The organism is Mucilaginibacter sp., from assembly GCF_039935595.1.
Taxonomy (GTDB): domain Bacteria; phylum Bacteroidota; class Bacteroidia; order Sphingobacteriales; family Sphingobacteriaceae; genus Mucilaginibacter.
Genome location: NZ_JBDTJZ010000194.1, coordinates 1 through 41437, shown reverse-complemented (window position 1 = coordinate 41437; position 41437 = coordinate 1). Strand labels below are relative to the sequence as shown.

Sequence of the window (41437 nt, the reverse complement as noted above, 5' to 3'; positions counted from 1 at the left end):
AATCGTTTCAGAAATACCTTACCAGGTTAACAAAGGCCTGATGATTGAACGTACCGCCGATTTGGTGAACGATAAGAAAATTGACGGTATATCCGCCATCCGCGACGAATCAAACCGCGAAGGTATACGCATAGTTTATGAAATAAAACGCGAAGCAAATGCAGCTATCGTATTAAATAACTTATTTAAATACACCTCATTACAAACTTCATTTAGTGTAAACAACATTGCGCTGGTGCATGGCCGCCCAATGATGCTGAACCTGAGGGACCTTATTCATCATTTTGTTGAACACAGGCATGAGGTTGTTGTTCGTCGTACAAAATTTGAACTGGCCGAGGCCCAAAAACGTGCGCATGTATTAGAGGGTTTATTAATTGCCTTAGATCATTTGGATGAAGTAATTAAGCTGATACGTGCTTCGCAAACACCTGATGAGGCCCGCGAGGGTTTAATGAGCCAGTTTGGTTTAAGCGATATACAGGCCCGTGCTATTTTGGATATGACCTTAAGACGTTTAACCGGACTTGAGCGTGATAAGATAAAAGATGAGTACGAAGGATTAATGAAGTTGATTGAATATCTAAACTCGATATTAGCTGATGAAGGTTTGCGTATGCAGATCATTAAAGATGAGTTGATAGAGATCAAAGAAAAATATGGCGATGAGCGTAAAACCGAAATGGTACACTCATCAGCCGAAATGAATACCGAAGACTTTATTGAGGATGAGGATGTGGTGATTACCATATCGCGCGAGGGTTATATCAAACGTACGCCGTTAACAGAATATCGCAGACAGGGCAGGGGCGGTAAAGGCTCAATAGGCAGCAACAGTCGTGATGCCGATTTTATTGAGCATTTACTAATAGCCTCTAACCACAATTACATGCTGTTCTTTACCGAGTCGGGTAAATGTTTCTGGTTGCGGGTATTCGAAATTCCGGAAGGCACACGTACCTCTAAGGGGCGTGCTATCCAGAATATAATTAATATCCCTAAAGAGGAGAACATTAAGGCATACATTAAACTGCTTAGCCTAAAAGACCAGGAATACCTGGCCAATAACTTTATAATTATGTGTACCCGCAAAGGTACCATCAAGAAAACATCGTTAGAGGCTTATTCACGTCCACGTGCTAATGGTATCAATGCGATAAACATTAATGAGGGCGATTCATTGCTGGAAGCCAACTTAACCAGTGGCACAAGCGAAATTGTAATGGCGTTGCAATCGGGTAGGGCTATCCGCTTTAACGAATCAACCGTGCGCCCAATGGGCCGTACAGCTACAGGTGTTCGTGGTATATCTTTAGATAGCGACAACGATGAGGTGGTAGGTATGATAAGTATTGATAACCCAGAAACTACTGTATTGGTAGTATCAGAAAAAGGTTACGGCAAACGTACTGATATTGATGATTACCGCGTTACTAACCGTGGCGGTAAAGGCGTTAAAACCCTAAGTGTAACCGAGAAAACCGGCAAACTGGTAGCTATTAAAGGTGTAACGGATAACGAAGATTTGATGATCATTAACAAATCGGGCGTTATTATCCGTATCGCAATAAGCGAGTTACGAACAATGGGCCGTGCAACGCAAGGGGTAAGGTTAATAACCCTAAAAGGTAATGACGAGATAGCATCGGTAGCAAAAATTGAGCATGATGATGAGGAAGACGTTGAACGGGATGAAAACGCAACCCCAACAGAAGGCGAAGATGGCGAAAGTACCGAAACCGGCACAGCAACTGACGATACTACCGAATAAAAGAGCATTAAAGCCAATGTTGTGGTAACTATACTATGACATTGGCTTTTAAAATTAACGTGTTACTTGATATTAAGTTAAATAACTGCGATATTGCATTAGCATACAAAAACTGCCAATTTGTTTTTACGCTAAATTATAATAAACTAAATAGTTAATCATATTACTACATTTATGAAAATTAAATTTTTGCTGGTCGGCCTATTAGGTATGATATCAGTAACGGCATTTGCACAAAAAGGCGAATTGAAGAATGCACAGGACGCCTATGAGAAATTTCAGTCATTAAAGGCAGCCCAGGTCGGTGCGTTAGCTACTACAAGCCTAAATGTGGCTAAGGTTTCAATAGATAAAGCCTCTGCTAATGATAAAACATCAACTTTGCCACTTACATATGCTTTAAAAGGAGCAATTTATTCTGATTTTGCTGTTGCCGATACGGCCCAAACAAATCCTTCGTTGTTCACAACTGCCCAGGAGGCATTTAAAAAGGCGCAGGAGTTAGATACCAAAAATGAAAACAAGGCTTTATTTGACCGTACCACGCTTAATATAGCTCAGTATAATCTTAATGAAGGCGTTAGAGCTTATACTGCAAAAAAATATGATCTGGCATATAATGCTTTTGACCGTTACCGCCAGATAATGCCAGAGGATACCAATGCCATATATTATACCGGTCTTGCCGCAATAAACGCCGGAAATATAGCTACAGGTATTACACAATATAACAACTTGTTAACTAAAAATTATTCAAAGAACGACTTTGTTTATTTTGAGTTATCTAATTTATATTTGATGAATAAGGATACAGTAGGCGCGTTAAAGGCAGCCAGTGACGGTATTGCAAAGTATCCTAAAAGTAATGACCTGCGTAAAAGGCAAATTGAACTTTATTTAAGAACCGGCAAACAGCAGGAAGTGCTTAACCAAATTCAAACTGCTATAAATAATGATCCAAAAAACAAAGAATTATACTATTACGCTGGTATAACTTATTCGCAATTGGCTGAGGCAGAAGGAAAAGAGCAGTCAAAAGTTAAAGACCCGGCAGCAAAAGCAAAATTTCAGGCTGCAAAAGTCGACTATTTTACTAAATCTGCAGATATGTATAAAAAAGCTTTAGCAATAGACCCCAACTTTTTTGAAGCCAATTTAAATTTAGGATACTCGCTTATTAGTCCGGCTATTGATATGTATAATGCTGCCAATCAATTACCTGCAAATAAACAAAAGGAATACGAAGCCGCTATAGCTAAGTCAAATGAGCAATTTGACCTGGCAAAACCATACTTGCTAAAAGCGGTTGATTTAAATCCAAAGTCAGCAGATGCTTTATCTAATTTAAAAACTTATTATAGAGCTAAAAATGATATGACCAATGCTACCGCTATACAAAAGAGGTTAGACGAATTACAATAAACAATAGGCCCGGGCTAAAAACCGGGCTTATTATTTTATTTATAACTTTACATAATGTTAATTATGTGATTATATATAACCAATAAAATATGCAAACACCATTTTACAATTACATTTCACAACGTAATATCGAATTATTGTTATTAAGTTATCGCAATAATAATTTATAATACTAATGTTTGTTTTTACGCCGTTTTAGTATTATTTATATTTTAATTGCTGATATTTAAGCCTCATGGTGGTATCAGAAAACTTATTAAAATGGCTTTTACGTTTATATCCACCATTGTTTTTTCAGCGTATTTGGGTAGTAAAAATTAACAACGGTTTTGCCGGGGCACGTGTAAAAATAAGCCACAGTTTATTGAACCGAAATTATAACAAATCTATATTTGGGGGTACTATATTTTCGGCTGCTGATCCTTTTTATCCGGCGCTGTTTCACCAGGTTTTAAGTAAAAAAGGATATCATATAAAAGTATGGTCAAGATCAGTTGAGGTTCAATTTTTAAAACCCGGATTAACTAATTTATATTTTGATTTAGTCATAACTGAGCAGGAAATTGTTGAAATCGTTAATTTATTGGATACAGTTGGCAAATACGTTCAGGCCCACCCTATTGATATTTATAATATTGACGGCAAAAAATGCGTTTCGCTGATGATTGAAGTACACATACGTAATTTAAACTTTATAGAAATAACCTGATGCAAGTAATAATTAACGACAAAGCTTTTCTAAAAAAGGGATATACAATATCAACCGATAAAAACCTGCTGGATTTTGATGTTATTTATAATTTTTTGGATAAAGATTCTTACTGGTCGCAGGGTGTACCCATTGAAAAGTTAAAAGCAGCCATCAAAAACTCTCTGTGTTTTGGCATTTATAAGGATGATAAGCAAGTCGGTTTTGCACGCGTAATTACCGATAAAGCTACTTTTGCTTATCTTTGCGATGTATTTGTGCTGCCCGATTACAGAAATCTGGGGTTGTCAAAATGGTTGGTGCAAACGATTATGAACTACCCCGAATTACAAGGGTTAAGACGGTGGGCCTTAGCAACCGTTGATGCACATGGACTGTACAGCCAGTTTGGATTTGCACCGCTGAACAATACCGAAAGATGGATGGGCATATATACACCTTATAAAACCTGATCACGAAAGAAAATATGAATATCAAAAAGCAAATTTTTGAGGGGGAAGGTGTATCGCTCGACTTTAAAAAAACCATTACCAGCTGCGAAAAAATAGCACGTACAATGGTTGCATTCGCTAATAATAAAGGTGGGCGCTTGCTTATTGGAGTTGCCGACGATGGCACCATAAAAGGTGTGAAATCAGAAGATGAAGAGCGGTATATGATAACCAAAGCCGCGCATTTATATGCAAAACCCGCACTTGAACCCGTTTTTGAAGAAGTATATGTAGATGACAAACTGGTGTTGGTTGTTGATACACCCCAAAGCACCCTAAAGCCCCATTACGCCCTTGCTGAAGACGGAAAATGGTGGGTATACGTAAGGATAAAAGATAAAAGCATGCTGGCCAGCAAAATTGTAGTGGATGTGTTAAAGCGGTCGACAGATAGTAACGGCGTGCTTATAGAATATTCGTCTAATGAAAAAACATTGCTGCAATACCTGGAAAGTACCCAACGGATAACTGTCAATGAGTGCAGCGACCTGCTCAAACAGGGTCGGCGGGCAAGTCAACGTATTTTGGTAAACCTGGTATTATCCGGTGTGATCTGTATCCATACTACCGAAAAAGAGGAATATTATACAGCGTGTTAACTTAAGTTCTGGTAAAATGTAAGGTTTTAATGTTATTTCCGACAAAATCTAAAAAAACTAAAAAGGTTTAAAACCATTATAACTTCTTCAACCCATTATAACATCTGCAACTTAAATGAAAACCCATTACCGCGATAATTTAAAACTCGCCATACCCGTGGTAATATCGCAGTTGGGTCATACTTTGGTGCAAACTTCTGATACGATAATTGTAGGGCATTTTGCAGGTACGGTTAGTTTGGCCGCGGTGTCATTAGCCAGCAGTATTTTTGTTGTGCCTATGGTACTGGGTATAGGTATCTCCTACGGCTCTACCCCTCTTATTGCCCAAAACAATGGCCGGAGTGAGTTTGAAGAATGCGGACAACTCCTATCTAACAGCTTACTTATAAACCTGCTGAGTGGTATAGTATTGTTTATTGTGATATCATTAGGTGCCCTGTATTTTTTAGATCACCTGCACCAGGCGTCGCAGGTTGTGGTACAGGCCAAGCCGTTTTTGTTGTTGCTGGCACTATCTATAATCCCGATGCTGATATTTAACACCTTTAAGCAATTTGCCGAAGGTTTGGGCTTTACCAAACAAGCCATGATGATATCCATTTGGGGAAATATTTTAAATATTTGTCTGGGTATCATCTTTGTAAAAGGTTTATTTGGTGTGCATCCTATGGGGATTATGGGCGTTGGTTACAGTACACTTATCGACCGCTGTTTAATGGCGTGCGTAATGGGTATATATGTTTTTCGCTCAAAAAACTTTAAGCAATATCTAAAAGGATTTTCTATTAAAAATATTGACCGCACCCGCTGCTTAAAAATATTAGGCATAGGTGCCCCTGTTGCTATGCAGTATGGCTTTGAGGTAAGCGCGTTTAGCGGTGCAGCGATTATTGTAGGTACTATTGGGTTGGTACAACTTGCCGCGCACCAGATAGCCATTAACCTGGCCTCTATCACTTATATGATGTCTAGCGGTGTAGCAGCGGCGGCAGCAATTAAATCGGGTAATTATTTTGGTGCTAAGGATCATGGCAACCTGCGTTTATCAACAAAGGCAAGCTACCACATTGTTATAGCTTTTATGTGCATATCCGCCATTGCTTTTACTGTTGGAAATAAAATATTACCATGGATATACACTTCAGATGTTAATGTAATAGCAATTGCAGCACAGCTACTTATAATTGCTGCGTTATTTCAATTGTTTGACGGCACGCAGGTTGTTGGACTGGGAATTTTACGTGGTATGGGTGATGTTAATATCCCTACCCTCATCACTTTTTTGGCTTATTGGGTAATTGGTTTGCCCTTAGGGTATTTTTGGGGAATAAGCTTAAAATGGGGCGTATCCGGTATATGGTACGGTTTAGTGGTAGGTTTAATGGTTTCGGCTATTTTGTTATTCATCCGCTTTAAAAAGATAAGCAAACATCACCGTTACCATACCCCTGTTATTATTGCCCGCGACTAATCTTTAATTGTCAGGTTAATAAGCCTTTTTAGGCGTAAATTAGCCCCTTTAAGCAATTTTTTAATCATAAGCGGCAAGTTGGTATGTGTTTGGGATAAAAATAAAGCAAAAGAGCTTTTATTTAGTTTAGTGCTTATTGGGCCTACTTACATATTTGTTCCCCTTTACATAAAACCGGTAAGGTAAATGAGCATCAGTACCCGCATAGTCAACCCCAACACGTGGTACGGCTGCAATTTCTGTATCAGCAAAAGTTAAGCCTCTATCCTCAATCCATAAAACATCGCTTTGTAAGCTGATACCGTTAATGTTACGTGTGATACCTAGCGCTTTGGCCACTGAGCCGGGGCCTGAAGTAATGGTTGGCTTAATTACCGGCATATTCCTTCTATATTGCATAATATCCAACCCGTCGGTTGGATTTATAGCGCGGATGAGCACCGCGTGGGGCTGTCCTTCAACAGAAGTTACTACATTAAACATTTCATGTATGCCGTAACAAAGGTATACATAGGCAATGCCCCCGTGCTCAAACATGGTTTTTGTTCTGGGCGTAAGCCGGTTACCAAACGCATGCGATGCGCGGTCAATAACACCATTATACGCTTCTGTTTCAACAATATATCCACCGGTAATTACACCGTCAATACAGGTAAATAAATACTTACCCAGCAGGTTACTACTTATGCTTACTACATCATTACCCTGGTAAAAAGACAGCGGCAGCTTCATTTTTTATTTAAGATAGACTTTATTAATTTATTAACCTGTTTGGCTTTATCAAATATCATAATATGGGTTCCGCCTTTAATAACCGTGGCATCTTTTATTTTTTTGCACGGAAATATCAGGTCCTTATCGCCGGTAATATGATAAACATTAGCGGGCACTATGTTGTTTTTCCATTTTAAGGAAGCAGCCATTGCCCATTTTAAAAATACCGGGGATGATTTTTTGAGCATATCTTTAAACAGCCATAAATCCTCCGGGTTCATTTTACCGAACAACAGCTCAATAAAAATACCAGATGAGGTCATTAAGCATTTGGGTACGAGCTTGTGAATGGGTGCAGCTCGAAAAAAATCAAAGTACCACGGAGCCTCGCTAATTGTTTTGATACTTGAAATTAAGATTACCTTGTTAATGGGTATTATTTTAGCGATCTCGATACCCATCATCCCCCCTAATGAATTTCCTATAATGACAGAATTTGGAGTTATATGATACTGTTGTATAAGTTTTTGTGCATAGGCTGATAAAGTATCTGTTTCATCTGGCTCTATCCAATCTAACGGTACTACATCATGATCGTGCAGATCAATATTATTATAAACCCGCGTATCTGCACCTAACCCGGCAATTAAATATATTTTGCTCATTTAAAGTTTATCAGCTGCACTACCTGTTCCAAATATTTGGCATCTATGTCATCAAAATGGTTCAGGTGTTCACTATCCGCATCTAACACACCAACAACCGTATTGTTGCCAAATATCGGCACCACAATTTCCGACCGGGATAATGAGCTGCAGGCAATATGGCCCGGAAAGGCGTCCACATCACCAACTATCAATATTTTAGCATCCTGCCAAGCATTACCGCAAACACCTTTGCCTTTGGCAATGCGTGTGCAGGCAACCGGTCCCTGGAAAGGGCCGAGCACCAACTCGTCACCTTTCACCATATAAAACCCAACCCAAAGCCAGTTAAACTGTTGCTTTAACGCGGCGCATATATTGGCCAGGTTAGCAACTGTATCCGGCTCGCCGGTTATCAGCGCCTTAATTTGCGGTAGCAGGGCTTTATATTGTTCGGTTTTGCTGGTTGATGTTGAAATGGTTAGATCTTCGGACATAGTACAAATTTAAGCCACAAGTAGTGAAATTAAATATGCTTAATATCATATTTAATCTTTTATTTCGCAAGGATGATAGTTAGCCTTACTATAGTTCGATACCGCAAGCTGTTAATACCCTTTGCTTTATTGGCCATGGCTATACACCGTTTGCCGCTATGGTTGCAAAAAGAGTGTAAGTTTTGGAAATTGATGGGCAGCGGGCATAACGGTACATTTGACCTGCAACCCGATTGGCAACAATGGGCTTTATTGGCCGTATGGGAAAGCCGGGAGGATTTTGAGGACTTCTATAGTTCATCATTTATTGCGGGCTGGTGGAGGCTGTTTGGTGCCGAAAAATGGACCATACTATGCGAGCCGTTGCAAAGTCACGGTAAATGGGATGGTATAGATCCATTTGCCGCTGCACCTGTTACTGATTATGAAGGAATGGTTGCGGTACTTACCCGCGCAACCATTCGCTTAAGTAAACTAAGGGGCTTTTGGGGTAATGTGGATAGTGTAGCTGATATGATGACATCGGCTAAGGGCTATATAACTTCATTCGGCGTAGGTGAAGCACCGGTTTATCGCCAGGCTACATTTTCTATTTGGGAAAGCCTGGAAGATGTAAAAGCTTTTGCCTATCACTCACGCGAACACGCCGAAGTCATCAAAAAAACAAGAGAGGAAAATTGGTACAGCGAAGAGTTATTCGCGCGGTTTAAACCAATTGCCAGTTTCGGAACAATAAAAGGGAAAGACCCGTTAAACGGTTTGATTTAATAATTAATACTATGAGAGTAATTGCAGAACTACCCCACCCGGATTTTAAGATCACCATATTTAACATGAACCAAAAGTTTATTGTAAAACTGGAAAAGGGCATTTTAGAACAGAGTTATAAAATACCAGATATGGATTTGACCGACGGCGTAAACAGCGTATTTGAAATACTGGACGAGGCGTTTTTAGCCACTGTAGCTACCAGGTTTGCAGAGATGGGTAAGGATTTTAAAGAAGCTTATTATAGATATAACTATTAGTATAGATAATAATTGTAACTATCTATAAAATAAATAGTTATTTTTTAAATACATCAAATTCAAAATATTATTTGGCAGTATTTGACACCTATAAGAGTGGAATAACCATTTATCTAATTTTATAATTTATATATATTTTTTAATTATATTGAAAATTAGATAGTTATGCTATTTGACAGAATTTTATTTGGTAGCTAAAAAAGCCAAATTCTTGATCAAATTTGATATTTGACGACCTTATACAGATAATAGATCTTTTACCAATTGAGGTACTCCCACCGTCGCTTTTTGGGCTAACTTTATAAAGTTATTCCCTGATCTTATTTCCGGTATTTTAGGATCAATAATGTATTTAGGTACATCGGCTGGGACATAGTTGATAAGCCCGGCTGCGGGATAAACCGCCAGCGAACTGCCTACCAAAATAAACAAATCAGCCTGACTGCAAATTTCCATCGCCTTCCCTATCATGGGTACATCCTCGCCAAACCAAACTATATGCGGTCGTAATTGCGAACCCAATTCGCATACCTCTCCCATTTTTAGCTCCCACCCTTCTATTGGGTACGTCAGCTCTGGGTTATCGTTTGATTGCGAACGGGTGATGATGCCATGCAGGTGTACCACATGAGTTGAGCCTCCCCTTTCGTGCAGGTCGTCAATATTCTGGGTAATAATGGTAACCTCATATTTTTCCTCAAGCTTAGCCAACGCGTGATGTGCGGCATTAGGTTCGGCCTTTAAAACAGCTTTACGGCGCATGTTATAAAACTCCTGTACCAGTTTAGGGTTCCAGTCCCATGCCTGGGGTGTTGCTACTTCTTGTATATCATAACCCTCCCAAAGGCCATCGCTGTCTCTAAAGGTCTTTAAACCGCTCTCAGCGCTTATTCCGGCGCCGGTCAGTACTACTAATTTTTTCATCAGTATAAAAATAACATTAAACAAAAAAAAGCGACCAGCCTAAACTAATCGCTTTGTAATTATAACAGGTATAAGTTTAGAGTGCTAACTGATGGGCCGGGCGTAATACGGCATACTTACTTTTTGCAAACTCAAATCCGCCAAAAAGTAAGGTACAAAATAAAGCATCGCCCAATACCATATTTTTTTCAAATGGTATAGCGGCAATTAATGATTGCATGTACCCGGCCAATGTATGCGGATACAAAGTGCCATATAGCCACGGAAGGTCAATAATTAACCAGTGTACAGCAATACCTGCAATGGAGGCTAAAAACACATTTACAAAACTGGCTTTTTTAATTAATGTACCTATAAATACCATAGCAGTAAAGCATATGTACATCCATAATGAATAATTGTTCCAGAAAGGCTGCCCGTATAATTTATTGATGATGATATCGCTTGCAAAAAGCGTTAAAAGCACGGTAAGGTAAGCTTTCCACTTATTAGTAAAGTAAGCGCCGCCAAATAAGGCTATTGCTCCTACTGGTGTAAAATTGCTTAACACATCCGGAAATTTATAACTAACCAGGCGCATAGCGGCCGCGGCAACAATAAATGCTACTAATACGAGGGAACGGGTATCTATCTTTTTTAATGACATATTTTATATTCTACAAAGTAAAATTACATATTTATCTTAATTATCATCACCACTATTTAGTGTACAGTACAATTTTACCTGGATTAATGCCTACAGTTATTGAATATTCCTTTTTTCCGGTTTTATCAAAAGCGTATAAAATACCGTTTGACGAATAATCCTTGGCATCAGTTACAAAAACCTCCCCGGTGCTGCTATCTGCGGTTATTGCATAAGGCGCAGTTATGGTTGTAGCGTCGGTAATAAAGTTGGCAGATACTGATGATTGCGTTTTTACATTGTAAACCGCAATTTTATTATCAGCGGTAGGATAATACACATAATCACTATAAGCAGCTATAGGTATGTTGTATCCTAAATTTAAGTTTATTTGTGATTTTATTGCATCGGTTGTGTTATCAATAACAGTCATTCCACCCTGAACGGCACCATAATCGCCTAATGATAAAACATACACGTTGCCATAGGTATCGGCAGTGATGGTAACCGGGTTGGTTATAACGGTTACTTTTTTAGTTTCGGTTAAGGTAGTCAAATCAATAACAGATACGGTTTTATCCAGGTTAGGGTAATCCAATCCGCCTGAATTAGCTACGTATAGCTTACCATTGGCTACCACCATCTGCTCCGGACTGCGGCCCACGTTAATGGTTTTGGTAATGGTTAACGAGGCGGTATCAATCACCGAAACTGTGTTATTATAAGAGGTCACAAAAGCATTGCTTTTATAAAAAACAACACTACGTGGCTGGTTAAGTGTTATCTGCTTAATAAGCTTGGTATTTGACGAGTTAACCACATCAACCACGTTGGAATTATTTACCACGATAAACATTTTTGAGCCATATATTCCCGCATCATTACCGGTATCGCCCAGTTTTGTGGCGTTGGCGGTAAAAAACTGATCGGCAACCAGGTTTTTTGTGGTATAATCATAATAAGTTAATGTACTGTTGTTGGCAAAAAATCCACCCTGATTTAATACATACAAACCTATTCTTTGCGAGCCGGGAATGGTTGTGTCGGGTCCTACTTTATCTTTATGGCACGATGCCAGTGTTGTTGCAAAAGCAATGGCAATTAACAGGTAGTTGAGTTTTAATTGTTTCATGATATATGTTTTATATAGTTATTTGAAATGAAATTCTGAATGACCGGCCCGGCATGGGGTAGCTTTGTATTACCACATAGTCCCTATTAAACAGGTTGTTTATTTCTGCAGATAAAACTATGGGTAGCTTATTTATTAAGCCTTTATATACAACCGAAGCATCACCTACAGCATAGGGTGCTAAATAAGCGTCAGGTGTATTATTGTTGTTGAAATAACGCGACGATGAACTTATCTGATTATAATAAAATCCCCAGTTACCTTTGTTGATACCCACATTTAAAGCGATGGTATTTTTAGGAATATAAGGCAGTTGATTTAAATAAGTAGATGTTGTAGGGTCGGTAACATTAATGGCATCCTGGTAGGAATAGTTTACAGTTATCAGCGCTTTATAAGCCATACCCAGCCTGGCTTCGGTCTTTATATTTACATCCAATCCCTTAATATCCACCTTACCATAGTTTTGTACCGAAGCCGTATAAACCGAAGGGATATATACAATTTTGTTGGTTACGTTGTTATAATAACCATCTGCACTAACAGTAACGTAATCCAGCAAACAGTTTAGGGCTTTGTGGTAAGCAATTCCCAGATCGTATTGATTGGCAAACTCGGGCTTTAAATTAACATTGGGCGAAAACCCGTAATAAAGCTCATTAAACGTAGGCACACGGAATATATACTTATAAAAGCCCCGTAATTTAAACCCCTGGTCACTGAAGGGTCTAACAGTGGCTACTATGGTTGGCGAATAAATATTTCTATCAGGCACGGTTGTGCCGGTGCGTATGGTTTCGCTAATATTAGTGTTCAATAAACTCGCCTGTAATGTTGCTTTACCTATATTTAAATTAGTGGCCAGCACGTTCAAAATTGTTAACCGCGTAGGATAGCGAAACGTTGGCAGGTCGGCATCCATATTGTTTATAGCGACATCTGCCGCGTATGAAATTTGCCAGTTGGGTAAAATGGTATAAGATAGCGCAGCCGACTGGTAATACTCACGCTGTGTAAAATGCTGATCTAAAAGATGTGCTGTATTGGGAAACTGCGGGTCGAGATAATGCAGAAAACCTTTTGAGAATTTGGAATTTACAAGTAAATGAAACCCTGTTTGCCAGGTATGCTCATAACCTGCCTGTATAAACAGGTCCTGGTTCCATAAATGCTGGCCCGAAGGTGGTGGCGTGTATAAAACAACCGCGCCGGGCAACCCCCTGTCTGAATTATAATAGTTTACATGCAGGTTAAACTGGTTGCTGTCATTTTTTGCATGGTATAATGAGGCGTCAATTTGCTGCGCGTTAATGCCCGAGTTTATACGTGTTTGCTGTGTAACCGTATTGCCGTTATGAATCTGGTACATGTACTCGCCATTGGCATTTTCATTATAAGTATTTACAATAACAGACCAAGTGTTGCTTAAACGTTGCTGCCATTGCAGGTACGGATTAAACAAGCCAAAACTGCCCGCTTTAATACCTGCAGTAATTTGGTAAGGCTTATCGGCGGTTAATTGTGGTTTTATTGTTTTTATGGATAATATGCTGGCCGCTGCGAATGATCGTGCAGGCTGCGTAATATTGGGTGGCTGCCCATTATATAAACTGATCTCACGGATGTTATTCAAATTTAGCTTACCCAGGTCAACCTGACCATTTTCGGCATCATTTACCTGTACACCATCGTATATAACCGATGTATGGTTTGCACCTAAACCACGTACAGATATAGTTTTCAAGCCGCCTATGCCGCCATAATCTTTAATAACAACTCCCGAAAAATTGCGTACGGCATCAGCCACATTAAAAGCACTGTAGTGGCTAAAATCAGTATTGGTTATTTGTTGCGATGGTACAGTAGTTTGTATTACGGGTATAAATGATGAGGTAATTTTAACTTCCTTAAGCTTTTTGGTAGTATCGTTTTGCGCTAACGCGATAACAGGCAGACACAAATAACATAATACCACGACAATATGCCGTTGGCTAAAATAAATGTGCTTAGTTGTTTTGTTCATCGCTGCTGTTAAATCACAGCCAACGAAAAGGAAAAAAATGGAAATGAAGTTGCACTACGCAATGAAGAGCATCTACAATCCAAGCTTCAATCCCCGAAAGCTATGAATAAAGTATAATGCTCTGGCAGGTCTTCTGACTTACTCCCCTTTCGTCCTGCCTTCCCGTCCTGACGAATCAGAACAGTGGCCAATTGAATGGACGATTGGTTATGGAGCTTACAGCTGCGGGACAGTTATGGAATTACACCATATTCCCTTTTAATCCTTAAAAATATGCCTTTAAGGAACCTAAAGCGATGCAAACATACAATAAGTATTGGTAATGGGCAAATACAATAACTCCATGTCATTTCGAGCGACAGCGAGAAATCTATACATGGGTATGGGCATTATTACAGCAATGTATAGATCTCTCACTACGTTCGAGATGACAATTTGAAAACAGAATTAACCCTAAACTGTTAACCTACTAACATATATCTATTTATCATGGCAACTACAATAAGAACAAAAGCATACAATAACGCTGCAAAAAACATGGCAGAAGAAATAAATTTAAACTGGCCCGAGCGTTATATATCCATCGCCGCAGGCGTAAAACTTACCTTTAATGGCTTGCGCAATTTATTCTCAAGTCCGTTTACCAGCTTTTTAAAATTGGGTGCTGGTGGCTATTTATTAAACCGTGGCGTGAGCGGTCATTGCGCAATTTACTCCCGGATGGGTAAAGACACCCAGGAACCTGTTAATGTAAACATCCATTCATCATTCACTGTTGATAAACCGCGCAAGCAGGTTTATGATTTTTGGCGAAAACTGGACAACCTACCTTTATTTATGAACCACCTGGAGAGCGTGGAAGTTATTGATAATGAACGCTCGCGTTGGGTGTTGAAATTACCTACCGGTGTGGGCAATGTGAGCTGGGATGCCGAAATTGTAAAGGACAAACCGGGTGAGGTAATTGGCTGGAGCTCGTTGCCTGATTCTATAATTGATAATGCTGGTAAGGTTTACTTTAGAGATACCGAGGATGGTAAGGGAACTGTTATTGACGTGATCATTACTTACCAGCCACCGGCAGGCGGACTTGGCGCCGGTATTGCCAATATTTTAAACCCCGTATTTAAAAATATGGTTGATACCGATGTGCGCAACTTTAAACAATATATGGACATTGATAAAGCGTTAAAGCCAATCAGCCATGCTACAAAATCGCATAAGATACATGCGAATTAAAAGCCCCCTTTGTCATTTCGACCAAGGGGAGAAATCTATGAAGCGACCGACTTGTGTATAGATTTCTCTCCGCCATTAGGCGGATCGAAATGACATACTGTCTATATTTTACCAAAAAAAAACTCCCGGTTTTCGTGAGTTTTTTTTGGTAAAATGGTTTACAAAGGTTTACATAATCAAATAAACAATTTTATAAATATTTGATATTCAATTATTTATAAAATAAAAGGTTTACAAATAGCAGTATTACTATTTGCTAATAAAATTAGTATTTTAAATTTATTTTTACTACCTTTATATGTTCCAAAATAAAGGCCCCAATGAATACTAAACCAACCACCTTAGCACAACTTTCAAACAAAAAGATCGACAACCTCCTGGCTTTAGAAAAGATCACGCTAAAAGACCTTGAAGGCGTGAGCGACCCTGAACGCCGCCGCCTTGCCAATAAGGCCACTAAAATATTAGCAAAGTTAACCGGTACAGCCAGGGACAACTTTTTAGAAAAAATAGAACAGGTGATGCCCGGCCATGCAAAAAACGACATTTGGGAATATAACCACGCGGTGATCAGCACTGTCATTTCAAACTATATGCACAAACACGGAGTTATGCCCGGTAAAAGCACCATTGCCGAAGAGACCGGCCTTAGCCGTCCAACTATTGACAAACACCTAATAGCCTATAGACAGCATCCCGAATTTATTGCAGAGATGGAGCAATTTAAATTGATGTCTAACCAAATACTGGTCAATGTATTCAAGTATGCCAGCAACGGCGACATAAGGGCAGCCCGACTTTACTTTGAGATGGTTGGCACTCTTAACAAACAGCCTGCCGGTACCGTTGTGAATGCGCAGAACAACTATATCCAGATAAACAATACCATACTGAGTCAGGAAAAGTTAAAGCAACTAAGCGACGAGCAGTTGACGCAGATAGAAAATATTGTTACCAAAAAGGAATATAGGCTTTCTGAAACGGTGGCATCACAGATGTTGTTAAGAAGCTGAAAAACCGGTTATAATCCTATAACTATCAATGTATAGACAGAGCAATCTGTTTAAAAAGCAAAATGCCCGTTAGGGGCTACCTGTTTGTAGAAAACAGGAATAAAATGTGCTATTGCCTCGTTAGAGGCTACCCATTATGTAAAGGGTAACCCCTAACGGGGCACTAAGGCTATATATTATACAAATGCTACAAACAGGTAGCCCCTAACGGGGCAACAGGTCGCATAATGTGTTGTCGTCTCCACGGGGTCTTTCCAATGCTATTAAGTTAAAGTATTGGCTCCCATTTTAATATCGAACACAGAATGTCCAATGTCGAATAATGAAGTTAAAACTTCGATGTTGATATTCAAAATTCATTATTCGATATTATTTAGCTTTTATTTTCCTTAACTTAATAACCTGTCCCGTAGTGACTAAACCTTTGTAGAAAATATAATAAACAAATATTATGCTCCGTAGGTGCATCACTTCGTTTAGGCACAAGTTGCCTTTGCCCGCTTGCCAGCCCGACAAACTTGCGCCAGCTTGGGGTAACCCGACCGTGTTTTGGCTAAAGCCAATTTTGCTTATTTTTTTATCCCGTCCCATAAATGGGACGGCAATGAGGTTATGCCTTTTAATTCATTGCCGTTGGCTTCAGCCAACGGATAACAAATAGAACGGATCTGGCTTTAGCCTAAATTGTACTACTAAGGCACAAGAACTCCATGCTATAGCTCCCGTTGCATTGCGCCAGTTGTGGGGATAATAATAAAACGCGAAAACACCACCAAAAACCAAAAAAGGCTTCCCGATCATCGGAAAGCCTTTTTATCTGTGAGATCACCAAAAATCGGTGAAATCAAATAATATTATTTTACTGCGTCAACCACTGCTTTAAAAGCATCCGGGTTGTTCATGGCTAAATCAGCCAATACCTTACGGTTTAAACCAATCTCTTTAGCATTTAATTTACCCATTAAAACTGAGTAAGATAAACCATGCTGACGGGCACCTGCGTTAATACGCTGTATCCATAAAGCTCTGAACTCTCTTTTCTTGGTCTTTCTATCGCGGTAAGCATATTGTAAACCTTTTTCAACTGTGTTTTTAGCAACGGTATAAACCTTGCTGCGTGAACCCCAATAACCTTTGGCGAGGTTCATGATCCTTTTTCTTCGTCTTCTCGACGCTACGGCATTTACTGAACGTGGCATTTTTTTTGTCTTTTTGGTAGTGAGTGCCTTTTTAGGACTTTAATACTCTAATACCTGGTTAAAAATTTGTTAATTACTTTCCGATGCAAAGCATACGTTTTACGTTACCCAAATCGCCATCAGACACTAAGCTGGTGTGACCTAAGTTACGTTTGCGTTTAGTAGACATCTTGGTTAAGATGTGGCTTTTAAATGCATTCTTTCTTGTGATTTTACCTGTTCCAGTAAGCTTAAAACGCTTTTTAGCACTGGAATTGGTTTTCATTTTTGGCATAACCTGTTTATATATATTTATTTAATTAATTCTCTTTATGAGGTAAAAGCTGAAAGGTTAAAGGTTAAAGGAGAAAGGTTTAAACTAAACTAATCTCTAATCACCAATTAACTGATCCCTACTTCTTCGCCCCCTTTGAAGCAACGGTTAAAAACATCCGTTTTCCTTCCAATTTCGGTAACTGCTCCACCTTGCCTACTTCTTCTAATGCTTGTGCAAAACGCAGCAGTAATATTTCTCCCTGCTCTTTGTAAACAATGGCACGGCCCTTAAAATGTACATAGGCCCTTACCTTTTCGCCGGCTTCCAAAAATTTGGTAGCGTGTTTCAATTTAAAATCAAAATCGTGGTCATCAGTATTAGGCCCAAAACGGATCTCTTTGATGACGGTTTGCTTGGCATTGCTTTTAATTTCTTTCAGCTTTTTCTTCTGTTCGTAAATAAACTTATTATAGTCAGTTACTTTACAAACAGGCGGAACAGCGTTAGGAGATATTTCAACCAGATCTAATTCTTGTTCTTCGGCTATTGCCAAAGCATCTCTTAATGAATATACACCTTGTTCTACATTGTCGCCTACTAAGCGCACTTCTGTAGCCCTTATGAATTGGTTGATGTTGTGTTCTGCTTCTTTTTTCTTAAAAGGAAGTCTGGGTCCTCTGTTAAAAGGTTTGTTTAATGCCAAGTTATACGGTTATTTCTTTAATTATTTGATTTTTAAACTCTTCAATACTCATGCTCCCTAAATCGCCCTGACCATGTTTGCGTACAGAAACCACATTTTCAGCAGCTTCTTTTTCGCCCACTATCAGCATATAAGGGATCTTTTTAACCTCAGCATCGCGTATTTTGCGACCTATTTTTTCATCTCTGAAGTCAATTAGCCCGCAAATATCGGAATCTTTTAACACATCAGAAAGTTTTTTTGCATATTCTTCGTATTTTTCAGATATCGGCAGTATAATAAATTGCTCGGGCGATAACCAAAGCGGGAAATTTCCGGCGCAATGCTCTATCAAAACCGCCACAAAACGCTCTAACGAGCCAAACGGAGCGCGGTGTATCATTACCGGGCGGTGCTTTTGGTTGTCGCTGCCGGTATATTCCAGTTCAAAACGCTCGGGTAGGTTATAATCAACCTGTATAGTACCCAGTTGCCATTTACGGCCCAGGGCATCCTTCACCATAAAATCAAGCTTAGGGCCATAAAATGCCGCTTCGCCCAATTCAACTACGGTTTTTAAACCTTTTTCATCAGCGGCCTCTATAATTGCCGATTCGGCCAACGCCCAATTTTCATCGCTGCCTATGTATTTTGCTTTATTCTCCGGGTCGCGAAGCGAAACCTGCGCGGTATAATCATCAAAGCCCAGGGCTTTAAATACATACAGTACAAGGTCAATCACTTTCATAAACTCCTCCTTCACCTGGTCTGGACGGCAAAATAGGTGGGCATCATCCTGTGTAAAGCCGCGCACGCGGGTTAAGCCATGCAGCTCGCCGCTTTGTTCATAGCGGTATACGGTACCAAACTCGGCTAACCGTACCGGAAGATCTTTGTACGAGCGTGGTTTAGTTTTATATATCTCGCAGTGGTGCGGGCAGTTCATCGGTTTTAAAAAGAACTCCTCTCCTTCCTGCGGTGTTTTTATAGGCTGAAATGAATCGGCACCATATTTTTCGTAATGGCCCGATGTTACATATAGGTTTTTATGACCTATGTGCGGTGTGATAACCTGCTCATATCCTGCTTTGGCTTGCGCTTTCTGCAAAAAGTTAGTTAAACGTTCGCGCAGGGCAGTACCTTTTGGTAACCATAACGGTAAACCCATGCCTACTTTTTCAGAGAAAGCAAACAGCTCCAGTTCTTTACCCAGTTTGCGGTGATCGCGTTTTTTAGCCTCTTCCAGTAAGTGTAGGTATTCGGTCAATTCGCTCGCCTTTGGGAAAGTTACGCCATAAATACGGGTAAGCTGCTTACGGGTTTCATCGCCGCGCCAGTAGGCACCGGCAACGCTCATTAACTTAACCGCCTTGATAAAGCCAGTATTAGGTATATGCGGACCGCGGCAAAGATCAGTAAAGTTACCCTGGCTATAAAAAGTGATGGAGCCATCAGGCAGATCTTTAATTAGGTCCAGTTTATACTCATCGTCCTTTTCGGTAAAGTAAGCAATAGCATCGGCCTTGCTAACCGGTGTGCGGGTAAACTCTTCTTTAGTTTTTGCCAGCTCAATTATTTTATCTTCAATTTTCTTGAATTCGTCCGACGAGAACTCCCTGTCGCCAAAATCAACGTCATAATAAAATCCGGTCTCGATAGCCGGACCGATACCGAACTTGGTGCCGGGATACAAAGCCTCTAAAGCCTCGGCCATTAAGTGGGCCGATGAGTGCCAAAAGGTTGATTTACCTTTTACATCGTTCCAGGTTAATAATTTAACGTGCGAATCTTTTTCGATAGCGCGGCTGGCATCCCAAACCTCGCCATCAACTTCGGCGGCTAATACGTTTCTTGCTAATCCTTCGGAGATAGACAGCGCTATCTGCATAGAAGTTACGCCCTGTTCGTACTGACGAACCGAGCCATCGGGAAGTGTAATACTAATCATCTACAACTATGATCTAAACTTTTATAAAATTACGTTTTTTGATCACCTACTAACGTGATCTTTTTTATTGAATGGCGAATTTACTAATTATTGACTAAGATTTATAGGATTTATAAGATTATTAGGATACTTGCATCGGTATATTTCCTCGCAAGGAGGTATAACGTCGGTATAAACAAATTATAGCTTAACTTCATAATGTTCCCGTACATGCTGGTTGATATAGGTAGTAAGCCCTTCACCTTTTTGGGCAAGTGCCTTCATATCAGCTATGGCTTTTGCCCCGGCACTTTTAACAGAATATACATAAACAGACCCATCCATGAACTTTATGCTGATACTATTCTTGCCAATTTGGTAAGCAATTACCCCTGTGTCCTGACTGGTGCTTTTATAGGATTGCATGTTTTGCTTACTGCAAAAAAGCTGCCATTATCTGAACTATGATTTATAGCATTGTAGAATTTTAGGATTAAAAATCAATAAGTTAAAAATCCGAAATCCGAAATCCGAAATCAAACGTTCCCCCATCCATGTGCCAATACATCGGCTATGTGCATGGTTTTAACGGGTATGGCGTTTTTATCGATATAGCCTTGTAAATGCAGCAGACATGATGCATCAGTTGATATGATATATTCCGCTTCGGCAGCTACGGCGTGTTTTATTATTTTGCTGTTTTATCTATTAATATATTTTTATTTCATATTAAACTTTATTAATATTTGTTAATCAAATAGCCAACACCATTAAACCTATCTTATTCATGTATAAATATTTACGAAGCCTTTTTTTGGTATCCCTAATAATGGGTATAACCTATGCGGCAAGCGGCCAAATTACGGCGGCTTTAAAAAAACACGTGGTGGCTATTACAAGCATGCGCGAGCGTTTACCTGTTGAGAAGCTATATCTGCAACTAGATAAACCCTACTATGCTACCGGCGATACCCTGCGCTTTAAAGCCTATTTATTAAATGGTGATTTTTTAACCCCATCCATCCGGAGCGGCCTGTTATATGTTGAAATGGCGAATGAAAACAATATTACGGCCAAGCGAATAATGGTACAGGTAAATTCGGGGCTTGCCTGGGGCGATATTGCGTTGACTGAAAAAGAACTACCGCATGGCAATTATACGTTACGTGCCTATACCAACTGGATGCGCAACTTTGGCGAAGAGTATGTGTTTAAAAAGCAAATCTATATTTCGGCAATTTCTGGTAATGAGATGCTGGTAAAAGCCAACTTCGCGCAGAAAAATAATAAGGTAGAAAGCGTTTTGCAGTTCACGGCGCTTGATGGCCGTCCTGCCAGGTTAAAGCAGCTGGAGCTTAAAATAATGCAGGGCAATAAGAACTTATCCAGGGATAAAGTTACCACAGGCCTTGACGGAAGCCTGGAAGTAAACTTCGAGCTGCCATCATCCGAAAATGCTAAAAATAACTTTTTTATAACCGCACAGGATATTACCAAAGGAACTACCGCCGCTGCTGTAAGCATACCCATAATATTGAACCGTTTAGAAAATACCGATGTGCAGTTTATGCCCGAAGGCGGCAGTCTGGTAGCCGGTATAAAAACCAAAGTAGGTTTTAAAGCGATAGGCGAAGATGGCAAGGGAACTGCAATTGCAGGCAGCATAGTTGATAGCAGGCAGCAAGTAATAGCCCTATTTAAAACCTCGCACGCAGGCATGGGGTCATTTGAATTTACACCAAACGCGGGCGAAACTTATACCGCGAAGATAAACGGTATTAATAAAATATATCATTTGCCGGTAGTAAATTTAGGTGGCACTGCGCTAAGCATAACATCTACAAATGATTCGCTGCGAATAACTGTAAACAGGTCTACTGCAACCACTTCAGCCGTTATAACCGCTCCAATTTATTATCTCATAGGCCAGTCGCGGGGGGTAGTTTGCTATGCGCAGGCTATCAGCTTTGATAAAAATGGCCCGGTTGCAGCTACAGTTGCTACTTCCCTATTTCCTACAGGTATAGCCCGGTTCAGTTTGATAAATGCTGAACATCAGCCTGTAAATGAGCGGCAAGTGTTTATAAACCATGAGGACGAACTGAATTTAAGTATTACAACCAATAAACTAACCTACACCCTACGGGATAGTGTCGCCTTAGCCATAACAGTAAAAGATAAGGATGGTAAACCTGTAAAAGGCAATTTCTCGTTGGCTGTTACCGACAATAGCCAGGTAAAAACCGATAGCCTGAGTAGCAATATCCTTAATAACCTGCTGCTTACCGATGATTTGAAAGGAAATATTGAAGAGCCGGGTTATTATTTTGTAAATGTTACACCGCAAAAAGCCACAGACCTTGACAACCTGCTGCTTACCCAGGGTTGGATAGCTTACGACTGGAAGGAAATATTTTACCCCGAAAGGCTGCAACCCCAATTTGCAGCCGAAAAAGAATTTAATATTAACGGAACTGTAAGTAATGTATTTGGTAAACCGTTAGGGAAAATGAACGTATTGGTATTTGCTAACCACCCGGAAATTATTGAAGATGTGCTTACTGATAAGAATGGCCGTTATAATTTTAAAGGATTGGTTCAGGTTGATACAGCCATATTTAAGCTGCAGGCGCGCAACAGGAATGGCAAAGAGGTGAATGTACAACTAAACGTAGATAAGGTAAAGTCGGCGGTGTTTAACCCTGCACCTACTATTACGCCATGGTATATAAACAGCGATAGCATACGATTGAATAATAACCGCACCAAAGCCGCACAAATAAAAGCAATTGCCAATTATAACGGAGATGGTCATATGCTGAATGAGGTGATCATTAAGGAGAAACGAAGTATAATTGGTTCAAAAAACCTGAATGGACCCGGCGAAGCAGATCAAATTATTGATCAGGAAGAACTAGATAAAGCGGGCAAAATGACGCTTCATGACCTTTTATTGATGAAAATAAAGGGTATTTATTTAGGCGGCTTTACACCGCCCAGGCGTGAATATGGACAATCATTGCAGATACAAGGTTATATTAAAAAGGATCTGATGTCACTTAGCCCTACTGAAGCAGCAATTGCAACGAATGCAATAACTCATGGAAGACATAAGCCATGGAGACAAAGCTATCTGCTGGGGGGAAAAGAGATATGTTATGTAATAGACGGAATAGACTTGGATTTCTTTTACAACGATTCATTTGAAGTGCCTACTTACGACACTAAACGCTTTATGTTTATGAAACCCTACCTGGATTATTTTACAGCCGAAGATATTACAGGCATTGAACTAATGAGTAGTGAAAGGCACACTTCATTATATGATAATGAATTTGAACCTGACAAAGCAAGAATGGGCAGATCAAATGCGTTCGCTTATATAGAAATTACTACGCGGTCAAAAAAAGGCCCTTTTATGCAGGTAACACCGGGCACTTATTTATATAAAGCCACTCCGTTTAGCCTGGCCAAACAGTTTTATAGCCCAAAATATACGGTTAAAAATAAAACAACTGCCGTGGGCACTGACATGCGTTCAACTTTATTTTGGGAACCCAATGTGATTACAGATGGAGATGGAAAAGCTACCATATCTTTTTTTAGTGCGGATAAACCATCGGCTTATACGGTAATTGTTGAAGGCACCGACCAAAATGGAAACCTTGGATATAAAAGGCAAAAGATCAATTAAAAAAAAATCCGATCCCGATAGCTATCGGGACGAAATTAGACATTCCCCCACCCATGTGCCAATACATCGGCTATGTGCATGGTTTTAACGGGTATGGCGTTTTTATCGATATAGCCTTGTAAATGCAGCAGACATGATGCATCAGTTGATATGATATACTCGGCACCGGCGGCAACGGCATTATCTACCTTTTGCTGGGCCATAGCGCTTGATATGGCATCAAACTTTACCGCGAAGCTGCCGCCAAAACCGCAGCAGGTTTCCTGGTCATGTAACGGCAATAGTTCCAACCCTAATACTTTATCTAATAACTGGCGCGGCTCGCGTTTGATATAGCACTCGCGCAAACCGCTGCAGCTATCGTGGTAAACTGCTTTACCATCCAGTTCGGCCCCGAAGTAGTCAAACTTGAGGATGTTTACCAAAAAGTCTGACAGCTCGAATATATTACCCTGAATACTACGGCATTTATTGTGTACTACCGTATTGGTAAACAAATCGTTATAGTAATTTTTTACCATGCCTGTGCATGATGCTGATGGGGTAACTATTACGCTGTCTTCGCTAAAACCGTCCAAAAATTTACGACCCACTACTTTGGCTTCGTCCCAAAAACCGGCGTTAAAGGCGGGTTGCCCGCAGCAGGTTTGGTTGGGGTTGTAGGTTACCTTACATCCCGCTTTCTCTAACACTTTAACAGTATTAAAAGCGGTATCAGGATATAACTGATCAATAAAACAAGGAATAAATAACTCAACGTTCATGGGCGGCTAATTTCGGGAAAAGTTTGGAGTTTTGAGTAATGAGTATTGAGTTCGTTTTTTAAGCCATTAATCAAGTTACACGTTAGCTATCGAGACGACGGGCGCACCATGACAATACACTTTGTAATATTACTGTTTTTTTTGGTAAAATGGTTTACAAAGGTTTACATAATTTAGAAAAATAATTAGGTAATTAATTGACAATCAATTTGTTAGAAAAAAACGGTGTAAACCCCAAAAACGCTTTTATACCGATAAAACTACTTTTGCTTATCAAAGTATAGCATAGCTTAAATTAATTGCCATAATGCGTTATATTTCAGACTAATAAAAAAACATAATATTTTTCTCTCGCGCCATTAGTCCCGGATTTATAATTAATTGCGCCGAATCTTTCGAACACTCCTAATTATAAATCCGGATTAACATGGAAAAACAATTATCTTTAATTCGACAGGTAAACCTTAGCTAAGTTTTTAAATTCATGTAGTTTTGGCATCAAAATATTAAAAATTTCTCCTCGCTGATTATAAAAATCTTTTATTGCCTCATCTTTACTAGCCTCTAATTCTTTAACTTGTTTAGAAACATGATTTTTCATCAAATCACTCATAGTATCGTATTTATCAATCATTGGCATATATGCATTAAGCCCTTGAAGTGCTTTTTTTAATGTTTTACATTTACTTTCAACGAACTGATGAAGTTTTAATGTTTCTATAATTAAATAATATGCATTTTGAGTCAAGTCTTTATCTTTGACTAACAAATCCATTACAGCATTATTGATATTTACTTGGTTACTACACTGATCCATATCAATTATTTTTTGATTAAGTTTATCAACATCCTTATAACCGTATTCATGGATAGATATTTTAGTTTTATCCCAAATCCAGGCATTAATTTCTGTATAAAACGCTATTATTGACTGTTGCTCTTGAGTGTAGGATTTACTTTCTTTATCAACAATTATAGATAATGTCGCTTTTAAACGTTCATTTTCATTGTTAAATTTGCTTTTGACTTCTTCTACAATTTCTGTTAATTTTTCAATATCTTCTTTATCAGCAAGATTTTTACCTTTTTGAATAAAGAAATTTGTAAAATAAGTTATAACAAATTGCCCAAGAAATAATAAAGTAATCAACATATAGGAATTCATACTTAAATTTAATAAATATTTCCGATAAATGTTGGTGATAACATGGGCGGAGTATTTTATCTTAATTCCTGGCTCTTAATTCTTGATTCCTTTATATACAACGAAATCAACAACACCAACCCCGGCACAAAAAACACAATCAGCGTTAAAGCCGAGTTTCGCATGCTGCCCGTAAGCTCCTCTACCAACGCAAAACTGAACATACCGCCCACAATGGCCAGTTTTTCGGTAACATCATAAAAGCTAAAAAACGAGGCGGTGTCCGGGATATTTTGAGGCAGGTATTTTGAATAGGTTGACCGTGAAAGCGATTGTATGCCCCCCATTACCAAACCTACTACCGCGGCTAAAAAGTAAAACTGTATAGCCGTGGTTATAAAATAAGCGGCTATGCAAACCACTATCCATATAACCACTACGCCGGCCAATACCAGTATGTTGCCATACTTTTCAGATAGTTTGGCCATTAAGTTAGCCCCGGCAATGGCCACTAACTGAATTATTAATATGGTGGCTATTAAGTTAGCCGCAGGTAAGTTTAGCACCTTGGCACCAAAACCCGCGGCCACCAGCATAATGGTTTGCACGCCCATGGAGTAGCAAAAAAAAGCCGGTAAATACCGTTTTAGCAGCGGCATGTTTTTAACCTGTTGCCAAACTTTACCCAGCTCAATAAACCCGCCTTTGATCAGGTTTTTATGATGCGTTTGCGCGTTGGGGCTGCCTTTGGGTAAAATGGTAAAAGGTATATAGGCAAAACTTATCCACCACACCCCTACCAGTAAAAATGATAACTGCGCCGAACTCATGCCTGTTAACCCAAAGGTTTTGGGCGATAGCACAAATACAAAACAAACTACCTGCAAAATAACGCTGCCTATATAGCCGTAGGTAAAGCCTTTGGCGCTTACGGCATCCTGCATATCGGGTGTGGCAATTTCGGGCAGGTACGAGTTGTAAAACACAAAGCCACCGCTATAACCTATCGCCGCCAGGCCAAAACATATCATACCGAACTCTAACCTGTCGGCATTAAAAAAGAACAACCCGCAGCAGGCTAAAGCGCCCAGCCAGGTAAAGCATTTCATGAATATTCTTTTGCTGCCGCGATAATCGGCAATGGAGGTTAAAATGGGCAGCAACAAGGCTATTACCAGGTAGGCCGCGGCTAAAACATAGTTGGATAGGGCGGTATTTACAAAGCGTTTACCAAAAAATACTACCTCGTCATGCGTGGCTTTGTTGGTGGTTATAGCCACATAAAATGCCGGAAATATAGTTGAGGTTATAACCAGGTTATAGGCCGAGTTGGCCCAATCAAACATGGCCCAGGCGCGGATGGTTTTTTTGTCGTTTTTAGGTTGCATATACTTGTTAAAAGTATATAATTTTTATTTAAGACTTACGAAGTTTTAAAAACTTCGTAAGTCTTTTCGGCGCATAAAACAGAAAAGGCCGGCTTTTTAAGCCAACCCTCTCCTAACCACTTTTTCGCCTTATTTAAAAGGCCGTGGTATATTATTTCATGCTATCATGAATGGCATTGATACGCTCCAAATGTCCCTTGATAACAGGTAATGTTTTATCTGCAAATGCTTTAAGGTCGGCATCTTTTAAGTTTTTACTTCCATCCTCAAACAAATTTACTGCTTTTTTATGGCCGTCAACCATAGCATTAACATAAGCTTTATCAAAAGCTTTTCCCGATTTTTTTGAAAGCTCATCCATTTCCTTTTTCTCATCCATGCCAACCGAATCAGGCAGGGTAATGTTTTTTGTTTTGGCCAATGCCATTAATTCGTCATTTGCTTTACTATGGTCCATTACCATCATATTGGCAAATTCTTTTACTTTGGCACTAACAGCTTTCCCTTGTGCCAGTTTACCCAGAGCTACTTCGGCCATACCGCCGTTTGCCGCATTTACTGCAAATTTTGCATCGTCTTCAGCAACAGCCATACCAGCGTTTACTGCGTTAGCCGTGTCCTTTGCGGCGTTTACGCTATCAGCTGTTTCTTTACTGTCTTTGTTACTTTTACATGCCTGGAACGAGCAGGCAGCCAATGCTACCATTACCATTAAACTGATTTTTTTCATGACTTTATGAGTTTTTTTACATAGGTTAATTGTTATAGGGTAACAACACTATAATTAATTGGTTTTCATTTTTGACAAAATAAAATGTCAATCAGGAAATAGTTTTAATACATACTTTATTAAATATATTAAAAAGCATAAATCAGGTGTTTAATAGACCGCTTTATATTTATTTTACTTTAAGCCTAACATATTAACTATAAATTGGTTAACATAATGATAACATTGAATTAACAGTTAACAGCTATATCTTTGCAATCATCCTGATAATGGAAGCTTTATGAAAAAACCAAACTTAAAACCAGCAATTAAAGCCGCAAAAAAAGCGGCAAAAGATAAAATAGAGTATAGCCTTATTACCGAGCTAAAAAAGGTAATAGCCGAACTGGGCCATAACTCGAAATCGTTAGAGAAAAAAATAGAGAAAAGCTCAAAGACGTTTGCTAAAATAATAGTTAAGGAATTGAAAATAGCAAAACAGGTTGCGGCTGATACTTCGATTGGGGTAATTGAAAAAGTTATCCCCACTCCTGCTAAAGCAACTCCGGCTAAGCCAGCAGCTAAACCGACTCCGGCCAAACCTGTCGCAAAAGCAGCTGTAAAACCTGCTGCCAAACCAGCCGCTAAGAAATAGACTAAGATTAAAGGATTTTATGATTACAGGATAACTATCATAAAATCTTTAAATCTTAAAAATCCTAGTCAAAAATAGACTAAGATTAAAGGATTTTATGATTGCAGGATAATTGCCGCGTAATCATAAAATCCTTTAAATCTTAAAAATCCTAGTCCAGGTTTCTTTTTATATAATCCAGGCTTTGGGTAATACTATCGTACGGGTTGCCGGGGGTTTTGTCCTGCTCAACAAAAAAGTATTTTAAACCTGATTTGTCGGCATGGTCAAATATCTTTTTAAAATTGATAATGCCGCCGCCTACTTCGGCAAAAGTTTGGTCGATACTGCGAGCCATATCTTTTACATGCCATAGCGGGAACCTGCCGGGATGCTGCTCAATCAAAGCGATAGGGTCCTGTTTGGCTTTTACTACCCAGTAAATATCCATCTCCATTTTTACCAGATCCTTATCAGTATTGTTCAGCAATATCTCGTAGGGGTATTTGCCGTCTTGTTGTATAAATTCAAAATCGTGGTTATGATAAGCAAACTGGATACCCGCTTTTTTACATCTCTCCGCGGCTTTGTTAAAGTCATCTGCTATCCTTTTGTATTTATCCAGGTTACCCCGTTCCGGGTCTGACAGGTATGCGCAAACCATGTATTTTAAACCAACTTCGGCAGCATCGTCAATGGCTTTATCCCAGTTGTGCAGTATGGTGCCTTTAGTATCGGCTCCGTTAGTTTTTTCTTCGCCAAGGCGATAGTGCCCGCTGGGCATGATCAACCCGTTTTGCTTTAATTGTTTGGCAAAGGTTTTGGCATCCATGCCATAAAAATTTTGTGTGCCGGTATAAGTTGCCCCTTCTACCGAATTATACCCTATCTGCGCCACTTTAGCCAATGTGGCTACAGGGTTTGCCTGCATGGCATCCCTTACGGTATATAATTGCAAGCCTATGTATTTTTTATCGTAAGCAAATAAATTAGGTGTTGTTAATAATCCGGTTGAAAGTATTGCTGAAGTTTTGATGAATGATCGCCTGGTGGACATGATTTTTTATAATTGGTTGCCCTAATATAGCAACAATACCAGTAATTAAACTTTGATTTAATATTTTTACAGCAATGTATCCGCAACTTTTGGCTCATATAAAACGCTACGTTTCCTTAACTCCGCAGGAAGAAATACTGCTTTGCGAAAAGATGGAGCTGCTTAAATTTAAGAAAAAGGAATTTTTGCTGGAGCCGGGTAAGTTATGCAAAGGCAACTATTTTGTATTAAGTGGTTTGGTAAGGCAATACCTGATTACCAATAAACTTATCGAACAAATAGTTCAGTTTGGTTTGGAAAGCTGGTGGATAACCGACCAGGAAAGCCTGGCGAATAAACAACCGTCGGCCTATTATTTGCAAACCGTTGAGGCATCTGAAATATTGCTGCTTACCGAACAAAACCGCGAATTATTGTGCGAGGCCATACCTCGCCTGGAAAGCTACTTCCGTATCATGATGCAGCGCGCCTTTGTAGCCATGCAACGCCGTGTTGGCTTTATGTTAAACTATACAGACGAAGAGCGATATAGATACTTTGCCGACCAATTCCCTGGCTTTATGCAGCGGGTGCCGCAATATATGCTGGCCTCCTATTTAGGTTTCACACCGCAGTTTTTAAGCAGGATAAGAGCCAAAAAGGCTTAATTTATTAAACTCAGTTCATTTTTTGAGGGGACTTTGTTGTGCAACTTTGTATCAACAAACAACAACAATATCATGAACACACGAGTAAAAATAGACAAGGCACAACCAGCAGTTTACAATGCTGTGCTTACATTAGAAAAGAGTATCCATAACACCGTATTGACCGCCAAACACCGCGAACTAATAAAAATACGCGCATCACAAATTAATGGCTGCGCCTATTGTATTGATATGCACACGCGCGATGCCCGCAAAGGCGGCGAGACTGAGCAACGTATTTATGGTCTTAACGCCTGGCGCGATACTCCTTTTTATGATGAACAGGAACGGGCATTATTAGCTTTAACCGAAGATGTAACCTTGATTAGCAAAGGCGGCGTAAGCGAAGAAACTTACAACAATGCTGCGGTTGTTTTTGATGAAGAGTATATAGCAGCTGCTATAATGGCTATAGTAACTATTAATGTATGGAACCGCATAGCTATAAGTACACATTTGCAGCCGGCATTGGTCTGAACCATGATTAAAGGATTTTATGATTACCAGGATTGAACGTGAGTTTGATACGGATTGTAAAACTGATATGACCCGTTAGGGTAATGTTATTAAGTTGAGAAAAACAGAAGCTTAAATAATGTCGAATAATGAATTTTGAATTTCGAACATCGAAGTTTTAACTTCATTATTCGAAATTGGACATTCTGTATTCGATATTAAAATGGGACTCAATACTACTTCAAGATATTAGCTATATCTTACCAAACACCACCGTAGCGTTATGCCCGCCGAAGCCGAAGGTGTTGCTCATAGCAGTATCCACTTTCTGATCTATCGCGTCTTTTAAAACCAGGTTTAAATTAGCCGGGATTGCCGGATCAAGTACTGTGGTATTAATAGTTGCCGGAATAATACTGTTTTTTATAGATAACAAGCTGATAATAGCTTCAACCGCGCCGGCCGCACCTAACAGGTGACCGGTCATGGATTTGGTACCGCTTATCTGGAGTTTTAATTTTTCTCCTTTGGCGAGTAAATTTGTAGCATTAGTTTCTGAAAGATCGCCTACCGGGGTTGAAGTGGCATGCATGTTAAGATAGTCTAACTGTTCAATAGTTATACCGGCTTCGTTTAAAGCAAGCTGCATTGCTTTTGCGGCCCCCAAACCTTCGGGATGTGTACTGGTCATGTGATAAGCATCAGCCGTCATAGATGCGCCGCGCACCTCGCCATATATGGTAGCGCCACGTTTTACGGCGTGCTCATAATCCTCTAAAACCAACGCCCCTGCCCCTTCGGCCATTACAAAACCATCACGGTCAATATCAAATGGGCGCGAAGCATGCTGCGGGTCATCATTACGATGCGACATAGCCTTCATTGAGCTAAAACCGCCAAAAGATGCCGGTGAAATCGGCGCTTCAGAGCCGCCGGTAATTATAATTTTGGCCTTACCTAAACGGATATAATTAAAGGCATCCATAATAGCCGTGTTTGATGTGGCGCAAGCCGAAACCGGCGTATAATTAACACCCATATAGCCATGGCGCAGGGATATCATACCCGATGCCATATTGATCAAAAACTTGGGTATCAAAAACGGGTTAAACCGCGGGTGACCGTCGCCCAGTGCAAAATCTGTCACTTCCTTTTCAAAAGTTTTCATACCCCCTTGTGCCGAGCCCCATATTACGCCAACATCAAACGGGTCCATTTTATTAAGATCGAAACCCGAATCTTTTATGGCTTCATCAGACGCTATTAAAGCGTATTGGGTATAAGGGTCGGTACGTTTTATATCCGCACGGTCCAGGTAAGTGGTAACGTCAAAGTCTTTAAGTTCGCAGGCAAACTGCGTGCGGAATAATGAAGCATCAAAATGGGTTACTGTTGCTGCCCCGCTTTTACCACTAACAATACTATCCCAAAAACTATTTACATTAAGGCCAAGTGGTGTTAAGGCGCCAATTCCGGTTACAACTACTCTATTTAGCATGGGTATTAAATTTTGCACAAATGTATAAAAGTTGAAATTATACAGCGGGGTAAATGATGGAAATAAACTTTTTTATGACCACTGGGTTATATTCAAACCATTTAGTGTATAATTACGTATTGTATATAAATTATTAAAACCCTATTATTTTGATTTAGGTTATTCTTAATTTTAGTTATAATTGTATTACAAAGCCGCTAAACCGGTTGTATTTAACCCTGTATGAAATTTAGCAAGTTACTTGGAACTGATATAAAGGAATTCCTGAAAAAAATCAGGTTCAAGTACCAAAACAGAAACTTTAAACCTTATACGGTTGATCGTACGCTTTATGGTACAGATTTTAAGTTTTATGTAGCCAACCTTGACGCGCAGGACTGGTATCTTGACGAAACAAGTATATCATCAGATACCATGGAGTGGATGTGGCCCGAAATGGAGTTTATAAAAAACAATATTTGTAAGCCCGGCGATATGGTATTAGAATGCGGTGGCCATCATGGGCTTACTGCTGTAGTAATTTCAAAATGGATAGGTAATGGGCAGCTATATACTTTTGAACCCAACCCGGATAACCTTGCCATAATTAAAAAGAACGTTGAAATAAACGACGTTAAAAATATCACCGTGGTGCCTGACGCTGTTGGTGCCGAAGATGGCGAGATATGGGTAACTAACTCCAGCTCAAACTCCTATATTTTAAAAGGCAATGAGCATAATGGCATCAAAGTGCCTGTAGTTAAGCTTGATGATTACGCACATTTAAACCCAACTGTTATAAAAATTGATGTAGAAGGTTTTGAACTGGAAGTTTTAAAGGGCGCTTGCCAGATTTTAAAAACTTTACCAAGGCTTGCTATAGAAATGCACCCTGTAATGATAAATCGCTACGGAGGTACGGTAAGTGAGCTAATAAACTTGCTTGACCCTGCTTATGAATTGTGGATACAGGAAGAAATATATGGTAAAGCCGTGTTTCATGACCGTAGTGTACCTATCCCTTTTGTAAATAAAGGGTTTTTGTTTGCCATACCACGTTAACACTTACGCTACAGGTAGTGTAAAATAAAAAGTACTTCCGTTTCCGGGCTCGCTTATTACACCTATTTCGCCATTTTGCGCCTCAATAAAATCTTTCGAAATGGCTAATCCCAAACCTGTGCCGGCATTGTTTTGCCCATCAGCCGGTACCTGGAAATAGCGGTCAAATAACCTTTGTTGGTACTGCTGGTCAATTCCCTTCCCGGTATCTTTTACAGCAAATTCTACTTTATTTATTTTATTAGCTGCCGAAATTATAATTTTTGACCCGGCATCACTATAGCGTAAACCATTTGATAAAAAGTTGATCAATACCCAGGCGGTTTTTTCTACATCGGCGTTAACTATGGGCAATATGCCATCTTTTATTATTTCCAGCGTTACATTTTTCTGTGCTGCCTGGAAACTAACCGATGATATGGCATAATCAATTATTTGCGCAGGATCTGCGTGAACAAAATTGAGCTGAATATTTCCCGTTTCAACACGTGCAAGTTCGAGCAATTCGGTTGTTAGCTTTAATAACCGGTCACTATCTTCATTAATGTTTGCCATTAAATCACGTTGTTCGGCATTTATATTACCTATGCGCTCATCATTCATCAGTTTAACACTCATTTTAATAGATGATATGGGCGTTTTTAATTCGTGCGATATAGTGGCTATAAAATTAGTCTTGGCTTCATCACGCTCCCTGAATTCGGTAACATTTTTTAATATATAAACCTTACCGGCTTGCTTTTTAACCACGGGTAATTCATCCGGGCGGTAATCTGTTATTTTGGGGACATTTATTTCACTGGTTTCCAGTTCAAAATGAGCATCCTTACCATTAACGCTAATATTTAAAGTTTCGCCGGCTTTCGCCTTTTCAATAATCAATTTAAAAGCGGGACTGCTTTTAGCTATCTCAATTACCGGGCGTCCAATTATTTTGGCTGTGCCCAGATTGAATACTTCTTTTGCTGCCGAATTGATGAATAATATTTCATGCTTCTCATTTATACCGAAAATAGCATCGTGCATTTGCTCAATTATAGCTTCAATGCGCAATTTTTCTGACCGTATGGTAGACAGATTACTATTTTCCCATTCACTTAACTGCCCGGCCATATTATTAAATGCAGTGGCAACCTCGGCAAATTCATCATTCTTGTTAAAACGGATGCGGGCCTGGTAATCTTTTTCGCTTATGGCTCTTATTCCAGATAGCAGGCTGTTTATCGGTTTTAGAATAAAACCCGGGAAATTTATGCTAAAACTAAATAACAGCAGGAAAGTAAGTGTAGCTGTAAAGCCCAAAATAAATACAGAGTGATCTATATACTGCTGCACCGAATCGTTTTTACGTGTTATGGCACGCATATTTATCACTTCAACCGCCTGAATATACTGCCGGATTTTCATTATATCCTGCTGTATAGCATTTTGATCATTATTGTTTTTTTGCAAAGCAACAAATGCCGACCGTATATTAGCCACTACCTGCTCCTCCCCGGGTTCGGTAATGTTAGCTTCTTCTTTTTTTAGCTGTGTGTTAAATCGTTCGGTAGCTGTTTTGGTAAGGGGTGGTATGCTGTTATCCAAAACACTGCGCATCTCGCGACAATAATTAAGCGATATATAATTGTCCTTTAATATCAGTTTACTACTATCGGCTACCTTATTTAAATAATACAGGCACACCGTACCAAATAAAAGTACAATAACAAACAAAAATCCAAATCCTAACCAAAGCTTATTTTTTACTTTCATGGTAATATGACTAAATCAATTTCTATAACCGCTATATTTTTTAGCAACCAATTTGAATACGGTAGTTTTTAAAATTACCCGGAATAGCTTAATTGTTAAATTATTCCAGGCATTAATATGATTCGATTCTTTTTATATGCACATTGGTAACTGGTTTGACAATAAGCGGGATCTTCTCTATCCTTGTTTCGCTGGTGTCCAGGCCAAAAGCTTTGGCTTCGCTTTGAGCCAGCTTTTTTATAGCAAAATAACTGTTCAGTATAAATCCGTCCGCAACACTGAATTCGTTATTATACGAAAGGAATTTTTCCATGATCACAAACTGGAAATCGGCCGGCAGTTGGAATTGACTTAATGACTTATAACGGCTGGTAATATCAATTTCTTTTCGTGCAACCATATCTTCCACTACTTTTCTAAACAGCACATTCACGCGCGGCTGTATCCTGAACCCTAAACGAAATTCGATCCTGATCACTTTATCATTTTCTATTTCGTCAACACTATATTCCATAGTATAGGGTTCATCGGTACGGTCAATATGAATAAACCAGTAAACATCCGCCCTTTTTGGCATCCGGCTTAATATAGAATAGATTACTTTTTGTTCAATTTGCTTACTGTTATTTGCCTTGGTTAAATAAATCAGGTGCGTGGCATATTTAGCTACACTCTGATCGGCACTTAGTGCTTTTAATAATGGCACCTGGTCTTTAAGATCCAGAAAGTGCAGGAACCGGTTATTGATCTTACGTGCCCTAAACCAAATATACATGGTAAAGATCAATCCCCCTTCAAATACAACGAAGAAAATCCGCTTTAACAATTTCGCGGCGTTTGTAAGGAAGAAGGAGAACTCAACAGTTAAAAACACACATAAAATAATCATGACGATCCAAAGCGGCCAGTGTTTTACATATCGCATAAAGTAGGACATCAAAATAGTAGTCATTAACATTGCTATAGTTATTGAAAAACCATAAGCATTCGTCATGTTTGCAGATGTCCTGAAATAAAGAGACACCAATACACAGCCGACACACAATACCCAGTTAATGCTCGGTATATAAATTTGCCCGCGTATGTTTGATGGATATTTAATTGCAATTCTCGGCCAGAAATTCATGCTAACCGCCTCGCTTATAAGTGTAAATGAGCCACTTATCATTGCCTGACTGGCAATTATGGTTGCCAGGGTTGCCAGTATCACGCAGGGGATCATCAATAAATGAGGATCAGGCACGATCGTGTAAAACGGGTTAACACCGGTAAAATCAGTTCCTTTGGGCTGTAGCAGCACCCATGCGCCCTGGCCGCAATAGTTTAATAACAGGGCGCACTTTACAAATATCCAGGTTGCCTGTATGTTTTTGCGCCCGCAATGCCCAAGATCGGCGTATAGTGCTTCGGCGCCCGTGGTACATAAAAATACAGCACCGAGCAGCCAGAAGCCCTTTGGGTGTTGTGTTAGCAGCCTGAAGCCATAAATAGGATTAAAGGCTTTGAATATAGTGGGATAATGCATTACCTGGAGAAAACCTAAACTCCCAATCATTAAAAACCATAAAAGCATAATGGGCCCGAATGAAGAACCAACCACCTTGGTGCCAAACTGCTGAAAGAAAAACAGCGCTACCATAATGCCTATTACAATGCCCAAAATAAGATGACTGCCGGGTATAAATTCCGGGTGTAGCTTAGGGTCGCTCAGTGCGGGCACATTGTTCAATCCTTCGATAGCAGATGTCACCGAAATAGGCGGCGTAATGATACCGTCGGCCAGTAAAGTGCCTGCTCCAATAATAGCCGGTATCGCCAACCATTTTCCATAACGCCTTACGAGGGCATATAAGGAGAATATCCCGCCCTCGCCGTGATTATCTGCCTGTAGGGTTATAAGAATATATTTAAAAGTAGTTTGAAGGGTAAGCGTCCAGAAGATACACGAAATTGAGCCTAATACCAAAAATTCGTTTATTTTTCCGCCGTCGATAAGCAAGACCTGGAAAACGTATAAAGGCGATGTGCCAATATCGCCAAAAATAATACCAAGCGTTACTAATGCCCCCGCGAGGGAAAGGGTTTTGATGTGCGAATTCATATGTTAACAGAAATTGTGACAGCTGCCCGAGTGGGCGTTGAATAAATAGTTAGTTTCATGCCACAACACCATACAACGGGTGTACCATTATTAAAAAATGGCGTTTAAAGTGTTTAAACGAAGTTTTTTAAAAAATAAGAAATTTTAATACTTCCAAAATGAAAAGGTTTTTTTCATTTTGGCATGGTACCCTACCTAATTGATATGGTACTCTTCCATTTTGCGATAGAGTGTTGTAAGGCCAATACCCAGCAGCCGGGCGGCTTCCGTTTTGTTGCCTTGAGTATGGGCAAGTACTTTATTGATATGTAATTTTTCCATAGTGGACATATCCAATGCCGAATGGTCAACATTATCGTATTTAAATTCAGGCGGCAGCAGGTCGGCGCTTAATATTTCGTCATCGTTTAATATAACCACGCGCTCAATAACATTTTTTAATTCCCGGATATTTCCTTTCCATTGATGACGATTTAGCGCGCTCAAAAACCCCGGACTCATTTTGGCAACCCGTTTTCCCATTTTGGTGGCAAACTGTCGTAAATAATAATTGGCCAGCAATTCAATATCGCCTTCACGATCATTTAACGATGGCAGCTCAATGCTAAACACGGATAGTCGATAGTAAAGGTCGGCCCTGAATTTCCCTTCTTCGGCTTCTTTTTGAAGGTCGCGGTTGGTGGCCGCTACAATACGCACATTTACTTTGGTGGTTTGGGTATCGCCCAATTTTATAAAAGTTTTACTCTCAATAACGCGCAACAGTTTAGCTTGCAGATCGAGCGGCATTTCGCCTATTTCGTCTAAAAATATGGTGCCGTTTTGTGCTTCGTCAAAAAGTCCTTTTTTGTCTTTTACCGCGCCGGTAAACGCACCTGCTTTATAGCCAAAAAGTTCGCTTTCCAATAACTCGGCGGAGAAGCTGCTGCAATTAACGGCCACAAAAGGCATCAACCTTCTGGCACTTTCATAATGTATAGCCGATGCAAAGACTTCCTTACCTGTGCCGGTTTCGCCAAGCAACAATACGGTGGTATCTGTACCTGCCACCTTACGTGCCAGTTCGACAGCAGCTTTTAACGATTTTGAATTACCGGTTATTTGGTCAAAACTGTGATTTTTGGTTATTTTTTTCTCCAGTTCAAATATCCTTAGCTGCAACAAAGCTTTATCCATAGCCTGGTTTACCAGCGGAATTATTTTGTCATTATCATCCCCCTTTGTAATATAGTTAAACGCACCGTTTTGTATGGCTTGTACCCCATCGGCAATGGTGCCGTAAGCGGTAAGGTTGATAACTTCTACATAAGGCTTTTTTTCTTTAATGGTTTTCACCAGTTCAACACCGTTGGCATCGGGTAATTTAACGTCGCTTAACACCAGCAACACGTCTTCATGCTCCAATAGTTTTAAGCCATCTTTAGCATTATAGGCCTGCAACATCCTAAACCCCTCCAATCCAATAATGCGCGATAGCAGGTCGTTTAGTTTTTTTTCGTCATCGATGATTAAAATGGTGCCTGGCATATTGCTGGATGTATAATTAACGGTTAAAAATACAAAACCCACCTGATTTAAGCGGGTTTATTTATATTGATTAAAGCCTGATAATAAATTCTCTTATCCGCCAATTTCATTTAATATATCTGCCAGCTTATTAGTAGCGTTGCTAAGCGCTTATAAAATTGTCTCCACCCAATTAGATAAGGGTTATAGAAATCAAAAAAATGTATGAATTAATTTTTTGGTAGAGAAATAGTTAAGCAGTTTTGTTTGCTTATATTAGAAAAGCTTAAAAACATTAAATATGAAAGTAGCTTATCATTTTAAATGCGGAGAAATTAACTTCTATGACAAATATTTTTTGGATGTTTTACTTAAAGAATATTTACATTATACAAATCAAAATCTTTCTTCTAAAATACTTATAGGTGATTTATGTATACTAAGTTCTGGTTTCAGAGAAATTGATCCGGATAAACTTATAGATGAGCTTGTTCAAACAAACAATGATACTTGGAAAAGAATAAAAAACATAGATAAGGCTGTATTTATAAATGAAAACGTATTTATAGTATGCTTTGAAACAATCCCAAAGGCATTGGCTGAAAAATTACATCAGTCAATAATTAGTAACCCTTTTTACTTAGGAGCTTTTGAAATTGATAATTCTAAGGAAATACAGTGGTGGTACTACGGAGAGTGTATTGGCCCGAAATATAGAATCGTAAATAGAGATATTTATATTTTAACTGATAGCAACCAAATCGAAGATTTAGAATATGTTGAAGAAGTTAAAGAATTTTTAAATTCATTCACCTTTGATAATATAAAAGTTGAGTATTCTAAATATAGATATAGCGTTTTTGACGACAACCATAACTATGAAAATGCAAAAAGAGGAGCAAATTGGATAAAAAGTATTAATTCATTATTTTCAACAATTACAGATGAAATTACCGGCAAACTAATTGATACTGCACCTGAATTAACAGACAGATTGTGGGCAATTACAAATACATTTGACAATGCGGAAACAGGTGAACAGTATGCTCAAGCTATGTCCTCATGTAGAAGAGTTTTTGAATATGTCACAGATTGTTTGCTTCCTGCTACAAATGAAGAATCTAACGGTCATTCACTAAAAAAAGACAAGTACAAAAACAGATTAATTGAATTTGCTAGTCGTGAATTTAAAAGTGAAACCAATATTGATTTAATTGTTTCAAGTACCGCAGCATTATTTGAAGAATGGGAAAATTTATATGCTCTTTCAAATAAGGGCGTTCACGGCAACAGTCATAGACAAGAATGTAGAAGATGTATTATAAGAACAATTTTACTACTTGACGATATAATTTCATTAAAAAAGGCACCTTTCGATGTTAACATAATTAGTGAAAAATTTATAAATAGAATAAAAGACGACCAAGAATAATTCAAAATACAGAACTAATTGTCGAATCCAAAGAAACACTAATTAATGATTCTATTGATCGTCCCTTAATTTACGTATCTCTTCAAGCGCCAATACATCTATCTGATCTTTTGGTCGGTTCACCATTTTTTTATTTTCAATTAACTGATTAATGTGCAGAAATGGAATGTTGATATTTTCGATATTGGCAACAGAAGCCATTTGTAAACATTCATCAAAAGTATAACCCTCAAGGCCTTTCATATCGATCAATATATCTAAGCGCATATTATTATTTAAGTGAAAGTCTGTCCATCCTGGTAAAAATTGCATATATTCCAACATCGGGAAATCACCCATATCACATGCAATAAAAGCCTTACGCAACTGCTGTCTGTTTATCAGATCGTCTTTTATCCAAATATCCAGATCTCCGGTAAAGCGTTGATAACCGTGCAAATTTATAGCGTAACCACCAACCAGTATATATTGAACATTATTATCTTGAAGGGCTTTCCAGAAATTTAATATTTCCTCATCAAAAACATCCACAATATTACTTGCTGATAAAAGGTTTATGAGTGATAGTAGCCTTATTCATGGTTTGCTGAATTTTATATAGCCGGGTAGCCATTTCAAACCGTTCCTTATAAGATCGCTTTAAGCCTTCTTTTAAAAGGTCAAGTTCAGCCTTATCAAATGTTTGCTTTTGTTTGTCCATAATGTAGTTGACCTTATCAAATTTATATAAAATACACTATAAAACAAAGTTATTGTAAGTGCGCAAACACGTTAAAATAACAAAGCCGCTAACTTATCAGTTAACGGCTTTATTGTGCGGAAGAAGGGACTCGAACCCCCACGCCGTGAAGCGCCAGATCCTAAGTCTGGTGCGGCTACCAATTACGCCACTTCCGCAGTTAGGATTTTTTTAAGAGTGGCAAATATAGAGTTATTATGTGTATTTGGAAAAAGAATTTGTTGTTTTTGTGAAGTTAATAATGGTTGAAGAGGTTGTAGTTGTTGTAAAGGTTACTAAATCACACATCTACAACTTTTTTAACCTCTACAACACTTACAACTTAAGCATTATAAATTTGATACACGCCTACCAAACTTCTTGAATTAACATCGCCCACCAGCACATTGGTTATCCTTTTTTCCATCATTAATTGCTCAACCTGGTTAATATATTCTTCAGGGTTTACAATGATGGGGTTGGTG

Annotated in this window: 39 protein-coding genes, 1 tRNA gene, 1 pseudogene and 1 riboswitch; of the genes and pseudogenes, 16 read left to right on the top strand and 25 right to left on the bottom strand. The window is 39.1% G+C overall.

The genetic code is table 11. The annotated features are described in order from the left end of the window. The 6 genes from ABI367_RS13655 to ABI367_RS13630 all read left to right on the top strand — a co-directional run. The coding region (locus ABI367_RS13655) for a DNA gyrase C-terminal beta-propeller domain-containing protein (RefSeq protein WP_462228617.1) at positions 1 to 1771 on the top strand (1771 nt) is incomplete at its 5' end. Positions 1772 to 1945: 174 nt separating this feature from the next. Beyond that, a complete protein-coding gene (locus tag ABI367_RS13650; protein WP_462228616.1) occupies positions 1946 to 3193 on the top strand; it encodes a tetratricopeptide repeat protein in 1248 nt (415 codons plus the stop codon). Positions 3194 to 3428: 235 nt separating this feature from the next. Beyond that, the gene (locus tag ABI367_RS13645) at positions 3429 to 3902 is read left to right on the top strand and encodes a DUF4442 domain-containing protein (protein WP_462228615.1); all 474 of its coding nucleotides are present in this window, start codon (positions 3429 to 3431) and stop codon (positions 3900 to 3902) included. Beyond that, entirely contained in the window at positions 3902 to 4354 is a 453-nt protein-coding gene (locus tag ABI367_RS13640) for a GNAT family N-acetyltransferase (RefSeq protein ID WP_462228614.1), read from the top strand. Before ABI367_RS13645 ends, ABI367_RS13640 begins: the two co-directional genes overlap by 1 nt. A gap of 14 nt (positions 4355 to 4368) precedes the next feature. Next, entirely contained in the window at positions 4369 to 4992 is a 624-nt protein-coding gene (locus ABI367_RS13635; RefSeq protein ID WP_462228613.1) for an AlbA family DNA-binding domain-containing protein, read from the top strand. 115 nt (positions 4993 to 5107) lie between these two features. Then, positions 5108 to 6466, top strand: a complete 1359-nt coding sequence (locus tag ABI367_RS13630; RefSeq protein WP_462228612.1) for an MATE family efflux transporter — start codon at positions 5108 to 5110, stop codon at positions 6464 to 6466. 126 nt (positions 6467 to 6592) lie between these two features. Here ABI367_RS13630 and ABI367_RS13625 read toward each other — a convergent pair whose 3' ends face one another. From ABI367_RS13625 to ABI367_RS13615, 3 genes are read right to left on the bottom strand one after another with little or no spacing between them, the layout of a single operon-like run. Continuing rightward, entirely contained in the window at positions 6593 to 7198 is a 606-nt protein-coding gene (locus ABI367_RS13625) for a DNA-3-methyladenine glycosylase (RefSeq protein ID WP_462228611.1), read from the bottom strand. Next, entirely contained in the window at positions 7195 to 7845 is a 651-nt protein-coding gene (locus ABI367_RS13620; protein WP_462228610.1) for an alpha/beta hydrolase, read from the bottom strand. Before ABI367_RS13620 ends, ABI367_RS13625 begins: the two co-directional genes overlap by 4 nt. Continuing rightward, positions 7842 to 8321, bottom strand: coding sequence for a GAF domain-containing protein (locus ABI367_RS13615; RefSeq protein WP_462228609.1), 480 nt, complete (start codon positions 8319 to 8321; stop codon positions 7842 to 7844). The genes ABI367_RS13620 and ABI367_RS13615 overlap by 4 nt, the downstream gene beginning before the upstream one ends. 72 nt (positions 8322 to 8393) lie before the next feature. On the opposite strand from ABI367_RS13615, the gene ABI367_RS13610 reads away from it, so the two are divergent. Both ABI367_RS13610 and ABI367_RS13605 read left to right on the top strand, forming a co-directional pair. Beyond that, complete coding sequence (locus tag ABI367_RS13610) at positions 8394 to 9089, top strand: DUF3291 domain-containing protein (RefSeq protein ID WP_462228608.1); 696 nt, start codon at positions 8394 to 8396, stop codon at positions 9087 to 9089. An 11-nt stretch (positions 9090 to 9100) separates the two neighbouring features. Beyond that, positions 9101 to 9349, top strand: a complete 249-nt coding sequence (locus ABI367_RS13605) for a hypothetical protein (protein WP_462228607.1) — start codon at positions 9101 to 9103, stop codon at positions 9347 to 9349. A 237-nt stretch (positions 9350 to 9586) separates the two neighbouring features. Here the strand turns inward: ABI367_RS13605 and ABI367_RS13600 are convergent, their stop codons facing one another. From ABI367_RS13600 to ABI367_RS13585, 4 genes are all read right to left on the bottom strand, one after another. Continuing rightward, entirely contained in the window at positions 9587 to 10273 is a 687-nt protein-coding gene (locus ABI367_RS13600; RefSeq protein ID WP_462228606.1) for an SIR2 family NAD-dependent protein deacylase, read from the bottom strand. A gap of 76 nt (positions 10274 to 10349) precedes the next feature. Continuing rightward, positions 10350 to 10919, bottom strand: a complete 570-nt coding sequence (locus ABI367_RS13595; RefSeq protein ID WP_462228605.1) for a DUF6580 family putative transport protein — start codon at positions 10917 to 10919, stop codon at positions 10350 to 10352. 52 nt (positions 10920 to 10971) lie between these two features. Continuing rightward, on the bottom strand, positions 10972 to 12030 hold the full coding sequence (locus ABI367_RS13590) for a YncE family protein (RefSeq protein WP_462228604.1): 1059 nt from the start codon (positions 12028 to 12030) through the stop codon (positions 10972 to 10974). Positions 12031 to 12040: 10 nt separating this feature from the next. Continuing rightward, the gene (locus ABI367_RS13585) at positions 12041 to 14053 is read right to left on the bottom strand and encodes a TonB-dependent receptor (protein WP_462228603.1); all 2013 of its coding nucleotides are present in this window, start codon (positions 14051 to 14053) and stop codon (positions 12041 to 12043) included. Between the two features lie 106 nt (positions 14054 to 14159). Further along, positions 14160 to 14361, bottom strand: a riboswitch (cobalamin riboswitch). A gap of 181 nt (positions 14362 to 14542) precedes the next feature. Here ABI367_RS13585 and ABI367_RS13580 point away from each other — a divergent pair. Further along, positions 14543 to 15292: an SRPBCC family protein gene (locus tag ABI367_RS13580; RefSeq protein ID WP_462228602.1), complete on the top strand. Its 750-nt coding sequence runs from the start codon at positions 14543 to 14545 to the stop codon at positions 15290 to 15292. 320 nt (positions 15293 to 15612) lie between these two features. Continuing rightward, a complete protein-coding gene (locus ABI367_RS13575; RefSeq protein ID WP_462228601.1) occupies positions 15613 to 16305 on the top strand; it encodes a hypothetical protein in 693 nt (230 codons plus the stop codon). 854 nt (positions 16306 to 17159) lie between these two features. Here the strand turns inward: ABI367_RS13575 and rplT are convergent. From rplT to ABI367_RS13545, 6 genes and pseudogenes are all read right to left on the bottom strand, one after another. Continuing rightward, positions 17160 to 17504, bottom strand: coding sequence for a 50S ribosomal protein L20 (rplT, locus tag ABI367_RS13570; RefSeq protein ID WP_462228600.1), 345 nt, complete (start codon positions 17502 to 17504; stop codon positions 17160 to 17162). A gap of 73 nt (positions 17505 to 17577) precedes the next feature. Beyond that, the gene (rpmI, locus tag ABI367_RS13565; protein ID WP_462228599.1) at positions 17578 to 17778 is read right to left on the bottom strand and encodes a 50S ribosomal protein L35; all 201 of its coding nucleotides are present in this window, start codon (positions 17776 to 17778) and stop codon (positions 17578 to 17580) included. A gap of 118 nt (positions 17779 to 17896) precedes the next feature. After that, positions 17897 to 18463, bottom strand: coding sequence for a translation initiation factor IF-3 (gene infC / locus ABI367_RS13560; protein WP_462228598.1), 567 nt, complete (start codon positions 18461 to 18463; stop codon positions 17897 to 17899). Between the two features lies 1 nt (position 18464). Beyond that, positions 18465 to 20390 (bottom strand): threonine--tRNA ligase, encoded by a 1926-nt coding sequence (gene thrS, locus ABI367_RS13555; protein WP_462228597.1) that lies wholly within the window; start codon positions 20388 to 20390, stop codon positions 18465 to 18467. Between the two features lie 180 nt (positions 20391 to 20570). Then, a complete protein-coding gene (locus ABI367_RS13550) occupies positions 20571 to 20795 on the bottom strand; it encodes a hypothetical protein (protein ID WP_462228596.1) in 225 nt (74 codons plus the stop codon). Between the two features lie 110 nt (positions 20796 to 20905). After that, positions 20906 to 21043, bottom strand: a pseudogene (locus ABI367_RS13545) (Fe-S oxidoreductase); the annotation flags it as partial. Between the two features lie 113 nt (positions 21044 to 21156). Between ABI367_RS13545 and ABI367_RS13540 the strand changes: the two are divergent. Then, a complete protein-coding gene (locus tag ABI367_RS13540) occupies positions 21157 to 24063 on the top strand; it encodes a hypothetical protein (protein WP_462258092.1) in 2907 nt (968 codons plus the stop codon). A 35-nt stretch (positions 24064 to 24098) separates the two neighbouring features. On the opposite strand, the gene ABI367_RS13535 is transcribed toward ABI367_RS13540, so the two are convergent. The 4 genes from ABI367_RS13535 to ABI367_RS13520 form a co-directional block, all read right to left on the bottom strand. Further along, positions 24099 to 24827 carry a (Fe-S)-binding protein gene (locus ABI367_RS13535; RefSeq protein WP_462228594.1) on the bottom strand — a complete coding sequence of 243 codons (729 nt, stop codon included), beginning with the start codon at positions 24825 to 24827 and terminating at the stop codon, positions 24099 to 24101. Between the two features lie 445 nt (positions 24828 to 25272). Next, complete coding sequence (locus ABI367_RS13530; RefSeq protein WP_462258091.1) at positions 25273 to 25980, bottom strand: hypothetical protein; 708 nt, start codon at positions 25978 to 25980, stop codon at positions 25273 to 25275. Positions 25981 to 26048: 68 nt separating this feature from the next. After that, the gene (locus ABI367_RS13525) at positions 26049 to 27359 is read right to left on the bottom strand and encodes an MFS transporter (RefSeq protein ID WP_462228592.1); all 1311 of its coding nucleotides are present in this window, start codon (positions 27357 to 27359) and stop codon (positions 26049 to 26051) included. 151 nt (positions 27360 to 27510) lie between these two features. Further along, the gene (locus tag ABI367_RS13520) at positions 27511 to 28089 is read right to left on the bottom strand and encodes a DUF4142 domain-containing protein (RefSeq protein WP_462228591.1); all 579 of its coding nucleotides are present in this window, start codon (positions 28087 to 28089) and stop codon (positions 27511 to 27513) included. Between the two features lie 280 nt (positions 28090 to 28369). Here ABI367_RS13520 and ABI367_RS13515 point away from each other — a divergent pair, with 280 nt between their 5' ends. Next, positions 28370 to 28723 (top strand): hypothetical protein, encoded by a 354-nt coding sequence (locus ABI367_RS13515; RefSeq protein ID WP_462228590.1) that lies wholly within the window; start codon positions 28370 to 28372, stop codon positions 28721 to 28723. Positions 28724 to 28874: 151 nt separating this feature from the next. Here ABI367_RS13515 and ABI367_RS13510 read toward each other — a convergent pair whose 3' ends face one another. After that, positions 28875 to 29759, bottom strand: a complete 885-nt coding sequence (locus ABI367_RS13510) for a sugar phosphate isomerase/epimerase family protein (protein ID WP_462228589.1) — start codon at positions 29757 to 29759, stop codon at positions 28875 to 28877. A 74-nt stretch (positions 29760 to 29833) separates the two neighbouring features. Here ABI367_RS13510 and ABI367_RS13505 point away from each other — a divergent pair, with 74 nt between their 5' ends. Both ABI367_RS13505 and ABI367_RS13500 read left to right on the top strand, forming a co-directional pair. Further along, the gene (locus tag ABI367_RS13505) at positions 29834 to 30406 is read left to right on the top strand and encodes a Crp/Fnr family transcriptional regulator (RefSeq protein ID WP_462228588.1); all 573 of its coding nucleotides are present in this window, start codon (positions 29834 to 29836) and stop codon (positions 30404 to 30406) included. A gap of 72 nt (positions 30407 to 30478) precedes the next feature. Further along, the gene (locus tag ABI367_RS13500) at positions 30479 to 30922 is read left to right on the top strand and encodes a carboxymuconolactone decarboxylase family protein (RefSeq protein WP_462228587.1); all 444 of its coding nucleotides are present in this window, start codon (positions 30479 to 30481) and stop codon (positions 30920 to 30922) included. 232 nt (positions 30923 to 31154) lie between these two features. Here the strand turns inward: ABI367_RS13500 and fabF are convergent, their stop codons facing one another. Next, on the bottom strand, positions 31155 to 32399 hold the full coding sequence (fabF, locus tag ABI367_RS13495) for a beta-ketoacyl-ACP synthase II (protein ID WP_462228586.1): 1245 nt from the start codon (positions 32397 to 32399) through the stop codon (positions 31155 to 31157). A 222-nt stretch (positions 32400 to 32621) separates the two neighbouring features. Here fabF and ABI367_RS13490 point away from each other — a divergent pair, with 222 nt between their 5' ends. After that, positions 32622 to 33440, top strand: a complete 819-nt coding sequence (locus ABI367_RS13490; protein WP_462228585.1) for an FkbM family methyltransferase — start codon at positions 32622 to 32624, stop codon at positions 33438 to 33440. Positions 33441 to 33443: 3 nt separating this feature from the next. Here the strand turns inward: ABI367_RS13490 and ABI367_RS13485 are convergent, their stop codons facing one another. The 3 genes from ABI367_RS13485 to ABI367_RS13475 form a co-directional block, all read right to left on the bottom strand. Beyond that, entirely contained in the window at positions 33444 to 35195 is a 1752-nt protein-coding gene (locus ABI367_RS13485) for a HAMP domain-containing sensor histidine kinase (RefSeq protein WP_462228584.1), read from the bottom strand. Between the two features lie 112 nt (positions 35196 to 35307). Beyond that, positions 35308 to 37296 (bottom strand): KUP/HAK/KT family potassium transporter, encoded by a 1989-nt coding sequence (locus ABI367_RS13480; RefSeq protein WP_462228583.1) that lies wholly within the window; start codon positions 37294 to 37296, stop codon positions 35308 to 35310. 195 nt (positions 37297 to 37491) lie between these two features. Further along, complete coding sequence (locus tag ABI367_RS13475) at positions 37492 to 38823, bottom strand: sigma-54-dependent transcriptional regulator (protein ID WP_462228582.1); 1332 nt, start codon at positions 38821 to 38823, stop codon at positions 37492 to 37494. A gap of 280 nt (positions 38824 to 39103) precedes the next feature. Here ABI367_RS13475 and ABI367_RS13470 point away from each other — a divergent pair, with 280 nt between their 5' ends. Further along, a complete protein-coding gene (locus ABI367_RS13470; protein ID WP_462228581.1) occupies positions 39104 to 40234 on the top strand; it encodes a hypothetical protein in 1131 nt (376 codons plus the stop codon). A gap of 51 nt (positions 40235 to 40285) precedes the next feature. Here ABI367_RS13470 and ABI367_RS13465 read toward each other — a convergent pair whose 3' ends face one another. The 3 genes from ABI367_RS13465 to ABI367_RS13455 all read right to left on the bottom strand — a co-directional run bounded on the left by ABI367_RS13465 (position 40286) and on the right by ABI367_RS13455 (position 41131). Then, entirely contained in the window at positions 40286 to 40765 is a 480-nt protein-coding gene (locus ABI367_RS13465) for a hypothetical protein (RefSeq protein ID WP_462228580.1), read from the bottom strand. A gap of 4 nt (positions 40766 to 40769) precedes the next feature. Next, positions 40770 to 40934, bottom strand: coding sequence for a hypothetical protein (locus ABI367_RS13460; RefSeq protein WP_462228579.1), 165 nt, complete (start codon positions 40932 to 40934; stop codon positions 40770 to 40772). A 115-nt stretch (positions 40935 to 41049) separates the two neighbouring features. After that, a tRNA-Leu gene (locus ABI367_RS13455) sits at positions 41050 to 41131 on the bottom strand. Positions 41132 to 41437: the final 306 nt, after the last annotated feature.

Coding starts and splice junctions, on each gene's coding strand:
- ABI367_RS13650 (WP_462228616.1), top strand. CDS start 1,946: ATGAAAATTAAATTTTTGCTGGTCGGCCTATTAGGTATGATATCAGTA.
- ABI367_RS13645 (WP_462228615.1), top strand. CDS start 3,429: ATGGTGGTATCAGAAAACTTATTAAAATGGCTTTTACGTTTATATCCA.
- ABI367_RS13640 (WP_462228614.1), top strand. CDS start 3,902: ATGCAAGTAATAATTAACGACAAAGCTTTTCTAAAAAAGGGATATACA.
- ABI367_RS13635 (WP_462228613.1), top strand. CDS start 4,369: ATGAATATCAAAAAGCAAATTTTTGAGGGGGAAGGTGTATCGCTCGAC.
- ABI367_RS13630 (WP_462228612.1), top strand. CDS start 5,108: ATGAAAACCCATTACCGCGATAATTTAAAACTCGCCATACCCGTGGTA.
- ABI367_RS13625 (WP_462228611.1), bottom strand. CDS start 7,198: ATGAAGCTGCCGCTGTCTTTTTACCAGGGTAATGATGTAGTAAGCATA.
- ABI367_RS13620 (WP_462228610.1), bottom strand. CDS start 7,845: ATGAGCAAAATATATTTAATTGCCGGGTTAGGTGCAGATACGCGGGTT.
- ABI367_RS13615 (WP_462228609.1), bottom strand. CDS start 8,321: ATGTCCGAAGATCTAACCATTTCAACATCAACCAGCAAAACCGAACAA.
- ABI367_RS13610 (WP_462228608.1), top strand. CDS start 8,394: ATGATAGTTAGCCTTACTATAGTTCGATACCGCAAGCTGTTAATACCC.
- ABI367_RS13605 (WP_462228607.1), top strand. CDS start 9,101: ATGAGAGTAATTGCAGAACTACCCCACCCGGATTTTAAGATCACCATA.
- ABI367_RS13600 (WP_462228606.1), bottom strand. CDS start 10,273: ATGAAAAAATTAGTAGTACTGACCGGCGCCGGAATAAGCGCTGAGAGC.
- ABI367_RS13595 (WP_462228605.1), bottom strand. CDS start 10,919: ATGTCATTAAAAAAGATAGATACCCGTTCCCTCGTATTAGTAGCATTT.
- ABI367_RS13590 (WP_462228604.1), bottom strand. CDS start 12,030: ATGAAACAATTAAAACTCAACTACCTGTTAATTGCCATTGCTTTTGCA.
- ABI367_RS13585 (WP_462228603.1), bottom strand. CDS start 14,053: ATGAACAAAACAACTAAGCACATTTATTTTAGCCAACGGCATATTGTC.
- ABI367_RS13580 (WP_462228602.1), top strand. CDS start 14,543: ATGGCAACTACAATAAGAACAAAAGCATACAATAACGCTGCAAAAAAC.
- ABI367_RS13575 (WP_462228601.1), top strand. CDS start 15,613: ATGAATACTAAACCAACCACCTTAGCACAACTTTCAAACAAAAAGATC.
- rplT (WP_462228600.1), bottom strand. CDS start 17,504: ATGCCACGTTCAGTAAATGCCGTAGCGTCGAGAAGACGAAGAAAAAGG.
- rpmI (WP_462228599.1), bottom strand. CDS start 17,778: ATGCCAAAAATGAAAACCAATTCCAGTGCTAAAAAGCGTTTTAAGCTT.
- thrS (WP_462228597.1), bottom strand. CDS start 20,390: ATGATTAGTATTACACTTCCCGATGGCTCGGTTCGTCAGTACGAACAG.
- ABI367_RS13550 (WP_462228596.1), bottom strand. CDS start 20,795: ATGCAATCCTATAAAAGCACCAGTCAGGACACAGGGGTAATTGCTTAC.
- ABI367_RS13540 (WP_462258092.1), top strand. CDS start 21,157: ATGTATAAATATTTACGAAGCCTTTTTTTGGTATCCCTAATAATGGGT.
- ABI367_RS13535 (WP_462228594.1), bottom strand. CDS start 24,827: ATGAACGTTGAGTTATTTATTCCTTGTTTTATTGATCAGTTATATCCT.
- ABI367_RS13530 (WP_462258091.1), bottom strand. CDS start 25,980: ATGTTGATTACTTTATTATTTCTTGGGCAATTTGTTATAACTTATTTT.
- ABI367_RS13525 (WP_462228592.1), bottom strand. CDS start 27,359: ATGCAACCTAAAAACGACAAAAAAACCATCCGCGCCTGGGCCATGTTT.
- ABI367_RS13520 (WP_462228591.1), bottom strand. CDS start 28,089: ATGAAAAAAATCAGTTTAATGGTAATGGTAGCATTGGCTGCCTGCTCG.
- ABI367_RS13515 (WP_462228590.1), top strand. CDS start 28,370: ATGAAAAAACCAAACTTAAAACCAGCAATTAAAGCCGCAAAAAAAGCG.
- ABI367_RS13510 (WP_462228589.1), bottom strand. CDS start 29,759: ATGTCCACCAGGCGATCATTCATCAAAACTTCAGCAATACTTTCAACC.
- ABI367_RS13505 (WP_462228588.1), top strand. CDS start 29,834: ATGTATCCGCAACTTTTGGCTCATATAAAACGCTACGTTTCCTTAACT.
- ABI367_RS13500 (WP_462228587.1), top strand. CDS start 30,479: ATGAACACACGAGTAAAAATAGACAAGGCACAACCAGCAGTTTACAAT.
- fabF (WP_462228586.1), bottom strand. CDS start 32,399: ATGCTAAATAGAGTAGTTGTAACCGGAATTGGCGCCTTAACACCACTT.
- ABI367_RS13490 (WP_462228585.1), top strand. CDS start 32,622: ATGAAATTTAGCAAGTTACTTGGAACTGATATAAAGGAATTCCTGAAA.
- ABI367_RS13485 (WP_462228584.1), bottom strand. CDS start 35,195: ATGAAAGTAAAAAATAAGCTTTGGTTAGGATTTGGATTTTTGTTTGTT.
- ABI367_RS13480 (WP_462228583.1), bottom strand. CDS start 37,296: ATGAATTCGCACATCAAAACCCTTTCCCTCGCGGGGGCATTAGTAACG.
- ABI367_RS13475 (WP_462228582.1), bottom strand. CDS start 38,823: ATGCCAGGCACCATTTTAATCATCGATGACGAAAAAAAACTAAACGAC.
- ABI367_RS13470 (WP_462228581.1), top strand. CDS start 39,104: ATGAAAGTAGCTTATCATTTTAAATGCGGAGAAATTAACTTCTATGAC.
- ABI367_RS13460 (WP_462228579.1), bottom strand. CDS start 40,934: ATGGACAAACAAAAGCAAACATTTGATAAGGCTGAACTTGACCTTTTA.